This window comes from Desulfobotulus sapovorans DSM 2055, from assembly GCF_059569355.1.
In genome coordinates this window covers 1-57671 of record NZ_JCANVJ010000017.1, presented here as the reverse complement: position 1 = coordinate 57671, position 57671 = coordinate 1, and the positions used below count along the sequence as shown (strand labels likewise).

45 protein-coding genes, 1 tRNA gene and 1 other RNA gene (1 of these 47 running past the window's edge) are annotated in these 57671 nt (G+C 53.6%); 31 read left to right on the top strand and 16 right to left on the bottom strand.

Translation table 11 applies throughout. The features are described 5' to 3' along the window. Both BR04_RS11865 and BR04_RS11860 read right to left on the bottom strand, forming a co-directional pair. Positions 1 to 1214: the 5' portion of an efflux RND transporter permease subunit gene (locus tag BR04_RS11865; RefSeq protein WP_496356230.1), read on the bottom strand. 1801 nt of this gene lie to the left of the window's left edge; 1214 of the gene's 3015 nt are visible here — the first part of the coding sequence; the start codon lies at positions 1212 to 1214; the stop codon falls past the left edge of the window. 279 nt (positions 1215 to 1493) lie between these two features. Then, positions 1494 to 2114 carry a TetR/AcrR family transcriptional regulator gene (locus BR04_RS11860; protein WP_496356229.1) on the bottom strand — a complete coding sequence of 207 codons (621 nt, stop codon included), beginning with the start codon at positions 2112 to 2114 and terminating at the stop codon, positions 1494 to 1496. A 502-nt stretch (positions 2115 to 2616) separates the two neighbouring features. Between BR04_RS11860 and BR04_RS11855 the strand changes: the two genes are divergently transcribed. After that, the gene (locus BR04_RS11855; RefSeq protein ID WP_496356228.1) at positions 2617 to 3360 is read left to right on the top strand and encodes a DUF6125 family protein; all 744 of its coding nucleotides are present in this window, start codon (positions 2617 to 2619) and stop codon (positions 3358 to 3360) included. Between the two features lie 5 nt (positions 3361 to 3365). On the opposite strand, the gene BR04_RS11850 is transcribed toward BR04_RS11855, so the two are convergent. From BR04_RS11850 to BR04_RS11825, 6 genes are all read right to left on the bottom strand, one after another. Further along, positions 3366 to 5498, bottom strand: coding sequence for a two-component system response regulator (locus BR04_RS11850; RefSeq protein ID WP_496356227.1), 2133 nt, complete (start codon positions 5496 to 5498; stop codon positions 3366 to 3368). Beyond that, on the bottom strand, positions 5495 to 8125 hold the full coding sequence (locus BR04_RS11845) for a response regulator (RefSeq protein ID WP_496356226.1): 2631 nt from the start codon (positions 8123 to 8125) through the stop codon (positions 5495 to 5497). Before BR04_RS11845 ends, BR04_RS11850 begins: the two co-directional genes overlap by 4 nt. A 448-nt stretch (positions 8126 to 8573) precedes the next feature. Then, entirely contained in the window at positions 8574 to 9026 is a 453-nt protein-coding gene (locus BR04_RS11840; protein ID WP_496356225.1) for a hypothetical protein, read from the bottom strand. Between the two features lie 173 nt (positions 9027 to 9199). After that, the gene (locus BR04_RS11835) at positions 9200 to 12871 is read right to left on the bottom strand and encodes a DUF3683 domain-containing protein (RefSeq protein WP_496356224.1); all 3672 of its coding nucleotides are present in this window, start codon (positions 12869 to 12871) and stop codon (positions 9200 to 9202) included. A gap of 195 nt (positions 12872 to 13066) precedes the next feature. After that, positions 13067 to 14662 (bottom strand): peptide chain release factor 3, encoded by a 1596-nt coding sequence (locus BR04_RS11830; protein ID WP_496356223.1) that lies wholly within the window; start codon positions 14660 to 14662, stop codon positions 13067 to 13069. Then, positions 14659 to 15591, bottom strand: coding sequence for a DMT family transporter (locus tag BR04_RS11825; RefSeq protein WP_496356222.1), 933 nt, complete (start codon positions 15589 to 15591; stop codon positions 14659 to 14661). Before BR04_RS11825 ends, BR04_RS11830 begins: the two co-directional genes overlap by 4 nt. 574 nt (positions 15592 to 16165) lie before the next feature. Between BR04_RS11825 and BR04_RS11820 the strand changes: the two genes are divergently transcribed. The 5 genes from BR04_RS11820 to BR04_RS11800 all read left to right on the top strand — a co-directional run bounded on the left by BR04_RS11820 (position 16166) and on the right by BR04_RS11800 (position 20449). Then, positions 16166 to 17191: an acyltransferase gene (locus BR04_RS11820; protein ID WP_496356221.1), complete on the top strand. Its 1026-nt coding sequence runs from the start codon at positions 16166 to 16168 to the stop codon at positions 17189 to 17191. A 92-nt stretch (positions 17192 to 17283) separates the two neighbouring features. Continuing rightward, positions 17284 to 18027, top strand: coding sequence for a hypothetical protein (locus tag BR04_RS11815; protein WP_496356220.1), 744 nt, complete (start codon positions 17284 to 17286; stop codon positions 18025 to 18027). A 109-nt stretch (positions 18028 to 18136) separates the two neighbouring features. Next, positions 18137 to 18364, top strand: coding sequence for a hypothetical protein (locus tag BR04_RS11810; protein ID WP_496356219.1), 228 nt, complete (start codon positions 18137 to 18139; stop codon positions 18362 to 18364). A 160-nt stretch (positions 18365 to 18524) separates the two neighbouring features. Continuing rightward, positions 18525 to 19130, top strand: coding sequence for a protein adenylyltransferase Fic (fic, locus tag BR04_RS11805; protein WP_496356218.1), 606 nt, complete (start codon positions 18525 to 18527; stop codon positions 19128 to 19130). 209 nt (positions 19131 to 19339) lie between these two features. Then, entirely contained in the window at positions 19340 to 20449 is a 1110-nt protein-coding gene (locus tag BR04_RS11800) for an AAA family ATPase (RefSeq protein WP_496356217.1), read from the top strand. A gap of 152 nt (positions 20450 to 20601) precedes the next feature. Here the strand turns inward: BR04_RS11800 and ettA are convergent, their stop codons facing one another. From ettA to BR04_RS11775, 5 genes are all read right to left on the bottom strand, one after another. After that, the gene (gene ettA, locus BR04_RS11795; protein WP_496356216.1) at positions 20602 to 22284 is read right to left on the bottom strand and encodes an energy-dependent translational throttle protein EttA; all 1683 of its coding nucleotides are present in this window, start codon (positions 22282 to 22284) and stop codon (positions 20602 to 20604) included. Between the two features lie 173 nt (positions 22285 to 22457). Further along, complete coding sequence (locus tag BR04_RS11790; RefSeq protein ID WP_496356215.1) at positions 22458 to 23033, bottom strand: peptidylprolyl isomerase; 576 nt, start codon at positions 23031 to 23033, stop codon at positions 22458 to 22460. A 79-nt stretch (positions 23034 to 23112) separates the two neighbouring features. After that, positions 23113 to 27468 (bottom strand): translocation/assembly module TamB domain-containing protein, encoded by a 4356-nt coding sequence (locus BR04_RS11785; RefSeq protein WP_496356214.1) that lies wholly within the window; start codon positions 27466 to 27468, stop codon positions 23113 to 23115. A 15-nt stretch (positions 27469 to 27483) separates the two neighbouring features. Beyond that, entirely contained in the window at positions 27484 to 29343 is a 1860-nt protein-coding gene (locus BR04_RS11780) for an autotransporter assembly complex protein TamA (RefSeq protein ID WP_496356213.1), read from the bottom strand. Next, positions 29327 to 31492, bottom strand: coding sequence for a DEAD/DEAH box helicase (locus BR04_RS11775; protein ID WP_496356212.1), 2166 nt, complete (start codon positions 31490 to 31492; stop codon positions 29327 to 29329). The genes BR04_RS11780 and BR04_RS11775 overlap by 17 nt, the downstream gene beginning before the upstream one ends. 48 nt (positions 31493 to 31540) lie before the next feature. On the opposite strand from BR04_RS11775, the gene BR04_RS11770 reads away from it, so the two are divergent. The 3 genes from BR04_RS11770 (at position 31541) to BR04_RS11760 (ending at position 35005) form a co-directional block, all read left to right on the top strand. Next, positions 31541 to 31945, top strand: a complete 405-nt coding sequence (locus BR04_RS11770; RefSeq protein ID WP_496356211.1) for a hypothetical protein — start codon at positions 31541 to 31543, stop codon at positions 31943 to 31945. 36 nt (positions 31946 to 31981) lie between these two features. After that, on the top strand, positions 31982 to 33961 hold the full coding sequence (locus BR04_RS11765) for a peptidase U32 family protein (protein WP_496356210.1): 1980 nt from the start codon (positions 31982 to 31984) through the stop codon (positions 33959 to 33961). 87 nt (positions 33962 to 34048) lie between these two features. Further along, entirely contained in the window at positions 34049 to 35005 is a 957-nt protein-coding gene (locus BR04_RS11760; protein ID WP_496356209.1) for an SPM autocatalytic domain-containing protein, read from the top strand. A gap of 24 nt (positions 35006 to 35029) precedes the next feature. On the opposite strand, the gene BR04_RS11755 is transcribed toward BR04_RS11760, so the two are convergent. Then, positions 35030 to 35686 carry a hypothetical protein gene (locus BR04_RS11755; RefSeq protein WP_496356208.1) on the bottom strand — a complete coding sequence of 219 codons (657 nt, stop codon included), beginning with the start codon at positions 35684 to 35686 and terminating at the stop codon, positions 35030 to 35032. A gap of 391 nt (positions 35687 to 36077) precedes the next feature. Here BR04_RS11755 and BR04_RS11750 point away from each other — a divergent pair, with 391 nt between their 5' ends. Further along, positions 36078 to 37784 carry an FAD-dependent oxidoreductase gene (locus BR04_RS11750; RefSeq protein ID WP_496356207.1) on the top strand — a complete coding sequence of 569 codons (1707 nt, stop codon included), beginning with the start codon at positions 36078 to 36080 and terminating at the stop codon, positions 37782 to 37784. A gap of 202 nt (positions 37785 to 37986) precedes the next feature. On the opposite strand, the gene BR04_RS11745 is transcribed toward BR04_RS11750, so the two are convergent. After that, positions 37987 to 38313, bottom strand: coding sequence for a PilZ domain-containing protein (locus BR04_RS11745; RefSeq protein WP_496356206.1), 327 nt, complete (start codon positions 38311 to 38313; stop codon positions 37987 to 37989). Positions 38314 to 38591: 278 nt separating this feature from the next. Here BR04_RS11745 and BR04_RS11740 point away from each other — a divergent pair, with 278 nt between their 5' ends. Beyond that, positions 38592 to 39341 (top strand): SDR family oxidoreductase, encoded by a 750-nt coding sequence (locus tag BR04_RS11740; protein ID WP_496356205.1) that lies wholly within the window; start codon positions 38592 to 38594, stop codon positions 39339 to 39341. Between the two features lie 53 nt (positions 39342 to 39394). Here BR04_RS11740 and BR04_RS11735 read toward each other — a convergent pair. Then, positions 39395 to 39471, bottom strand: a tRNA-Pro gene (locus BR04_RS11735). 62 nt (positions 39472 to 39533) lie between these two features. Here BR04_RS11735 and BR04_RS11730 point away from each other — a divergent pair. The 20 genes from BR04_RS11730 to BR04_RS11635 all read left to right on the top strand — a co-directional run. Continuing rightward, positions 39534 to 40487, top strand: a complete 954-nt coding sequence (locus BR04_RS11730; protein WP_496356204.1) for a S66 peptidase family protein — start codon at positions 39534 to 39536, stop codon at positions 40485 to 40487. Next, complete coding sequence (locus BR04_RS11725; protein WP_496356203.1) at positions 40480 to 41571, top strand: serine hydrolase domain-containing protein; 1092 nt, start codon at positions 40480 to 40482, stop codon at positions 41569 to 41571. The genes BR04_RS11730 and BR04_RS11725 overlap by 8 nt, the downstream gene beginning before the upstream one ends. Before the next feature lie 239 nt (positions 41572 to 41810). After that, positions 41811 to 42854, top strand: a complete 1044-nt coding sequence (locus BR04_RS11720) for a rod shape-determining protein (RefSeq protein WP_496356202.1) — start codon at positions 41811 to 41813, stop codon at positions 42852 to 42854. A gap of 3 nt (positions 42855 to 42857) precedes the next feature. After that, the gene (gene mreC / locus BR04_RS11715) at positions 42858 to 43703 is read left to right on the top strand and encodes a rod shape-determining protein MreC (RefSeq protein WP_496356201.1); all 846 of its coding nucleotides are present in this window, start codon (positions 42858 to 42860) and stop codon (positions 43701 to 43703) included. A gap of 4 nt (positions 43704 to 43707) precedes the next feature. Next, entirely contained in the window at positions 43708 to 44271 is a 564-nt protein-coding gene (locus BR04_RS11710; RefSeq protein WP_496356200.1) for a hypothetical protein, read from the top strand. Next, on the top strand, positions 44255 to 46096 hold the full coding sequence (mrdA, locus tag BR04_RS11705; RefSeq protein ID WP_496356199.1) for a penicillin-binding protein 2: 1842 nt from the start codon (positions 44255 to 44257) through the stop codon (positions 46094 to 46096). The genes BR04_RS11710 and mrdA overlap by 17 nt, the downstream gene beginning before the upstream one ends. Before the next feature lie 34 nt (positions 46097 to 46130). Further along, positions 46131 to 47234: a rod shape-determining protein RodA gene (gene rodA, locus BR04_RS11700; protein WP_496356198.1), complete on the top strand. Its 1104-nt coding sequence runs from the start codon at positions 46131 to 46133 to the stop codon at positions 47232 to 47234. A 323-nt stretch (positions 47235 to 47557) separates the two neighbouring features. Then, positions 47558 to 47986 (top strand): F0F1 ATP synthase subunit B family protein, encoded by a 429-nt coding sequence (locus tag BR04_RS11695; RefSeq protein ID WP_496356197.1) that lies wholly within the window; start codon positions 47558 to 47560, stop codon positions 47984 to 47986. A 20-nt stretch (positions 47987 to 48006) separates the two neighbouring features. Continuing rightward, entirely contained in the window at positions 48007 to 48552 is a 546-nt protein-coding gene (locus tag BR04_RS11690; RefSeq protein WP_496356196.1) for a F0F1 ATP synthase subunit B, read from the top strand. Beyond that, positions 48549 to 49100: an ATP synthase F1 subunit delta gene (gene atpH, locus BR04_RS11685; RefSeq protein WP_496356195.1), complete on the top strand. Its 552-nt coding sequence runs from the start codon at positions 48549 to 48551 to the stop codon at positions 49098 to 49100. The genes BR04_RS11690 and atpH overlap by 4 nt, the downstream gene beginning before the upstream one ends. Further along, a complete protein-coding gene (gene atpA, locus BR04_RS11680) occupies positions 49100 to 50617 on the top strand; it encodes a F0F1 ATP synthase subunit alpha (RefSeq protein ID WP_496356194.1) in 1518 nt (505 codons plus the stop codon). The genes atpH and atpA overlap by 1 nt, the downstream gene beginning before the upstream one ends. 46 nt (positions 50618 to 50663) lie before the next feature. Continuing rightward, the gene (gene atpG, locus BR04_RS11675; RefSeq protein WP_496356193.1) at positions 50664 to 51551 is read left to right on the top strand and encodes an ATP synthase F1 subunit gamma; all 888 of its coding nucleotides are present in this window, start codon (positions 50664 to 50666) and stop codon (positions 51549 to 51551) included. A 40-nt stretch (positions 51552 to 51591) separates the two neighbouring features. Further along, positions 51592 to 53007: a F0F1 ATP synthase subunit beta gene (gene atpD / locus BR04_RS11670; protein ID WP_496356192.1), complete on the top strand. Its 1416-nt coding sequence runs from the start codon at positions 51592 to 51594 to the stop codon at positions 53005 to 53007. An 18-nt stretch (positions 53008 to 53025) separates the two neighbouring features. Further along, entirely contained in the window at positions 53026 to 53448 is a 423-nt protein-coding gene (locus BR04_RS11665) for a F0F1 ATP synthase subunit epsilon (RefSeq protein ID WP_496356191.1), read from the top strand. 109 nt (positions 53449 to 53557) lie between these two features. After that, positions 53558 to 54319, top strand: a complete 762-nt coding sequence (locus tag BR04_RS11660; RefSeq protein WP_496356190.1) for an NTP transferase domain-containing protein — start codon at positions 53558 to 53560, stop codon at positions 54317 to 54319. Positions 54320 to 54371: 52 nt separating this feature from the next. Further along, entirely contained in the window at positions 54372 to 54602 is a 231-nt protein-coding gene (locus BR04_RS11655; RefSeq protein ID WP_496356189.1) for a hypothetical protein, read from the top strand. Positions 54603 to 54738: 136 nt separating this feature from the next. Beyond that, positions 54739 to 55050, top strand: a complete 312-nt coding sequence (gene zapA, locus BR04_RS11650; protein ID WP_496356188.1) for a cell division protein ZapA — start codon at positions 54739 to 54741, stop codon at positions 55048 to 55050. A gap of 2 nt (positions 55051 to 55052) precedes the next feature. Next, positions 55053 to 55233: non-coding RNA, 6S RNA (ssrS, locus tag BR04_RS11645), on the top strand. Between the two features lie 544 nt (positions 55234 to 55777). Next, positions 55778 to 57340 carry a ribonuclease Y gene (gene rny / locus BR04_RS11640; protein WP_496356187.1) on the top strand — a complete coding sequence of 521 codons (1563 nt, stop codon included), beginning with the start codon at positions 55778 to 55780 and terminating at the stop codon, positions 57338 to 57340. Between the two features lie 188 nt (positions 57341 to 57528). Beyond that, on the top strand, positions 57529 to 57671 hold a 143-nt coding region (locus tag BR04_RS11635; RefSeq protein WP_496354900.1), incomplete at its 3' end, for a transposase.

The following is a 57671-nucleotide window of genomic DNA, read 5'->3' as shown; positions in this document are numbered from 1 at the left end:
ATGTACTCGCCGATGGCATCATCCACCACCGGCTCTCCGGCAAGGGCATAGCGGTAGGGGGAATCCCCGAAGACCTCATCAAGGAGTTGCCGTACTTCGGAAAGGAGCAGGGCCTTGTGGGCCTTGGTGAGATTGGGAGCCGTGCGGATCAGGATGAGGGTGCTCCGCTCATCCTTGCTGTACAGGCCTCCCTCAAAGAGGGCCCAGGCATGGAGCCGGGTTTTAAGATCTTCAAGGCTGCTTTCTCCTTCTGTAAAAATCCTGCCCGTCCGGATCTGTTTGGGGCTTTGCTGGAGAAGCCGGGAAAGCTCAGAAAGAAAGTCCGCATCCCGGAGGCTTGTTTCCTGAAGACGGGAAAGAAAAACCTTGGAAAGCCCGGACCGTCTGAGGCTTTCTTCTTCCTTGTGGAGAATACCGTGCAGGGCTTTGGGGGAGAGTTTTCCCCTTTCAAGGAGGATACGGCTCAAGGTTCGGGCCTCCTTTTTTTCGGAAAACCCCCTTGAAAGGAAAAAATTTTCCAGATCTTCGGGAAAGGCGAACTCCGGCCACACGGTATCACTTTCCATGAGGGAGGAGACCTCGTCCACCCATACGCCCCGGTTGAAGCCCCGGCTGTCCGTGGGCTGGCTGACGATCCCCATGAGTGCGGCTCCGGGATCGGGCAGGGAGACAGCCATGCGGGAGAGGTGGGCGGCTGTGGTCTGGATGAGGCTCTCCCGGTTTTCTCCGTAAAGGGCCGGGGGCAGGGCTTCGGAAAGGGCTTCCTCCAGAGTCTCTTTTTCTGTGAAAAGGCTCGTTTCCGGAAGGGCATCCGGGCCTTCCATACGCATGTGGTTCTGTAAAAAAGCGGTGATAAGCAGAGCATCTGAAGGCCCAAGGGAAAAGCGTTTCTCGAGGATGCGGGCGGGGATGGTCTGGTTGGCGTTCCGGATGCGGTCTCCGGCTTTTTGGATTTTTTCCAGAAGCAGGGGATCGTAGATGCCTTTTTCTGAAGAGATGGCAATGGCGATGCCCGTGCCGGAGCCGAATTTTTCCTGGGTCTCCAGGAAAAAGAGTTTTTCCGCATTGCTGTCCGGCAGCATGAACATGATGTCGTTCTGGATGGAAAGCTGTCTTGCGCCGAAGGCCAGAAACAGGGTTGCGAGCAGCAGAAGGGGAAAGAGTATTTTGGGTTTTTCAGCCAGGGAAAGGAGGGGTGAGGTGAGTCTCGGCATAGGGTGTCCTTTATGTGATTACGACTGACCCATCAGTCATTTATTCGTTAGCAGATTTCCTTGAAAGGGGTTCCATAGCAGGTCAGGGAGCGACTGACTTGTCAGTCATCAAGAAGGGCTATGGCAGATCAAATCCACATTTTTTTTTGCAACCCTTGACTGACTCGTCAGTCACAATAGGGGCTTTATCTCAGGCTGTAAAGACCTTTTTCAATCGATTTCCCTTCAGCCATGGTTTTTCGACTGGCGCAGCAAGGGTTTCGGCGCGGGAGCCGTTTCTTACCCGTCGCTTCCCTTTCGGGCAAGACCGTTCAGGATGAAGAGGCTCATCTCTTCCGCAATTTTTTCCACGTCCAGGGTGCCGCGCATGACCATGAAAAAAAAGAAGCTGCGTTCCACCAGACTTACAATGAAAACCGCCGTTGTTTCGGGATCCGGTACATGCAGAAGGCCACGGGCCTGACTATTTTCCAGCCTGCCGTGCAGCAGTCTGATGAAACCGAAGATGAGATCCTCGTAAAGCTCTTTGAAAAGTCCGCCATGGCCGATGCCCTCCCGCAGAACAATTTCCGCAGCCTCGGCATCCGCCTGAAGGATGGAAAGGGCTTCCACCAGCATTCTGCGGAGGCGAATGCGCAGTTCCTCCAGGGTTCGGCTGGTAAAGACATCCTCATCGGACTCAAAGACATGGGTGAGGCTTTCCATGAAGGATTTGCAGATTTCCCGGGCGATGTCTTCTTTGGATTTGAAATAGAGGTAGAAGGTTCCCTGGGCCAGACCGGCTGCGGAGACAATATCCGAGATCCGGGCTTTCTGGAACCCCTTTTCCCTGAAGATACGCACTGCCGCATCCAGGATGTTCTGCCGTGTGCTGACTTTATCGGAGGTGGTGACTGACATGTCATCCGTGTAGCAGGGGAGAAAGAGGATGTCAAATTTTTAACTGATTACCATCTTTTTTCAGCTATCGTTCCCATGCTCCAGCGTGGGAACGCTGAGTTTAGTGCTGCATGGGCAAAATCTGCGACTGCATGGCTGAGTCAGGGTGGTAATCAGAAATTGTTATTATGGGTCAGGGAGTGGGGAAGGATCGCCACCATATGGGGTTGCTGAATCCGGAGAGGTATTGTCTTTTGAAAGAGAAGCTTATCCGGATGCGAAGCGGAAAAATGTGGCGGATTCTGCACATGGGGAAAGGGGGAAATCCGGGCAGATCAGGAGGTCTTTGGGGTAATGATATTAAATATCAGGATGTTATGAGGGTATCATGTCCGGACTGAAAAGGAGGGGCGGCCCTGTTTTTGCATACTCTTACTACAGAAAGGTTCAGAGAAAAGGCTTTGGCCACGTATGGACTGCCCCGGCAGTCCGCCCATTGACCCGTCAGACAGGGGAAAACGCTATGAAGGACAGCATGAAGGACACGCCGTCACCGGAAGCCATGGCAGCCATGGTTCTGGATCTTTTTCACCGCAGCATGGTGCATTACGGACTCTGGTTTGCCGAAGTCCGCCATCAACTGGGACCAGAGGCGGGCCATGAGATTCTCTCAAAGGTATGCAGCGGTGTTCTGGATGTGCAGATGAACCGTTTCGCCAAGGTATTGGGTTTTCCCATGAAAGACGGGCTGCCCGCTCCCCTTCTGGAGCTGCCGCAGGAAAAACTGGAGGCCCTGCGGGAAGCCGTTTCCCTGAACTGGCTGGCCCTGGACGGGCTGTGGTTTCAGGGGGTGGAGTTCCGTCACGGGATGAATGACGCTAAGCGCTGCAATGATTCCTGCTGGGCCCATTTTTCACCCTTTGAAGCAGCCATGATCCGTAAAAGTCTGAACCTTGGGCCGCGTCCCGGGCTGGAAGGCTTGAAAAAGGCCCTGAACCACAGACTTTACGCCTTTATCAATGAGCAGAGCATGGAGGATACGGGGCCGGATCGTTTTGTGTTCCGCATGCACAAGTGCCGGGTGCAGGATGCCAGAAAGCGCAAGGGGCTTGCCGATTATCCCTGCAAAAGCGCAGGGCTGGTGGAGTATCCCTTCTTTGCCAGGGAGGTGGATGCCCGTATCCGGACACACTGCATCGGCTGCCCGCCCGATGCCCATCCGGACGGGTGGTGGTGTGCCTGGGAATTTATCCTTGAAGAAGACTGAGGTCTTCAGCCTGCCTTCTTGGAAAAAAACGGCAGCAGATCTTCTTCGGGCCGTGGTTTTGAAAAGAGATAGCCCTGGCCGAGGGGGCAGGCGAAACCTGTGAGGATGTTTTTCTGGATTTCCGTCTCAATGCCTTCAGCCACGACGGAAAAGCCCATGCGGCAGGAAAGTTCCATGACGCTGCGGACAATTTCCATGCACTCGGGCCGGTCGGACAGACCGGCCACAAAGCTTTTGTCAATTTTGATCTGCTGCACGGAAAATTTTTGCAGCCAGGTGAGGTTGGCGTAGCCTGTGCCAAAATCATCAATGGCAATGGAAAGCCCCAGTCTGCGCAGCTGATCCAGAACCGTCATAGCCGTTTCAGACTGGGAGAAGAGCAGGCTTTCCGTGATTTCAAGGTGAAGGCGGTTTGCCTCAAAACCGCTTTTTTCCAGACAACCGGCCACAATATCCGCAAAATCAGGCTCTTCGAACTGGCGTGCGGAGACGTTTACGGCAAGATAGGGGCGGAGGGTGTCGCAGGGCCAGGAGGCGGCAGTTTTCAGAGCCTTTTCCAGCACCTGACGGCCCAGGGGGACGATCAGTCCCGTTTCTTCGGCAAGGGGGATGAAGTCTGCGGGAGAAACCATGGTGCCATCCGCCTGCTGCCAGCGTACCAGGGCCTCAAATCCTGCGACCTTTCCCGTTTCCAGATCCACAATGGGCTGGAACCAGACGGGAAAGGCCCTTTTTTCCAAAGCCCTGCGGAGGGCCCCTTCCATTTCCATGGCACTCACGGCCCTGTGGTGAAAATCCTTGTGAAACATTTCAAAACGGCCTTTGCCTGCGGCTTTGGCCCTGTACATGGCAAGATCTGCGTCCCGCATCACGGATTCCGAGCTTTTGTAGCCGGATAAGGGATGCACGATGCCGATACTGGCCCCAATGTGCACGCTTTTTCCCTCCACCTTAAAGGGACGGGCTGCGGCGTCAAGGATGCGGCGGGTAATGTCCTGCACATCCCGAACCGTGTGCACCGTTTCCACCAGAAGGGCAAACTCATCTCCGCCCATGCGGGCCACAAGATCCCAGGGACGCACGCTGTCCCGGAAACGGCGGGCCACCTCACAGAGCAGCTGATCTCCGGCGGAATGCCCGAGGCTGTCGTTCACGGCCTTGAAACGGTCAAGATCCACAAAGAGAACGGCTGCTTCGGCCCTGCGCTCCGGGTTGTCAAGCAGATCGTTCAGGCGGCTGGCAAAGAGGCTGCGGTTGGCAAGGTTGGTGAGGGCATCGTGGGATGCCTGATGGCGCAGATCGGCCTCCAGACGTTTTCTTCTGGAAATGTCTTCCATCACAAGGAAGATATCCGCATTGTCCGGGGAGGTCTGCACGGGATAGCCGACCATGGACATGGGGATGGGGTGGCCCTTGGCATGGCGGGTGCAGGTTTCACAGTGCACGGTTTCCCCGTTGAGGATGCGGGAGAGCAGCGCACGGTTTTCCGGATTTTTTTCCGCCTCCAGATCCGAGAGTGCGGTACCTGCAAGGCTTTCTGCGGCATAGCCGAGGATGCGCTCCACACCGGGATTGGCTTCCATGACCCGGCCTTCGGGGTTGACGAGAAAGATGGCCTGGGGCGCGTGGGCGAAAAGCTGGCGGAAATAACTTTCCTGACGAAGGCGGTTCTCATTTTCCGCTTTCAGGGCCTGGGCCATGGTCTGACAGCGGGTTTTGTGACGGAAAATGAGGTGATCCTGATAGCGTTTCAGGGCGACATGGTTGTCCACCCGTCTGCGGGTAATGGCCGGGGCAATGGGTTTACGGATGTAGTCCACAGCGCCTAAGGCCAGACCTTCGGCCTCATCTGCGGTGTCGGTTTTGGCGGTGACAAAAATTACGGGAATGTGGCGGGTGTCTTCATGGGCCTTCAGCTCCCGGCACACGGAAAAGCCGTCCATCCCCGGCATCATCACATCAAGAAGGATGAGATCGGGCCGGGTTTCGGAGTTGCGGATGATCTCCAGAGCCTGGGGGCCGCTGGTGGCTACCTGGATGGCGTAGCTGTCCATGAGGAGGTTTCCCAGGATATCAATGTTCGCCGGGGTGTCATCCACAATGAGAAGGGTGGGGGGATTCTGGACAGGTACATTCATGCGGGTACTCCCTCTGGCCCCTGATGAGGAGCCGGTGTCAGGCTGCCACGGATTTCCGTGAGGATGCTCCGGGCATTCTGAAAATCATAGCGTTCCGCAGCGTCCATGAGCCTCCGGAAATCCCGGATTCTGCCACAGGCGGCAAGGGCGTTTTCAAGGTCTGCGGTTTTGCTTTTGGCGTTCATGCGGTTGGCCGCAAACAGGGCATCGAGGTCGGCCAGATCCGAGATCAGCTGTTCCGATCCCTGTGGCTCGGAACGAAGGACATCCGGCCTGGCAGGATGCTCCGGAGGTGGGGAAAACGGGGGATGGTTTTCCCGGATGCTGCAAAGAAGGGCGTTGAGCTTCTTTTTAAGGGTCAGAAGTTCTGTCCGGAGGCTTTCCTCCTCCTCGTTTCGTCTGAGCATTTTTTCAAGTTCTGCGGCGGAGCGGGACAGGGCTTTGGCCCCGATGTTGGCGGCCGTTCCCTTCAGGGTATGGGCGAGGAGGCGGGCATGATTCCTGTCGCCCCTGTCCAGGCTCTGAAGGATCTGCTCCGGAAGATCCGCCTGGTTGCGGATAAATTCGTCAAGGACTTTCCGGTAGAGTTTTTCATTGCCAAGGAAGCGGCCCACGGCACCTTCTGTGTCCAGGATATCGTTTTCAGGGAGAGGGGCGGGCGCTGCCGGACTTTTTTGGGGCCGGAACCGGGCCAGCATGGCAAAAAGGGCTTTTCCGTCGAGGGGTTTCGTGAGGTGGGCATCCATGCCCGCCTTGAGGGAGAGGGCCTCTTCCTCCGGGCCTGCGTCCGCTGTGAGGGCGATGACGGGAAGCTTTCCGAGGCCGGGAATGCTGCGGAGTTTCCGGGTGGTTTCCCGGCCATCCATGCCCTGCATACGCACATCCATGAGCACCACATCCACAGGCTCCCGCCGGAGCAGGGTCAGGGCCGCGTCACCGCTTGCGGCATGTTTCATCTGAATCCCTGCGGGCAGCAGCAGCTCTTCAGCCACAAGGCGGTTGACGCTGTTGTCTTCCACAAGGAGAACCCTCAGGTTCCTGAGATCCGGGGGCGAGGCCGGTGCGGCACAGGGACGGATGCGGATATCGGCTCCGAAGATTTCCATGATGGTGTCAAAGAGGGTGGAGGGCCTTAGGGGTTTGGCCAGAAAGGCAAGGCAGCCCGGTGTGGCGAGGGCAAGGCCTTCCTCTCCCGGCCATCCGCCCATGAGGATGACGGGTGGCAGAGCGGATTCTTCCGCAAGCTCCCGGCAGAGGGCCAGTCCGTCCGTATCCCGGCCTTCCGGATTTTTGAGGTGGGTATCCAGGAGGATGATATCGGGCAGGGGCCTGCGGGCAAGGGCCTCGCGCAGGGCCTCTCCTGTGTCCGCAAAGTCTGCGGAAAATCCGAAGTCCTTCAGGTAGCGCCCAAGAACCCGCCGGGTGAGGGGATGATCCTCCACCACAAGGCAGCGGAGCCTCTGGAGGGATTCGGGAACAGAGAGAGGAGACTCACACTGGGGCAGGGCCGGCAGGGGCAGGGAGAAGGAGAAGGTGCTGCCCCGGCCTTCTTCGCTTTCAAGGCCGATGTGGCCTCCCATCTGTTCCACAAGGCCCTTGCAGATGGCAAGACCCAGGCCCGTTCCGCCGTACTGGCGGGTGATGGAGCCGTCGGCCTGGGTGAAGGGGAGAAAAATGCTGCTTCGGGCTTTTTCCGGAATGCCGATGCCCGTATCCCGTATCCGGAAGGTGAGATGGTCTTTTTCCGCACCCACGCTGAGGCAGATTTCACCGGATTCCGTAAATTTCAGGGCATTGCCCATGAGATTGATGAGCACCTGCCGGAGCCTCTGGCCGTCTCCCAGGACGCTTGCGGGAACCTCTGAAGCCACATCCGCAATGAGCTCAATCCCTTTTTTTCCTGCTTCCGTGGCAAAGATGGCGGAAATCTCCTCCATCATTTCCCGGATGCGGAAGGGGGCCGGACTGAGGGGGAGCTGGCCTGCGCGGATGCGGGAAAAATCCAGGGTGGCGTTGATCTGGTCGAGAAGGGCCTGACTGGCCGTCTGGATGACCCGGAGCTGTTCGGTCTGCGAGGATGTCAGGGAAGAGTGCCGCAGGGCTTCGCACATGCCGGAGATGGCATTGAGGGGCGTGCGGATTTCATGGCTCATGGTGGCAAGAAAGCCGTCCTTGGCCCGGCTGGCGGCCTCCGCTGCGTCCCGCGCGTTTTCAAGCTGGCGGAAGGCCTTTTCCAGGGCCTGGGTGCGCTCCAGAACACGGGCTTCCAGCTCCGCTTCCCGGACGCGGATTTTGCGGGCCATCCAGTTCATGTGGCGCATCAGGGTGATCAGTTCATTTTCCTCTCCGTGTTCGGGGGGCAGATGAAAGTAGGGTGCCTTTGCCTCCTGAATGTCTTTGCAAAAGGCCATGATGCGGCGCATGGGGCGGGTGATGAGCCAGGAAAGCCCCGGCATGTGGGGGCTGAAAAATATGATGAAAAGGCCTGTTATGGCGGCAATGCCCAGCACATCCTGGAAGGCCTTCTGCCGGAAAAGCCCGGACTGGGTGGCACTGAAACCTGCTGCCAGAAAGGGCAGGAGGATGTGGATGGCGGTGAGCAGGCGGTATTTGTTGGCAAGGCGCATGAAAGATTCCCTGGGTCACGGGTCAGCAGGACGGAATCTTTTTAGGCAGGCCTAAGATTTTTGTCAAGACTGATTTTTCCCAGGCTCGGGAAGGCAGGAACGGGGAAGGAAAAGGCCCGGATCAGCATATCTTTGCATCCCCTGAAAGAGGCGCTTTTTCGGAGTCAATTTTTTGAATCCATCGTTCCCACGCTCCAGCGTGGGAATGCGTCCAAAGACGCTCCAGCGTCTTGAACCCACAAAAGCTGTCATGGCCCCAAAAAACTGTATGGCGTCCAGAAATCGGTACGTCCCATATTCTGATCTGGATCGTCCCGGCGCTTCGATGATATCCCTTTCCCAGAGAAGGGATTGCCGAGGATACTGGCCCTGGGCGCAGGAGCGCCCGGTATTGCGTTCCCACGCTGGAGCATGGGAACGATAACTGAAGAAGGGGGGATCAAATTGTTTAATCACCGTGGAAGGTTTGGGGGAGTTTCTTTTTCGGAGTCAATTCTTCAGGGGCAGGAGCTTCGCCTTCTTTGAAGGAAACTTCATATGCAGCGATATCGATACGTTTTACCGGTGTTTCCAGTATGTTTTCCGTCACACGCTCAATGATTTTTCGCAGGCGTTTGCCGTCGTCCAGCATCTGTACGCCGGTGTAGGGGCGTACAATGAGATCCATGGCATAGTGGATGCGTTCCTTCTTGCGCTGTACTTCCAGCACCCCGTCCTGGGTCGAAAAGCCCAGGGTGATTTCCGCCCGCACATAGGCATAGTTTTCCATGGGGGCAAAATAGGAAAAGCTGTATTTGTAGGGGGGATCGCCGAAAAAGGAACGTATCTGTTCACATCCGCAGAAGAGAAGAAGGAGGAGAAAGAGCCAGAATATTTTGCGGATTATGGAAGGGTAAGGCATTTTTCCTCCTTCGGGAGAAGGTTGCGGGAGGGGGGAAGCAGGGGTTCCGGCCTGGGGGGCAGGCCGGAACTTCCCGCATGGAAACAGCCTGATTTTGTGAGAAATCAGGCTGTTCCTGTCTTCCGTGAAGCGTCCTTCTGGTCTTGCAGGAGACCTCAGAACGTTAAATAGCGTCAGATATTGATGGCATCCGTATTGGCCAGAAGCCGTTTGAATTCCTTTTCCCACTGGCTGCCGCCAAGGCGCAGGGCAATCTCTTCGGTGAGATGCCGGGGCGTAATTCCCAGATCCATGTTACGACCCAGGCCCTGAATGCAGGAAGGACAATTTGTCAGTAGCACAATGGGGGACGTTTTGTCCATGCCTTCGGTGGCGCGTTTCAGGGTGGCATGCTTGCGGATGCGCATGCGGTTGGTGATATCGGTACGGCTCAGGGACATGGTGCCCGCCTCGGAGCAGCAGTGGGCCGTGTTCTTCAGTTCTTCGCCCGTGGCCTCCCGGAAAAGGCGCAGGCCGTTGCCTTCCAGAGAATCGTGGCAGGGGGCGTGGTAGAGCCTTGTGCCGTCTTCCTTTGGGATCTCAAGGCCCTTTTCCATGACAAAACGGGAGACATCGGTTACAGGGCAGTCAAAGATATGGGTCGTTCCCAGTTCTTCCAGGGCTTCCTTGCAGGTGCCGCAGGTGACCACACAGGCGTCAAAGGTGAGATAGCGGAGCATCTCCCGCGTCTGGTTGAAGAGGATGGTATTGCGCAGATGCAGGTGATCCCTTTGCAGGGTTTCCGCGTTGACTGTCGCGGGAAAGCTGCAACATAAAAAAGGCGGGGGCAGAACCACCCGGATTCCCGCCTTGAGCAGGATGTAGATGCCCGCTTTGCTGATGGCGCTGTGCAGGCGCTCGGAACCGCAGCCCGGAAAATAAAAGACCGTGCTGTGGGCTTCTCCCGGCGGTTCCATGACCAGTACCTGATTGGGGCCGCAGGCGGGCAGGGTATCCCGGAGGGTATCCTTGGGCAGGGAGGGCATGGGGGCTTCGAGAAGCTGAATGGGTTTGAGATCTTTCACCCAGCGGGGATCCAGGGGAGAGAAGGTCATTTTCCCCACGCGGAAGGGGCTTTTTTCCCGGATACGGCCCAGCATCCTGGCTCCCAGCCTCTGGGCTTCACCGCCATAGCGCAGCAGCCCCTTGCGGAAAAGGGCGTTGGGCAGAGGGGCGTTGCTTTTGAGGTAGGCCAGTACCATGCGGGTGGGCAGGGCCTTTTTCTTGTATTTGAGGGTGGCAAGAATTTCCCGCTCCAGAATGGACACCTCTGCGGTGTCGATGTCCACGGGGCAGGGAATTTTGCATTTGTGGCAGATGGTGCAGTGGTCTGCGATTTCTTCCAGATGTTTCAGGGCACGGAAGCGGCCTGTGTGGGTGCGCTGGGCATCGTAGAGGATGGCCTCAATGAGGGCCGCCACGGCAAGGTTCTTGTTTCTTGGATGGTAGAAAAGGTTCTGCTGGGGATAGAAGGTGCAGCAGTCCGCCTTGCATTTGCCGCAGCGTACGCATTTGGCGATCTTGTCCGAGAGGGCTTTGAGGGAGCCGTGCTGGAGAATCTTGGCTTCAATGCTCAAAAGGTTGAAGGAGGGGGTGAACACCTTTTCCGGTACGGAGGGATCTTCCAGTTTACCGGGGTTCATCACGTTGCCGGGATCCACCTTTCTGCGGTACTGGCTTAAGGCGAGGATCTGATCCTTGTCAAAATACTTCATCTTGGTGATACCGATACCATGTTCACCGGAAACGACGCCACCGAGGGCCACGGCCTTGGCCATGACATCGTCTGCGGTTTTGTTGGCGCGGGCCATCATCTCAAGGTCGTTGGAGAACACGGGGATGTTGACGTGGATGTTCCCGTCACCCGCATGCATGTGGGTGGCAAGGATGATCTGCCGGGAGCGTACGGCGGCGATGAGTTCGGCGATTTCAGCGGAAATTTTCCTGTAGCCCTGGAAGAGTTCCAGAATATCTTCCGTGAATTCCCTGAGAAGGCTTTCTGCTGCCAGTTCCTCGTGGGTGGCGGCGGCAAGGGCCAGCAGGGTGTCGTTACAGAGCTGTCCCGCCGCAGCGGCCTTGCTTTTCACCCAGGCGGCATCTTCGGCATCCGCAGGCTGGGCGGTCTGAAGGTATCTTTCGATGGCATCCACAGCGGCCCGCTGGTTGTAGCGGTTTTCTTCGCCATTGTAGTCTTCGGCAAAACGGGCGAAGGCCGCCAGCCGGGGCAGGGGCAGAACGATGTCCTCGTTCAGTTTGAAGGCGTTGGTGCGGGCGGCTATGGCCCCGAAGCGCTTGCGATCCTGCCAGAAGCGTGTGGCCTCGGCCTTGTCCTTGGCAAAGAAAATTTCCGTGTTGGGGTAGGGTTCCAGCAGCTGGTTCAGATTTTCCCGGCCACGGGCAAGCTGTTCGGGCGTATGGGCCACCATGTCCACGAGGAGGACGGCTTTGGGGATTTCGCTGCGGGCCGCTTTCACCTTGTACCCGATGGCCTTGATGTATTCATCATCAAAGTGCTCCAGGGCCATGAGGGCCTCTTCCCCTTTGTTCTCAAAGGTTTCAGAAAGGGCCACGATCACCCGGCTGGCCTCTTCCATGTCTTTTCCGAAAAATTCGAGACAGCAGGTGGCCTTTTCCGGGTAGGCTTTATACAGAATGAATTCCGCAGAGGTGATAACCCCGTCACAGCCTTCCTTCTGAATGCCCGGTACACCGGCAAGGGTTTTGTTGGTGATGTCCTTCCAGAGACCGGGCTTGCGGATTTCCCTTCCGCTGATGCGGATTTCCTCGGTTTCCAGGGTTTTCAGATCCTTGAGGACATAGATGACCGTATCCGAAGGCTGGATTTTGCGCATGGGGTGGTTGGTGCGCCGGACTTCCAGAAAACGGCCATCGGGCATGGCGATTTTAAAGGCGATGAGGTTGTCGATGGCCGTACCCCAGAGCACGGCGGTTTTGCCCCCTGCGTTTTCCGCAATGTTACCGCCGATGGTGCAGGCCCAGGCGGAGGTGGGATCTGTGGCAAAGACCAGGTGGCGGGCTTCCGCGGCCTTCATGGCCGTTTCCGTGACCACCCCGGCTTCCAGACGGAGGACGGGCATGGTCTTTTCCCTGCCGTCATCTCCGGTGAAGGGCTGCTCCTCAATGCCATGGATGTGGTTGAGTTTTTCGCAGTTTACCATGATGCAGCGGTCGCGTACGGGAACGGCCCCTCCGGTCAGGCCTGTGCCGGCGCCTCTGGGAATGGCGTGCATACCGAGATCCGCAATGGCGGCCAGTACTTTGGGCACCTGCCCCTCCTCGGAGGGCCGGATGACGGCAAAGGGCAGGCAGAGCCGCCAGTCCGTGGCATCCGTGGCGTGGCTGTTGATGCTGAAGGGATCAAAGGAGACATTCTCCTCGCCCACAATGGCGGAAAGGCTTTTTTTCACCTTGCGGCGCAGGGTTTTGATTTCCCGGATTTCCGCCTGAAGTTCGGCAAGCCGTATGTGGCAGCGGTCGAGAACAATCTGCACATCGGAGTTGAGGGCTGCTTCGGCCACGGCCTTGAGATCATTGCCCGCATTGGTGAAGAATTCCTTCTGTCTGCGGCGGGAGGTGATGAGATCCTCATAGACAAAGGGGTTGCGTCTCAGGATGAAGAGATCCCCCGCAAAGCGCATGAGGAGCTGGGCGGAGCGGCCCGTGACGCGCTGGGAACGGAGATTTTCCAGTACCTGCCAGATATCGTTTCCAAGAATCTGACAGATTACCTGACGGTCGTCGGCGGAAGTGTAATTGTACGGGATTTCCCGGTAATTGACGTTCATGGGGCAAACCTCCCGGAGCTCACAAAGGGGATACGGGACATCCCTTTTGCGGAAGATAGGGGAAAAAAAGGGAAACGCATCCGTGAAAGGGATCGTTTCCCGTCAGGGGCCCCTGGCAGAGGAAAGCCGGGGGCTGGCTTTACAGCCCGCCGTCTTCCTACCATTTTATGGGCGAAAAAGGCAAGGAGAAGGGATTTAATCCGTCTCACGGGTTTTCAGGAAGACAATGCCCGGCCACTGCTCTTCCACAAAGCCCAGCTGCCATTCCGTGGTGGTGAGGAAGGTGAGGTGGCCTTCGGCATCCCGTGCCAGGTTATGGCCGTGTTTTTTCTCAAATTCTCCATAGATTTTGGGATCTTCACAGCGTATCCAGCGGGCCACGCCGAAATTGACATTCTCGTAGATGGCGTCCACGCTGTATTCCGCCTTGAGGCGGTGCATGGTCACGTCAAACTGGAGGGCGCCCACGGCACCGAGGATATAGTCCGGCACGGTGATGGGCCGGAAAAACTGGACGGCCCCTTCTTCGGCCAGCTGGGTGAGACCCTTCTGAAGTTGCTTGAGCTTGAGGGGGTTCTTCAGGATGACCCTGCGGAAAATTTCCGGCGCGAAATTGGGAATCCCCGTGAACTTCAGGGGTTCTTTCGCGGTGAAGGTGTCTCCGATCTTTACGGTGCCGTGGTTGTGTACGCCGATGATGTCGCCGGGCCAGGCCTCGTCCACGTTGCTGCGGTCCTGGGCCATGAAGATGGTGGCGTTGCTGATGATCATCTCCTTGCCCAGACGGTGGTGCATGACCTTCATGCCCCGGGTGAACTTTCCGGAGCAGATCCGCACAAAGGCGATGCGGTCCCTGTGGGCGGGATCCATGTTGGCCTGGATTTTAAAGGCAAAGCCGGAAAAGGCCTCTTCCTCGGGACTGACCAGGCGGGTGGCGGCGGCTCTGGGGGAAGGGCAGGGGGCCATTTCCACAAAGGCATCGAGAAGTTCCCGCACGCCGAAATTGTTGATGGCCGAACCGAAAAAGACGGGGGTCTGGGAGCCGGAAAGGAAGTGGCGCATTTCAAAGGGACTGGCGGCACCTTCGAGAAGCGCAATGTCCTCGCGCAGTTCATCGGCCTGGGAGCCTAAGATTTCATCCAGAAGGGGATCGGAAAGATCCCTGATGGTGATCACATCCCTGGGCTTGCTTTCCCGGCTGGGGTTGAAGAGGGAGATCTCTTTTTTGTAGAGATTGTACACCCCCCGGAACCGCTTTCCCATGCCGATGGGCCAGGACATGGGAATGCACTCGATCTGGAGTTTGTCCTCGATGTCCGAAAGAATATCGAGGGGGAACATGCCTTCCCTGTCCAGCTTGTTGATGAAGGTGATGATGGGGGTGTTCCGCATGCGGCAGACGCCCATGAGTTTTTCCGTCTGGGTTTCCACGCCCTTGGCCGAGTCGATGACCATGAGGGCCGAATCCACGGCGGTGAGCACCCGGTAGGTGTCTTCGGAAAAGTCCTGGTGACCGGGGGTGTCCAGAAGGTTCACCTCATAGTCCCGGTAGTTGAATTTCATCACCGAGGTGGTCACGGAGATGCCGCGTTCCTGTTCAATGGCCATCCAGTCCGAGGTGGCGTGGCGCTGGGCCTTTTTGGCCTTGACGGCACCTGCGGTCTGGATCGCGCCACCAAAGAGGAGCAGCTTTTCCGTGAGGGTGGTTTTCCCTGCGTCCGGATGGCTGATGATGCCAAAGGTCCTGCGTTTGGCGACTTCCTGGGTAATTTTGCTGCTGGGAGTACTCATGATGGGGATATTCCTGAACTGGGGTGGGCCGCGGCAAGGGGCGGCGCAGGGGGTTCCGGAAGGCGGTTCTGGCTCAAGGCGACACCGGAAAGCACGAGGGCGGCGCAGCCATACTGGAGGGCGGTGAAACGCTCGCCCAGGATCAGCCAGCCGAAGAATACGGTGAATACGGGAATGAGATTGACATAGGCTGAGGCCTGACTGGCCGGGATGCGGCTGACGCCAAAATTATACAGGCCATAGGCACCTAAGGTGATGCAGGCACCGAGATAGAGAACGGAGAGGGCCGGGAGGGTTTCAAGGTGGGTCGGAAGCCCTGTTCCCGGAAAGAACAGTACGGGAAAGAAGAAGATGCTGCCGCAGAAGGCCTGAAAGCCCGTGAGCAGAAAGGCCGGGTAGCGCTCGGAAAGATGCTTGAGCAGGAGGGTGTACCCCGTGGCACAGACCATGGCCAGAAATTCAAAGAAATTTCCGAGCAGGGGGTTGGGTGCGCTTTCCGTAGCTGTTCCGGTGAGGGAAAGGCCGAGGGCACCGGCCATGGCGATGCCAAAGCCCGCAAAGGTGCGTCCTGTCACCCGCTCATGCAGGAATACCATGGCACTGATGGCCACAAGAAGGGGCAGTACCGCCGTGATCATCCCCGCCTGGGAGGCGGTGGTGAGGGTAAGCGCCTTGGCTTCAAAGATAAAGTAGAGGCAGGGCTCGCACAGGGCCATGAGGGCAAGAAGCTTGCCATCCCCCTTCCGGTATTTCACCCGGGGCAGCAGGGAGGGGAGAAAGGGCAGAAAGCAGATGCTGGCGATGAGCATACGGGCAAAGATCACCACCAGCGGATCATAGGCGGCAAAGGCCAGCTTCAGGGCGATGAAGCTGGTGGACCAGAGAACCATGGCGGAGATCAGGGCCGCATAGGGGAAAAAAACGGACACGGGGGTTTTCCTTTCAGACACAGCAATGAAACCGGCACAGGCCGGGCAGCAAGAAAAGCCGGAACCTCAGGGAAAAAATTCCGTAAGGTTCCGGCTTCTCATATTCTAAGGAAAGCTCCTTAGCACATCCCCGGCATCAAGGGAATGACGAAGTGTGCCTTGGGCCGCTTCCGGGAGGGACTGTGTCCTGAACGGATGCCTCCTCCCGGCTTTTCCCGGAAGGAGTGCTTGCTTTTCCATGAGCAGGGGGGAGATGGGGCGTCATCGCAGGGGAAAACGGTTTTTACAGCCCTAAGACAGAAAAGCCTTGTTCCGGACTTTGAGATTGGCTAAGTATTTTTTTTATTATGGAACAGGCATAGAGGTTTCTGAAGGGCTTTTTCCATATTTGGGCTTTTGATAGCAGAATCAGTGGGAAATCGGATTTTTTTGACTGGTGGACAAAAGTGGGATTGATGTTTCCATGTTTTGTCCTTCAATATGAAAATAAACGGAAAATTTTCCAGATATAGGGCGATAACATGGAAAATTTCCACTTATTACACTGTTATGCAACCAAAGGAAAGAAACGAAGGTGAATGAAAGAATAGAATATTTTGATGTATTACGGGGTTTGGCAATACTTGGCGTTGTCGCCATACATTCTTCAGGCTCCGGCCTTCAATTTAGCGAAGAAAGTATAAATTTCAATTTCACTGTTCTTTGGCGTAATATTTTGAATTTTGCAGTTCCAATGTTTCTCGCCATCTCGGGATTCTTTTTGGCAAAGAAGACAATAGGAAACTCTAAAGAATATGCGGCTTTTCAAAGAAAGCAAATTCCAAGAGTATATATCCCACTATTGATTTGGTCGTTAGTGTGGCTTGTATTTTCTATATTAATTTTTAATAAGTCAGTAGTTCATGAGCTTATCAAGTTAGTATCCTTCCAATCTTCTGGACCGTACTATTTTATAGCATTGATTATTCAATACTACTTATTACTACCCATTTTAAAGAAACTCGCCAATAATAAAGGATTGATTTTTAGTATTCTTATAAGCATGGTCATGACATGCACGATATTTTACCTAAGATACTATACTGAAATAAACGTTCCACTCATTCTTTATGCGGGTAATTTTGTTACTTGGATAATGTTTTTTGTCCTTGGATTGTATCTTGGCTCGTCAGGGCGAATGAATATTCCAAATAAATCTCTTTTTGTTCTTATATTTACATTCTATGCATTATCTTGCATTGAATCATATGTCCTAATTGCCTTGTTTCACCAAGCTGGTGATGCAGTTACAGCGGTAAAGGCATCTTCTTTCATGTATTCGTTTTTTCTAATCATTCTTCTTTTCAATAATCATGATTTAATAAAATCAAAAGTACTAAAGCAAATCGGCGTGATATCATTCGGGATATATTTGACTCATATGTTCGCACTTATGGTTATATCTCGAATGCTGTTGCATTTTTATCCACCAATAAAAGACATTACCTATGCTTATCAATTTTTATTAATTGGAGTTGTCATGCTGTCATGCTTTCTGTGTATTTCAGTAGTCAATAAAGTGTTTTCCCAGAGTCAATCTCGATTATTAGGATTCAAATAAATGCATAACAATGCCATGCACACGGACAGGAATTCCGCTGCGCTCCATTCCTGCCGGTGATGGCAGGCGTTATGTTTATATAGGATCATTCGATGGATAAGATAAAAATTAAAATAATTACTATAGGGCATATGCCCTTAGGTTTCGACTTAAAGAGAATAAAGAGGTTTAAATCTTCAATTTTCGAAATTGATAAAAATATCGAAAATTACAAATTAAATTGCAACTCAGATGGACCTGGGTGGAGATTTTCGGATGATTCAGTAAGGAAAGAAATACCATCTAATTTCGATTCAGATTTTGTTATAGCAATTGTCAATGTACCTATTCAAGACAACTACTACTCAAGAAGATTAGGAAATAATAAAATTGTTTTCACTTTTTATGAAATAAAAGAAATTCTTGAATACAAGAACATTCCGATAGAAAATGCAATACTTCGGGTATTAAATTCATATTCATTAGTATACAAATCTCACAATAATACTATTCCAGATGATATTGACGTAAGGTCATTTACACATGATGAAACCCGTGGGTGTCTTTTCGATATGACAGGTATTAAAACTGATTTGGTAGCATCATGTCACCGGCCAATCATTTGTAAAGATTGTATGCAAAGACTATCTGACAAAAAAGTTTCTTATCAAGTGATAGAAAAAACACAAAATGAAATATTTAAAATTAAAAAAGACTTATATTACAGAATACTTTCTATAGTAAAAAAACATCCGGTTGGTGCGATGCTGCTGTCGGGTATAGTTGCATTAGTATTAGGAACAACTGGTTCTATATGTGGTTCATATATATATGCTTATTTGAATAGTGGACGTTGAATAAAACATAACAATAAAATAAACTCGGACGTCACAAAGCTGCTCCGCTCGTTCCTCGCTACGCAACTTCGTGCCGCCGGTTATTTAAGCGTTAGCACTATACAGAAATATGGCAAAAATAAAAAATAAGCTCACCAAAGCCCAAAAGATTGCCAGAAAAAAAGCAAAGGCTGAGAGGCAAAAAAAATATAAGTGGGTCTTCATGAACGGAAAACAAGTTCGAGTAAAACGACCTCCTACTATTGAAGGTATGGAAGTTGATGAATTTATCAAGCAAAATGCAGACCCAATATGGCTACATCAAAATGAAATGTGGGAATATATTGAAAACGAATAAGATGTTAAATTCCATTAATTCAAGCACATATTAATGATATCAACTGTGCTAACAATTGGGTGCAGGTGACTCTTTCCGCTTCGTTTCAAGCGCCCCTGACCCAAGGCGTTAAAGTCATGGCGTATAGGTCACAATAAACACACGGACGGAGGAATGCCCAATGATACTGAAAAATAAATTGGGTATAACAAATCAGGTAGCGCTGGCCAAAGCTGAAGAAAAAATCAGCAAAAAAAAAGCCCGGCAGCTTTTTGATACGGGCGACATCCATCAAGTGGACGTCGGTACTTTTTCCGGGCTGGCGTTTATCCATGCCTACCTGTTTGACGAGATTTATGAGTTTGCCGGTAAAATGCGGGATGTGAACATCGCCAAGGGCAATTTCCGTTTTGTGCCGTTGATGTATCTGGAGCCGTCGCTGAAGCACATTGATGCCATGCCGCAGAGCAATTTTGATGAAATTATTGAAAAATATGTCGAGATGAACATTGCCCACCCATTCCGCGAAGGCAATGGACGGGCCACCCGCATCTGGCTGGATGTCTTGCTGAAAAATGAGATCCGGCAGGTCATTGACTGGAATCGGGTGGGCAAGGAAGACTATCTGTCCGCCATGGAGCGCAGCATGGTGAAAGATGTTGAAATCAAGGTGCTGCTGAAAGGTGCCTTGACCGATCAAATCAATGACCGTGCCTTGTACATGAAAGGCATCGATGTGAGCTATTTCTATGAGGGCTACATTGAATTCAGAACTGAAGAACTGTGATGCATATGGAGAATTAAAATGAGGCCACAGAACACACGGAAAAAGAGATGTAAGATTTTCGACAAAGCCGCCCCTTCTGTGTTTTCTGCGTTTTCCGTGGCTACAAACAGAGAGGTTTGATCGTGGAAAAAGTGGACGGTTAAACCAGTCGTTCAAGCGGACGGCGGGGAAATCCGCATTCAAAAATCTGAATTCAAGGAAGACAGAGAATGAAAATCAAACGATTGAACATTGAAGGCTTCCGTTCCCTGCGGAATGTCAGCTGGTTGCCCGGAGATCTCAATGTCATTATCGGCCCCAATGGTACAGGCAAATCTAATTTGCTGCGATTTATAGAATTGATTTCCGTGTCAGCGCAAGGCCGACTTGGTAAATACATTCAGTCCTTAGGTGGAATGGATCCCATCGTTTGGGATGGCCTTGCTGCTTCCATAAAGTTTGAGATGGAAACAATACCGGAAGGGGGGGAGTCAGGCCCTGAAACTTACAGTCTTGACTTGGCAAGGCTGGGAGCAGGAAGTTCATACAGGGTTGAGAAAGAGCTGCTGATCAATTCTCATAAATCAAGGAAAGGGGTCGGAGGGAAGCCTTTTAAATTTTTGGAGAGAACTGGAAAGAGAGCTGTAATTTTTGATGAAAAAGAACAGGCTTTTAGTATGTCTGAAGATTTTGTATCAGATGAAGAAAGTCTCCTCTCTATAGCATCTGGGCCTTTTATCAATAACCCCTTCATTCCCCATTTCCAGAAAAGTCTGGCATCCATAGCCGTTTATCACGATTTGCATACCAGTAAAGATGCACCAGTCCGGCAGCCTGCTATTGCCCGCATGGAAAAACGGGTTGATCCTGATGGGCAAAACCTTATTTCTGTTTTGCATACCCTTTACACAGGGGATCGTAATTTTAAAAACGACATTAATTCCGCCATGCGGGCGGCATTTGGGGATGATTTTGAGGAATTGGTTTTTCCTCCCGCATCTGACCAGAGAATACAGCTAAGGATTCGATGGAAATCACTTAAGCGGGAACAGTCGGCAGCTGAACTTTCTGATGGAACCCTTCGTTTTCTATTTCTGTTAACGGTTCTTGCAAGCCCATCCCCTGCTCCAGTCATAGCAATAGATGAACCGGAGACGGGACTGCATCCCTCCATGCTTCCCCTGGTTGCTGAATATGCAGTTGATGCGTCCACGAGATCGCAAGTTATCCTGACAACCCATTCCTCCCAGTTTCTCGATGCTTTCGCAGATACCAGACCCACCACAACCATTGCAAAATGGCAGGATGGTGAAACCACCTTGAAAACATTGGATACGTGAAAAAGCAACCTCCGGTTTCAAAGTCCCAAGCCCTGATGGTCTCAAACTCATCTCTGGCCTCAAGAACCTCAGCCCCCCCAGGGGAAGAGGGAGCCATAAGGGATTTCCGTTTCAGAAAATCACCTTATGGCCTGTAGAGGATTTTCTTTCGGTTACCGGGTCAGTCTTCTGTACTTCATACGCTTGGGAATGAGGGCATCGGCACCCAGGCGGCGTTTTTTGTCCTCTTCGTATTCCGTGAAGTTGCCGTCAAAGAAGACCACTTCCGCGTCGCCTTCAAAGGCGAGGATGTGGGTGCAGATCCGGTCGAGAAACCAGCGGTCATGGCTGATGATAAGGGCGCAGCCCGCAAAATTGGCAAGGCCCTCTTCCAGAGCACGGATGGTATTGATGTCGAGGTCGTTGGTGGGTTCGTCGAGAAGCAGGACGTTGGCTTCGGATTTCAGCATCTGGGCCAGATGCACCCGGTTGCGCTCCCCACCGGAAAGGACTTCCACCTTTTTCTGCTGATCCGCTCCCGAGAAGTTGAACCGGGCCACATAGGCGCGGGAGTTCACTTCCCGGCCGCCCACGGTGACGATATCCTGACCTCCGGAGATCACTTCCCAGATATTTTTTCCTGCGGCAAGGGAGCCTCTGTGCTGATCCGCATAGCCAAGCTTGACCGTTTCCCCGATTTTGATGCTGCCTTTGTCCGGCTTTTCTTCCCCGGAGATCATGCGGAAGAGGGTGGTCTTGCCCGCGCCGTTAGGCCCGATGATGCCCACAATGCTGCCGGGCTGGAGCTTGAAGTTCATGGCGTCCACAAGGAGCTTGTCCTCAAAGGCCTTGGCAAGGCCTTCGGCCTCAATGACGAGGTTGCCGAGACGGGGGCCGGAGGGAATGAAGATCTGGAGATCCCGATCCAGCTGTTCGTTGCTGCGGCCCAGCATTTCCTCATAGGCATTGATACGGGCCTTGGATTTGGCATGGCGTCCCTTGGGGCTCATGCGGATCCACTCCAGTTCCCGCTCCAGGGTCTTCTGGCGCTGGGATTCATGTTTTTCCTCATCCGCAAGGCGTTTCTGCTTCTGTTCCAGCCAGGAGGAGTAGTTGCCCTTCCAGGGGATGCCTTCGCCCCTGTCCAGCTCGAGAATCCAGCCCGCCACATTGTCGAGGAAGTAGCGGTCATGGGTGACGGCGATGATGGTGCCGGGATACTGCTGAAGATGCTGTTCCAGCCAGGCCACGGATTCGGCGTCCAGGTGGTTGGTGGGTTCGTCGAGAAGCAGGATATCGGGTTTCTGGAGGAGCAGCTTGCAGAGGGCCACCCGGCGGCGTTCCCCACCGGAGAGCACGGCCACCCTGGCATTGGCAGGCGGGCAGCGCAGGGCATCCATGGCCATTTCCAGCCGGGCGTCGATGTCCCAGCCGTCCATGCGGTCCAGCAGATCCTGCACTTCACCCTGGCGCTCGATGAGGGCGTTCATGGCGTCATCGTCCATGGGTTCGGCAAATTTTTCGTTGATGGCGTTGTATTCCTTCATCAGGGCCGCCACCTTGCCCGCCCCTTCTTCCACCAGTTCCAGAACGGTACGGTTTTCGTCGAGCAGGGGTTCCTGGGGCAGATACCCGATGGTGTAGCCGTCGGAGAGAATGGTCTCTCCGGAATGTTCTTTGTCTTCGCCAGCAAGGATACGGAGCAGGGAGCTTTTACCGGAGCCGTTCAAGCCCAGGACACCGATTTTGGCACCGTAGAAATAGGAGAGGGAAATATCCTTGAGCACGGTTTTGGTGCCGTGCCGTTTGCTGACCTGCATCATTGTGTAGATGACCTTTTTGGTATCCACGCTCATGGAAAAACTCCTTTAAGGATCTGGGTCTGGTTTATGGAGGATTCGGGTTCATAAAAGGGAAGCGCACCGCAAGGGGTGCGCTTTGACAACTTTTTATACGGGTTCTATCTAAAGGAAGATGGGCATAAGATCAAGGGCATAAGATCAGAAAGATCCGTAGAATACAGGTGTTTTCAGGGGAGTACGGCCACGTTGAGGATCCGGACGGGATCTTTGGGGACGTTCTGGTGTCCTCTGCGGAAGACCGTGGGAACCCGCTCAATTTTGCTCAGCACATCCATGCCTTCCACCACGCGGCCAAAGACACAGTAGCCGAAGCCCTGGGCTGTGGGTTCTTTGAAATCCAGAAAGGCATTGTCCACGGTGTTGATGAAAAACTGGCTGGTGGCGGAATTGGGGACATTGGTGCGGGCCATGGCGATGGTGCCTTTGAGGTTTTTCAGCCCATTGGCCGCTTCATTGGGGATGGGGGCCTGGGTGGCTTTCTGCTGCATGTCTTCGCTGAAGCCGCCGCCCTGCACCATGAAGCCGTGGATGACTCTGTGAAAGAGGGTTCCCTTGTAAAAGCCCGTAGTCGTATAGGCCAGAAAGTTTTTGACCGTTTCCGGAGCCTTGTCCGGGTACAGTTCCAGAATCAGGGTGCCGAGATCCGTTTCCATGGAAACTTTAACGGGCTGGGAGCTTTCCTGGGCCAGAGCCGGGCCGGTAAAAAAGCAGGCAAAGACGAGAAGGGTGAGAATTCTCAGCATGATGCGTCTTCCTTTCATGGGGGTGAAGGGTGGGATAAAGGGAAAATTCATATAAAAGATGGCAGATTTTGTAAAGGTTTCAGTAATCCCGTTTCCAGAAAAGTCCCATGCCCCCACCCTTGGGGCCGAGCGTGCTTTCCAGGGTGATGCTCCGGGTGAGTTCCACGTCTGCGGACACAAGGTCATCATCGGTTTTGAGATCCTTTTCAACGCGCAGGTAGACCCGTTCATGGACATATTTTCCGGCACGCAGGCGGATATCATCGTTGCTGTCTCCATCGGAGACCAGGTTGAGGTCATCCAGGCGCAGGAGGTTCCGGGCTGTGCCCAGGGCTCCGGGGCCCCCGCCCTTTCCCGCCAGTTCCCGTGCAGCCAGGGCCAGCTGGGCAGCCTGTATGGGGGTGATGGTGGCCAGAGAACGACCAAAGAGCATATTGGCCAGCACTTCGTCCTGGGGCAGGGCAGGTTCTGAGGAAAGAAGAAAATTCAGGTTGGGGGGCTGACCTTCCACCCTGAGGATGGAGACAATTTCCTTTCCTTCCTGTCTTGCTTCAAAAGAAACGAAGGGTCTTGGGGGCTGGCTGCCGTCCAGCATGATGTTGCCCTGACTGAGGGAGAGGCGTTTGCCGAGAAAATCCATGCGTCCCCGGATCAGGGCGATATCTCCCCGGATCACCGGGCTGGAGGCGTTTCGGGAGACGGCCAGCCTGCCGCCCCATTCCGAATCCAGCCCCCGGCCCCGGACAAAGATCCGTGCGGGAAAATGCAGCTTCAGATCCAGGCTGTGGCTGCTGTCTTCCCTGTGGATGCCATTGCCGTTCCCCCTGACCGTACCGTTTTCCCCGTTGATTTCAGTGACTGCCAGTTCCGCCACTTCCGGGCCTCCGAATTCCCCCAGAAAAACTTCCACACGGTCAAAGAACAGCTCACCCGTCACATGCTGTTTTTCGAGGGTTCCTTCATAGCTGGCCTCTCCTCTGGCCAGGACGGCATTGACCGTATCGGTCTGCATGGCTTTCATGTTCTGGGCGTTTACGGAAAGGGAAAAGGGGAAATGTGCCTCGGAGGACAGGCCTATTCTTCCTTCTCCGGAGAGGGTGCCGCCGTTGCCGTCTCCTGCTTTCAGGTTGCGGGTATAGACGGTTTCCCCGTCCACAATCAGATCCCCTTCAAGCTTCCGGATATTGAGTCCCAGCCCCAGGTGCTGGTACACGCCTTCCCTGAGACGGATTGTGCCTCCGGGCAAGGGCTTGTCCAGGGTGCCGTTCAGGGTGAGATCCAGGTGGGCCAGTCCTTTCAGAATCTGGCTTTCCGGCATGAAAAAAAGGCTGATACGGCTGAAATCCAGGGTTCCTGAGAGCTGGCCTTCCAGGGCTGCGTGCCTGTCCAGAGAGAAAGAAAAGGGCTGAAGGGAAAGAAGGAGGGGAAGCTGGCCCCTCATGTTCAGGACGTTTTCTCCTGTCTCCATGTTGTGAATCCGGGAGTGGATACGGAGAGATCCTTCCCTTAAGCGGGCTTCCGCAGCAAGGCGCATGAGGGGAAGGTGACGGTCTTCTGGAGCCTTGGGGCAGAGATTGTCGCCCTGTATTTCCAGCGTGATTTCGGGCCTGTGGAGGGGGCCAAGGAGATGCAGGCGGGCGTCTGTCTGCCCTGCCAGACCCAGCCCCAGAACCGCCATGGGAAAGTCCCGGATATCCAGTTCCAGGAGGCTGTTGTCTCTGGCAAGAAAGCCTTTCAGGGTCAGCTGGGCCGTGTCAAGGCGGAGGGCAAGGGGATCCAGCAGCAGCCGACCTTCTTCCTGACGCAGCAGCCAGGGATGATCCAGGAGGAGAGGACGGGTACCCCAGTTGCCTTCAAGGGTTTTCAGGCGGAGTTCATGCGTGTCTTCCTTCCGGGCGTACCGGGCCTGAAGCTGAATGTCAAAGGGGGCCTTGATCCGGCCAAGGAGGTGGCTTTCCAGAAAAAGGGCCTGGATTGTCCCGTGGATATGGCTCCGGCTTTCCCCAAGGCTCATCTCCCCTGAGCTGAGGTTTTTAACGTGAAGGGAAAGATCCAGGGCCGGATCGGTGAGAACATTCCGGAAATCACCGTTCAGGTGCAGGGAGGCAAGGTGCAGGTTTTCCAGGGAAAGCCCGGAAAGTGTCATGTCCAGAGAAGCGTCCTGCCCTTTTTCTCCGGGGAAAAGGTGCAGCAGAAAAGAGCCCTTTCCCTGAATGTCCAGCCCTCCCAGCCGGGCCAGGGGGGCGGGATCGTCCAGATGGCCCTGGATGTCAGCCCGGAGCATCAGGCTTTTGAGATCCAGCGTCCCCCCATGGGAGATCCGGATACCGGGAAGCTCCAGCAGGCCTTCCGTGAAAGACAGGCTTGTCTCCCTGAGGGAAAATCCGGTTGTTCCTTTCAGGTCAAGGTTCCGGAAACGGCTTTGAAAGGAAAGCTCCCCTTCCGGGCCTGCGGGAAGATGGGTTGCGTGCAGGGAAAGATGAAGGGGAAGGGACTCTGAAGAAAACCCTCCGACAGCCTCACTGTCAAGGGTGGCCGTGAGACGGAAATCCTGGGGCTGGCCTTCCGCCGTCAGGGAAAGGTCGGCTGTGCCCAGGAGGCTTTCGTGAAGGGGCTGGAGTTCGGGAAGATGGAGACGGATCTTTCCCTGAAAATCCTGGCTGGCGAGGGAAATGGCCCCTTCACCCTGAAGGCGGAAGGCGGAACCTTCCAGAGCCAGCTCCGTTACGCGAAGGCTGAGGGAAGGAGGGTCTCCGCTTTCCGGCCCGAGAACAAGGGAACTGCGCAGGGTGAGGGGGTCTCCCCCCAGATGCTCCAGCGGGGCTGGCAGGCCATGGATGGCGGTCAGTCCGGCCTTCAGGCTGAGGTGGAGGGCGGGGGGAGAAAGGCTGCCCTGAACCTCGGCCTGGAGCTGGCCCTTTCCCTCAATCCCCTTCAGTCCCGAGGCCTGAAGCCAGGGGCCAAGCTGCCGGACGTCCAGGCCAAGGCGGGCTTCCAGCGTATTGGCGTGTGTGTTCCATTGCCCCTTGGCATTCAGGGAGAGATCCTTCCCCTTCAGGGTCAGTTCATGGATGCGGAGCTGCTGTTCTGCCACTCCGTAGGCAAGGCGAAGTTCTGTTTCTAAAGATGGCGGCAGGGGGAGATCGGGAAAGGCAGCGCCCTCGGCCTTCAGGCGGGCCGTGCAGACCAGTTCTGCCAGAGCCCCCTTTTCCGGAATCAGGGAAAGCTGTCCTTTCAGCGTCAGACGCTGAAGACTGAGATCCCCTGCTCTGGCATGTCCGAGCAGCAGTTCAAAATCCGTCTCCGGTCTTGTGAGCGGGCCCCGGGCTGTGAGGTTCAGACGAACCTGGGGGCCGAGATCCAGACCCAGCCAGTCCCCGAGACTCCGGGGCTGGAGAAGGGTGAGGGCCAGCCCGGTGTTCAGGTGCAGGTTTTCGGGGGTGAGTTCGCCCTGACCCTGCAGGGAGAGGGAGGGGGTGTGCAGATTCAGGGTTTCAAGGTGAAGGTTTCCGTTTTCTTTGCGGGATATCCGGGCCTTGACCTCCCCTTTTTCCAGAAGAAGGGAAAGCGGGGCGGGCAGGTGTTGGGGATTCAGGGTGAAGCGGCCTTCCAGATCCAGAAAAGGGGTCTTTCCCAGCCCCAGATCCACCCTGGAGAGAAGGGTGTGGGTGCTGCCGGACTGAAGGGTCAGGTGGCCCTGCCAGTGGCTTGGGCTGCCCTCTCCCGAAAGGGTAAGGTGGAGGGGATGGTCGGGCTGCCCCAGAAGGGCTGTCAGTCTGCCTTCGGAATCTTCAAAACGGATGGCAAGATGGAGATTTTCCTTTTCGGGTAAAAGGCGGGCTTCCAGATTTAAGGAAAGGGCAGGGCCTTCCAGGGTATTCAGGGCCATCAGGGCCCGGATTCCCTGAGAGTCTGCGGCGGCATTCCCGCCAAGGTGCAGGCGAAGGTGTTCTCCGGCCACGGCCTCTGCGATGACAATTTCCCGGATGTCCAGGGTTTCGATAAAAAAGGGGGGAAGGGCAGGCAGGGAAAAACCTTCGTTTTTCGGGGAAGGGTTGGGGCCTTCTTTGGGAGAAGGGAGGGGCAGGCGGTGGAGGGTCAGGTTTTTTCCCTGGAGGGTGTGAACACCGATGCGGCCTGAGAAGAGATCCTGGGCGGAAAGCAGGAGATGCAGATCCCTGGCCTGGAAAAAATCGGCTTCCCTGTCCCGGATCGTAAGGTTTTGAATGCGGATATCAAAGGGAAGGGCACCTTCAAGGCCGCTGATGCGGACTCCGGAGCCATCCTCCTGTTTCAGAAGCTGGTTGATGCCGTACTCAAGGAGGTGCAGGCCCTTTTCTGTTCTGAAGAGAAACAGGGGCAGGAAGGAGAAGGCCAGCATCAGGCCGCTGACACTCCAGAGCAGAAAAAAGAGCAGGCGTCTTCCCAAACCCATCAACAAAGTCCTTTCCTAAAAGGCCTGGCCCATACTGATGTAGACCTGAAAGGGATCGTCCTGTTTTCGTATATTGAGGGGAAAGCCCACATCCAGACGGAAGGGGGCAAAATCCGTATAGTAGCGCAGTCCCAGACCGGCCCCCCAATAGAATTTGTCCTCCAGCTGAAGCTGGGAGGCTTCAAAGACCTGTCCTCCGTCGAGAAAGGCCACAAGACCCAGATCATTTTTCATGCGCCAGCGGAGCTCCAGTCCCGTTTCCACCATGCTGCGCCCTCCCACAATTTTTCCCTCTTCCTCCGGGCCGACGGACTGGTAGGCATAGCCCCGGATGGAGCCGCCACCCCCTGCGTAAAACCGTTCATCCGCAGGAAGGCCCAGGTTGGATTCTCCCAGAATGGAGCCGACACTTCCCCTTGCGGACAGTACGAGGCGGTCTTCTCCGACAAGGGGCAGGTGGGCGGACATGTCTCCCATGAGGCGGATAAACCAGATGCCGATGTCCAGAGTATCGGAAAAGGGTTCGGCCTTCCACTGGAGACGCAGGCCTTTTGTGGGGTTGAGGATGCTGTTGCGTTTGTCCCAGCTGATCTCCAACGGAAGGGAGATCAGGCCCACGGTCTGCTTCTCTTCCCCCTGGGTGATAAGGCTGATGCGGTAGTGGCTGCCGATGGCAGCGGCCCAGAAAGGCGTGAGCTGACGGAAGAGCTTGACGCCCAGGGCGCCGCCTTCACTTTCATAGGCCTCGGATTCTTCCATCCCTGCCCAGCCGGAGAGGGTGAGGGACTGGCGTTTATCCAGAAAATCGGGAATCCGGTATTCCGAAGAGAGCCGTTTTTTCTTTTCCGCAATCAGAGCCCCCAGGGACAGACGTTCCCCCATGCCCATGAAAGTGCGATGTTCCCAGTCGATGCGTGTCCCCATCCCCGTATCCGTTTCGTAGAAAAGACCGGCTTTCAGGGTTCTGGGGCTGCGTTCCACCAGGCGGATATGCACGGGCAGGTGACGATCCGCATCGGGTTCGGGGGGATGTCCGATATCCACAATGGTAAAAAGTCCGTCCTGCATCAGACGGCTTCGCAGCTGGTTCAGACGGGAAGCCTGAAAAAGCTCTCCCTTTTTCCAGGGGATGCGGTTTTCCACATACCGGGACTGGATCTGTTTTTCAGTGCGCTGCTGTTCGTCTTCAATGACCACATCTCCGAAAAAGGCCATGGTGCCAGGCATGAAGACATAGTGAAGACTCAGGGTTCGATCCCCGTGATCGACCAGGGCTTCCCGGATCTCCGGTTCCGGAGAGGGAAAGCCTTCTTCCCTCAGAAAGTCCCTGAGCCGTTCAAGGCCTTGCAGGACTTCGGGGGCTCTGGCCGGGTTTCCGGGGAAGAGCCGGAGGGTAGCGAACCCGGGAAGACGATCTTCGGGGAAGGTGGCATCAAGGGATTCAATGCGGATGTCTTTGAGGGTGTAGACGGGGCCGGTGTCCACCTGGAAAAGAATGCCAGGCAGGGTATTCCCGGTATGGGATGTAACGCTGATGCGGGCATCGTAATAGCCTTCGGATCGCAGGGCCTGCATCATGGTGCTGACGTCCCTGTCTGCCCGGCGGCGCAGCATTTCCGGTGTGGAAGGGGGGCGGTGTTTCAGGGTGAAGGTGTCTGAAACCGCTTCCAGAATTTCTTTGATTGCCGCAGGCATGTTTCCCTGAATTTCTGCCTTATACGTCTCCTTTGTAAAAAAAGGCAGGAGATTGGCCTGTGCAGGCAGAGGCATGGGGAAAAAAACCAGCAGCCCCACAACCGTCAGGAGCAGAACCGGCAGGACGAGCGGACGTCCGGCGTGGCGGGAAAGGCCGTTTTTTTTAAAGCGTATAGGCATCCGTAACCGGTTCCCGCAGAATACGATCCGTGGCGGTCATGGCATTTTTGGCAGCTTTGGGGAAAAATTCTCCAAGATTTCCCACATGCCTCAGATTTTCTGCGGTACGGAGCAGCAGCCGGACAAGATCCCCTTCAGCCAGGGGACTGTTTTTGTAGACGTCCTCCCAGCTTCTTCCCGAAGCCCAGTGGTATACGGTGACCGCCGGCGTGAGGTAGAGGGGAAAAACGGGAAAGCCCTTTGAGATCATTTCCTTTGCAAAGGGCTGGAGCTGTTTTCTTAAGTGGAGAAAGGCTTTGAGAAGTTTTTCGGGGATCTGATCCTCGGGAATATCCTGATCATCCGCCTCCCTTTCATTGACAAAACAGGCCATAAGGGCGGCCAGAATGGCAGGGTCATTTTCCGGAAAAAGCCTGCGGCGGAAACCTTCTGCCACGAGAATGGGCTGGTCGATGCGCAGCTGGGCGGCCCAGAGTCCATCATCGGTCAGGCGGTCTTCCGGGTTCACAAAGTTTTTTTCTTTAAGAAAATTCAGGTGTCTCATAAAGTCCGCAAAGAGCAGTTCCGCAGCACCTTTGCTGGCCTTTTGGGAGCTTTTCCCCGTGAGTTTGTGGGCGATGCGGAAGGCGGCAAAGCTTCTGCCCATGATGGCCTGTATCAGTTCCGGCGTGTGGGAGAGAAGCAGGTTGAGGGCCATGGAAAAATCAATGCGGATCTGGCTTTCCACCTCGGAAGGCGGGGCGGAGATCAGGCGGCCAAAATGTTTAAGATCCATGAATTTCCCGGGGAGGGCCACGGCAAAGCCGATACGGTCTTTTCCCCTGCGTCCGGCCCGTCCCGTCATCTGGTGAAATTCCGTTGCGGAAAGGGGGGAAAATTCCGTTCCGTTGAAACGATCCGAGTTGGCAATGAGTACGGTGCGTGCCGGAAAATTCACCCCTGCCGCCACGGTCGATGTGGCGAAAACGGCATCCAGCAGGCCTTCGGCCATGAGGGTTTCCACCACCATCTTCCAGGCGGGCAGATGACCGGAATGGTGGGCGGCAACAGCCCGTTTTTCAATGTGCATCCGCTGGGGATGCCGGGCCGCATGGGGCCAGAAACGGGTCAGCTCCGCCATGCGGGTGCGTAGGGCAGAGGCCCGTTCAGGGTCTTCAAGAAGTCCTGCCTCATCGCAGAGGGTGATGGCAGCGTCGCAGTCCGATCTTGATTTTAAAAAGAAAATGGCGGGAAGCAGGTTGTAATGGCGCAGCACGGCCATGATATCCGCCATGTTGGGCAGACGACGCGGTGGTGCCAGCTGGGGCGGGCGATCCGTCTGGAGGTAGTGCAGAATTTTTTTATGCAGCCCTTTTTTTCCGGCATGGCGGGTTTCGTCGTATTCCGCAAGAAAGGGAAAGAGGGTGCCGCTGGGGTGGAAGAAAAGCGGGTGCAGGGGAACGGGTCTGCGGTTGGAGCGGATCAGGGTGCAGGGCTGCTGTCGTATGGATTCCAGCCAGGCGGCGATTTCTTCGGCATTGCCGATGGTGGCGGAAAGGAGGAGCAGCGGAACCCTGGGCGGCATATAAATGATGGTCTCTTCCCAGACCACGCCCCTGTCCGGATCCCCCAGATAATGGGCTTCATCCAGAATAACGAGGTCGCAGCGGATGTCTTCTCCCGTATGCATGGCATCATAGAGCTGGTTGCGCAGGATTTCCGTGGTGCCGATGATGAGGGGGGCATCGGGGTTTTCTTTGCGGTCTCCCGTGAGAATGCCTACGTTTTCAGCCCCGAATTTACGGGAAAAGGCGGTATGAATGGCATTGGTCAGGGCTTTGAGGGGAGAGGCATACCAGGCCCGTTTTTTTTCCAGAAAGAGTTTTTCTATGGCCTGTTCCGCAATATAGGTTTTTCCGGAGCCTGTGGCCGCTGTCACCAGGCAGTCGCCCTGGCCCACGGCTTCAATGGCTTTTTTCTGAAAGGGATCTGCCACAAAGGGCCTGGCTTCCGGAACACCGATTCGGGCGAAGAGGGGCTTCAGTTTGGGATCAGAGCCGGGTTTCATCCTGGGAGCGTTTTTCTGGGCTCCCCGTTTCTGGCGGTTTGCGGATGCGGCTTTATGGGCGGGGGATCTGGGCGTTTTTTTGGGAGGCGTCATTTCAGGCATACACTCGTTTGGGCCGAAAGCCCGGACAGGGTGGGAGGATGTGGGGTTATGGGGGCAAACCCCAACGGAATGCAGAGCCGGAAAGCTGGAAAAAGTCCACGACCTTTCCAGAAAGACAGCACAACAGTCTTTCGGGCTATACCACTGACGGCAGACAGGGGCAAGGGAATTGAAAAGGCGTGGCACCAGGGCTTCCGGATTTCGAAGGAGGGGTTCTGGATCGGGTCTGATCCTGAAAGAGGGGGATCCTCTGTTGATTTTCCCTGGGAGTTCAGGATAAAAATCCGTACGGATTTCGGCTTTTCCGTTGCCAGGCTTCCGGATTGGGAGGATAAAAAGGAAGAGCGTGACACCAGAGAAACTCTTTTTTTCTCTGCGGCCATGGTGCGGATCAAGGCTGTGGAAGACAGACGTATGGGCAGGGCGGGCACCTTATCCGCTTCTCCCTTTTGATGTATTATCCCTTTGATTTTTTGAAAGCTATGAACCATGACCAGTGCTGATACGCCTTCTCTGCCTGTGATTCTGGCCCCCGCCGGAGACCGGGACAGTTTTTTTGCAGCCCTCATTGCCGGTGCCGACGCCATCTACTGTGGTCTCAAGGCCTTTTCCGCCCGCATGGAAGCGGATAATTTTTCCCTGACAGAGCTGGCCGGTTTGACGGCCATGGCCCATGAGCGCAATATCCGGGTGCATGTGGCCCTCAACAATGAAATCAAGCCCGATGAGGTGGAAAAGGTTTTTCATCTTCTGCTGCGGCTGGTGCGGGATGTAAAGCCTGACGCCCTCATTGTGCAGGATCTCTGTCTGGTTGCCCTTGCGCGGCAGGCGGGGTTTGCGGGAGAGCTGCATCTTTCCACTCTCGCCAACCTTTCCTTTCCAGAAGGGCTGGAGGTTGCGGGAAAGCTGGGGGTTTCCCGGGTGGTCATGCCCAGGGAGCTGGACGTGGATGGGCTGAGGCTTATGGCGACCTCCTGCCCCAGGGGGCTTTTTCTGGAAAGTTTTATCCATGGTGCCCTTTGTTATGCCGTATCCGGAAGGTGCTACTGGAGCAGCTATCTTGGAGGAAAGTCGGGTTTGCGGGGGCGCTGCGTGCAGCCCTGCCGCCGTCTGTACCGCAGGGAAAAGGCCGGGGAGGCGGGGCGTTTTTTTTCCATGCAGGATCTGAGCCTTGATGTCCTGACCAAGGTTCTGGGAGAAATTCCGCAGGTGGACTGCTGGAAAATCGAGGGCAGAAAAAAAGGGCCCCATTATGTGTATTACACCACCACAGCCTACCGGATGCTGCGGGATGAGCGGGATGTGCCGGGCCGTAAGAAAAATGCCCTGGCTTTGCTGGAAATGGCTCTGGGACGATCTGCCATGCATTACCGTTTTCTGCCCCACAGACCCTGGCAGCCCCTGGCTGCGGATGCGGAAACCGGTTCCGGTTTTCTCGTGGGCCGGGTCAAGGGGGGCGGACAGGAACTTTTTGTCACGCCAAGGATTGCCCTTTTGTCCGGAGATCTGCTGAGGGTGGGGTATGAGGGGGAAGGCGGGCATGTACTGGTACGGGTGAAACGTTCCCTTCCCAAGGGGGGGCGTTTTCATCTGAAAGATGAGGGAAAGGCAAAGCCCCGTGCAGGTGCCGCAGTTTTTCTGGTGGATCGCAGAGAGCCGGAACTGATGGCGGAGATCCGAAAGCTGGAGGCTGTTTTTCAGTCTTTGGAAATACCGGAACCCCAGGCAGCCCACAAGCCCCCTGTGTTGCCAGCTCCAGCCAAAAAAGGCGGTACTTCCAGGGAAATGCAGGTGAGCCGTTCTCCCGGGAGCAGGAAAGGACGGAATGAAGAGGCGGCACTCTGGATTGACCCGGAAAAATTTCCCAGGGTGGCCGATGGGGCTGTGCGGCATTTCTGGTGGTGGCTGGATCCCGTCATCTGGCCCGAAGAGTCTGAAGCCTGGAAAAGGACTCTCGCGGCTTTGATCCACAAGGGTGCCCGCCGCTTTGTGCTGAATGCCCCCTGGCAGGTGGGGCTTTTTGAAAAAAAAGAAGGGCTGGAGCTTTGGGCAGGGCCCTTTTGCAATGTGACCAATGCCCTTGCCGTGGCGGTGCTTAAGGAAATGGGATTTTCCGGTGTGTTTGCCAGCCCTGAAATGGGGGAGGAGGATTTTATGCGCCTTGGTACGGAAAGTCCTTTACCCCTGGGTCTTGTTCTTTCGGGATTCTGGCCCCTGGCCATTTCCCGGGTGGGTGTTCTGGCTCCGGGAGAAAGTCTCGTCAGCCCCAAAGACGAGAGGGTATGGGGCCGGGTGTATGGTCAGAACCAGTGGCTGTTTCCGGACTGGATCTGTGATATCCGGGAAAAAAAGAGTTTGCTGGAAAAGGCCGGATACCGGCTGTTTGTGCATATGGAAGAAAGCCTTCCCAAGGGCATGAGCCTTCGGCAAAGACCGGGACTGTGGAACTGGAATCTGCGCCTTCTTTGAAAATCTGTTCTTTTCAGGGTTCAGTTTTGCAGGAAAGCCTCCGATAAAAGGCATCATGGATTCCATGGAACCCGAAAGGAGGCCGTCATGCAGATTGTATCCTCATCCCTTCAGATGGTGGGCATCTCCCGTGAAGAGGTGCAGACCCGGCGCAGTCTGCGCATGGTGGTGGAAAATCCCCTGAAGCGGGAAGAAAGTTCAGGGAAAAATTTTCTGGGCAAGGGCATTACCCTGAAATCTTCCGGGGTGGATGGCCGGGGGCTGAAACACATCGACCTTGAAGCCAGCAAGCGCCTTGTGCAGCTTATTCTGGAAGCCCTGACGGGGAAAAAGGCGGAAACCCCCTTTTTTCGTCCGGAACCTGTGCCGGAGTTTCCCAAAGATGTGCTTTCCGGCGGTTCGGGATCGGCCTTTCGCATGGAAGAGGTGGTGCATACCCGAAAGGAACAGGAAAGTCTGTTTTTGGCCGAAGGCGAGGTGATGACCGCCGATGGCCGGACAATTTCCTTTTCTGTCCAGCAGATGCAGTCCCGGAAAGAGGAAAGTCTTTTGGCAAGATCCGTGGATCTGGTGGATCCTCTGGTGATTTCCATGAACGGGCCTGTGAGCATGGGCAATGCACGTTTCACCTTTGATCTCACGGGAAATGGTGAGAAGGAATCCCTCGGCATGCCGTCAAAGGGGGCCGGTTTTCTCTTTCTGGATCAGAACGGCAATGGTCGGGTGGATGATGGCCGTGAACTTTTCGGTACAACATCCGGGGACGGTTTTGCCGATCTCAGCCTCCATGACAGTGACGGGAATGGCTGGATAGATGCAGGCGACTCCGTATTTTCCAAGCTCCGCATCTGGCACCCCGAGGATGGGACATCCGGTGCAGGCCGTTCCCTTTCAGACGTGGGGGTTGGTGCCATCGGTCTTGCCCGTGTGGCGACCCCCATGGATATTGGGGGTGAACAGGGGGGGCGCATACAGAGTACGGGCCTTGTGCTCAGTGAAACAGGGCAGGTGGGGCGGGTGCACCATCTGGATCTGAAGGTCTGATGACGGATTTTTTTTCAGCTCTGTCTATGCCGCAAGGGAGTCTCCACCATGCTTCAGGACAAAGGCGGAAGGAAGGTTCTGTGCCTGCTGTACAAGGCTTTTCAGCGGATCCTGTCCCTGGCGGAGTGCTGTGTATTCCCGCGCAATGGTGGAGAGCGGACGCTCGCTGGTATCGGAGAAGAGATCCGGCCTCTGTCCCGCCCTGCTGCTGATTTCCTGCATCCGGGAGTGCAGGGACAGGGAAGTAAAGGCATTTTTAAAGGAGGTATCCTCCTGAAGGCGTTTTTCGATTTCCCATGCCCCGCCGGATTTGCTGTTGACCCGGATATCTCCCTTTTCCGTGATGCGGACAGAAATTTCCGCATCTTCGGGAATCCCCACCTCGTCCCTTACCTTTTGAATATGGCTGTTCACCGTATCCCGTACGGTGTTCTGGGTTTCTTCCAGCATAGCCTTGGTAATTTTACCGCTGATGGGCAGCCCGAGACTTTCCCGGAGTCTTGCACCCTGTACCGCATCGGAAAGACTGACCCTGTCCTGTCCCCTTCCCATACCGCCTGCATCTGAAGTCCCCTTCCCCTTTGTCTCCGTACGGGCCAGAGGGGATTGTACTTTTTTTTCATCACTGCGATCTGTGAGAGGGCTTTCACTGCGCTGGTAGGCCTGGATTCCTGTGAACATGGTCTTTCTCCTTCCTGATGACATCCTGGAGCCTGTACTCCGGGTCTTTGGTTGAATTCAAAGCAATAACAATGCCATTGTTTGCACTGCGGCTGCTGTCTTTGGAGAAAAAGGGCAGAGCCGGGGTCTCTTCTGGTGTTTCAGGGGAAAGCGTCCTCGAAATTACAAGGATCTTCAGGAAGAAATCCTGATCGGTCGCCCTGTTTCCCGGAAAAGAATGACAGGAGGGATGCCAGGCCAGGAAAAAAATGCCGATCCCCCCTGTTTTCCGCAGGGGAGGTTTGACAGGCGCGGGACTGGGTTGTAGGGTTTGACGCTGTCTGCGTTACATATCCGATCCGGTCTCAGAAGCCGGATTCCTGTATAAAATTCAGAGAAAGGAAGTTGGAAGATGGCAAAAAAAGTGCTGGTCATCGGTGCCGTGGCTTTGGGATCCAAGGCTGCCTGTCGCCTGAAACGCCTGGAACCGGAAACCGAGGTGCTGCTCATTGACCAGGATGAGCATATTTCCTATGGCGGCTGTGGTATTCCCTATTATGTATCCGGTGATGTTGCCGATGCCACGGAATTGCAGAGCACAAGCTTTCATATGCTTCGGGATGAACGTTTTTTCAAGGATTGCAAGGATATTGATGTCATGACCCGTACCCGGGTCACAGCCATTGACCGTGGGGAAAAACGGATTGAAATTGAGAAGCAGGACGGAAGCCGGGAGTACCTGTCCTACGACAAGCTGGTGATTGGTACGGGTTCCAGGGTACGGGATCTGAAAATACCGGGTCAGGAACTTCAGGGTGTTTTTTCCGTGGGTTCCCTCAGGGATGCCATTCAGATCAAAGCTGCCGTTGCTTCGGGTCAGGTCAGCTCTGCCGTGGTGCTGGGTGCCGGTTTTATCGGCCTTGAAATGGCAGAAGCCCTGGCCGATATGTGGGGAATTGAAACCCGGGTGATTGAAATATCGGATCAGATCATGCCCGGTTTTGTGGGGCCTGAAATGGCGAAAATGGCCCAGACCCATATGGAAGAAAAGGATGTGACCTTTCATCTGGGCCAGAGGGTTCTGCGTTTTGAGGGTGAAGCGGGGGGCGTAAGCCGTGTTGTGACGGAAACGGAAAGTTTTGAGGCCGATCTCGTGATCGTTGCCGGGGGCATCGTACCCAATGGCGAGCTGGCTGCTGCTGCCGGGCTGGAGGTGGGGTTCAATGGCGGGATTGTGGTGGATGCCCATATGCGCACCACAGATCCGGATATTTATGCCGGCGGGGATTGCGTACTGGTTCCCAATGCCATTACGGGAAAACCGGGGTATTATCCTCTGGGTTCCCTTTCCAACCGCCAGGGGCGTGTGATTGGGGATAACCTTGCGGGGAAAGAGTCCGTATCGCCTTCTGTGGTGGGCAGTTTTGTGGTCAAGCTTTTTGATGTCTGTCTCTGTGGCGCAGGTCTTACCCTGAAGGCGGCTCTGGAAGCTGGTTTTGATGCCATCAGTGTGCGCATGTGTCAGCTGGATCGGGCGCATTTTTATCCCAGCAAAGAACTGATGTACCTCGAACTGGTGGTGGATCGCGGTACACGCCAGGTGCTGGGCATCCAGGGAACGGGCAGTAAGGGAGATGCCACCGTAGGGCGTATCAATGCTGTGGCGGCTCTTTTACCCCATAAGCCGAAGGTGGAAGATATTTCCAATCTGGAGTTTGCCTATTCCCCACCCTTTTCTTCTGCCATGGATATTGTCAATGCCCTTGGGAATGTGGCGGATAACCTTCTGGATGGACGGATGTGTCCCATCGGATGTGAAGAATTTGCGGAAAACTGGGAAAAAATCGAAAGGGGCGAAGTTTGCCTCATTGATTGCCGTGCCAAGGCGGATGCCCGTATCTTTGAGGAAAGGTATTCTGGATTCTGGAAGAGTATTCCCCAGGATGAGCTGCTGCGGCGGATGGATGAGGTTCCCAAAGACCGGCCCGTTGTGCTTATCTGCAATACCGGGGTTCGCTCCTATGAAGCCCAGCTGAATCTGAGGGCCATGGGGCATACGAACAATGTCACCCTTTTCGGGGGGGTGGCCATGCTGAAAAACTGGGGGATGGATATCTGATCCCTAGCACAAAATGATACGGGAATCATGCTGGAAAGAGCTGAAAATTTTTCCAGCATGACCTTGGTTGCAGGCAGGATGCTGCGGCTGGTTTTTTCGGGGAGGGCATTTGGTATCCGGGCTGTGTGTGGGGGAGGCTGTTTTTTTAAACATGTCAGCCGTTGCGATGCCAATGGGTCTGGGAAGGCAGGACGATGCAGGCTTATTCCTCTTCAAGAAGGCTGAGGCTTTGAATCTGCTTGCGAACTTCCTGTATCAGCTTGAGATCATCCTGGTGAAACTGTACGGCAATGCCCTTTTCTCCGGATCGGACAACAATCCCCAGAAGACTGAGGTAATTGGCACCGGGAAAGGGGATAACGAGGTTCATTTCCGTTCCGGGTGGGAGCAGGTGCTTGGTTTTGATGAAAACACCGCCACCACTGATGTCAAGGATGTATTCCCGGTATTCCTGATCCTGGGTATTATAGGCTACGGGGCAGAAATAATTCTGGCGGACATCCCGGCGTTTTTCTCTGAAGTCGTCCATAACAGGACTCCTTATGAAAAGGGTGGAAAAGAAAAATGGGGCGATCCGCTGAAGAAATCGCCCCGTTCAAATAGGAAGGGAGGGAAAAAGGGAGGGGTAAGACGTTGAGAACACCATACAGAACCCTGTTTACTGTGGCAATAGGTGATTCCCCTAATTTTTCGGGAGAAATTCCCTGGGGGCAGAAAATTCCGGGATTTCTTTTCCGGTGGGGGGATGGTTCTGCGGTTTTCATGGAAAGAGGATGGATGAAGGTATGAAAGAATCGGGAGGTGAAAATGGGTAGTGTATTGATCAGTGGTGCCTCTTCGGGATTTGGCGAGGCCTGCGCCCGTTGGTATGGAAAAAGGGGCTATCCCCTGATTCTTGCGGCCAGACGGCGGGAGCGTCTGGAGAAGCTGGCAGCCAGTCTGGAGAGTCCTGTTTTTCTTCTGTCTCTGGATGTTCGGGACAGGGCAGCTGTGGATGCCGCACTGACCGGAGTGCCTGCCCCTTTCTCTGATGTGGAAATTCTCATCAACAATGCCGGGCTTGCCCTGGGGCTGGCCCCTGCACCGGAGGCGGATCTTGATGACTGGGAAAGGATGGTGGATACCAATATAAAAGGACTCATGTATCTGACGCGGGCACTGCTGCCGGGGATGGTTGCCCGGGGCGGTGGGCATATTGTGAACATGGGATCTGTGGCGGGAAGCTGGCCCTATCCCGGCGGGAATGCCTATGGGGCTACCAAAGCCTTTGTGGAACAGTTTTCAAGAAACCTGCGCTGTGATGTTCAGGGGAAGGGAATCCGGGTGAGCAATCTTGCCCCCGGCATGGCAGAAACGGAATTTTCTCTGGTGCGTTTCAAGGGTGAGGCGGACAAGGCTGCTGAAACCTATCGGGGGGTGGAGGCCCTTTCGGCTGAGGATATTGCCGAAATCGTGGGCTGGATGACCTCGCTTCCTTCCCATGTGAATATCAATCACCTGGAAGTCATGCCGACCCAGCAGGCCTGGGGGCCCTTTGCCGTGGCGAGGAAGTCCTGATATGAAAGCAAAAAGCCGATCCCTGTGGAATCGGCTTTTTCTTTTTGTTTGTTTGGTCGGGGCGAGAGGATTTGAACCTCCGACCCCTAGCACCCCATGCTAGTGCGCTACCAGGCTGCGCTACGCCCCGACGCGAAACGAAAGCTTGTCTATCACCCGCCCTTTGCGCTGTCAAGAAAAAGGATGAAGAAAATGCAGGATCTGCAAAAAAAAGCTGGGAAGGCTGTGGAAAGGGGGGGGATGCCTGCCTGTGGTCTGCTGCCGCCTCCCCTGAAAGAAGGGGGCTGCATTGCCGTGGTGGCCCCTGCCGGAACCCCGGATCCTGGGGCGTTGGAGCTGGGGCTGACGGCTATCCGCAGCAGGGGCTATGCCCTGAAGGTGGCTGAACAGGTGTATATGAAGGACGCTCAGGGATTTGCAGGTTCGGACAGGCTTCGGGCAGAGGCCCTGATGGATGCTTTTCAGGATACTTCCGTTGATGCCATCTGGATGGCAAGGGGAGGATACGGGAGTATGCGTATTTTTCCCTTTCTGGATAGCGGACGTATACGCCGCTGTCCCAAGCGTTTCATGGGTTTCAGTGATGGAACGGCACTGCTGGCCTTCTTTTGGAAGTGTTGTGGTATCATGGCCTTTCATGGCCCGGTACTCACCCAGATGGGCCGGCTTTTGGCAGAAGATCAGGATGCGGCCTTTGATGCTTTGATCTCCGCAGGTACGGCGCGTTTTGCAATGCCCTGTCCCAGGGTGCTGCAAAGGGGGACGGCCAGAGGACGGCTTTTCGGGGGCAACCTGACCCTGCTCTGCCACCTTCTGGGTACGCCCTATTTTCCGGATCTGTCCGGAGCCCTGCTTTTTATTGAAGACATACATGAAGCTCCCTACCGGATTGACCGTATGATCTGTCATCTGGCCATGGCGGGCGTTCTGGATGGTATTGCAGGCCTTCTTCTGGGAGGGTTTACGGAATGCGGAGAGGCTGAAGAGATCCATGCCCGTATTCTGTACCATCTCCCTTCAGAGATTCCTGTGGTGTGTGCTTTGCCTGTTGGGCATGGTGAGAGCAACCGGCCCCTTGTTTTCGGGGCTCCTGCCTTTCTGGATGCGGATGCAGGCCGTCTTGTATGGGGAGGGCGGGATGTCTAGTCTTGGGATTTTGTTGCAGGAAGGTGTTCGGGAAAAGGTCTTTCCCGGTGCAGCCGCCTGGCTGGGTATCCGGGGAGGGGGGGGGGCTACGGGTGTTGCGGGATGGGCAGGTTTTTCTCCCAGAAGACCGGTGACACCGGAAACCCTTTTTGATCTGGCTTCCCTGACCAAGGTTCTCGGAACCACACTGGCCATGATGATGCTGGTCGAGGAAGGGGTGCTGGAACTGGATGCGCCTCTTTATCTATGGATTCCCGAGTGGCGGGACGGGGGTAAGAGGGAAGATATCCGTCTTTTTCATCTTTTGCAGCACACCGCAGGACTGCCGGCTCACAGGGAATTCTATCGGGATCTGGCCTCACTTCCAGAGAGCCATCGCAGGGAAAAACGGCTGGATCTTCTGCGCTGTCTGGCTCTGGAAGCCCCTCCTGGTGAGCGTACCCTGTACAGTGACCTGGGGTTTATGCTTTTGAAGGAGGTTGTGGAAAGGGCCGGCAGGATGGTGTTTGAACAGCGGGTGATGGCGGCCCTGCCACCCCATGCGGGAGAAAATCTTTTTTTCCCGGTGACGGTTCCGGAGGCAAGGGAGAAATTCTGTTTTGCGGCAACTTCCCGAAGCCCTGTACGTTCAAGACGACTTGTGGGAGAAGTGCATGATGAAAATACTGCGGTCATGGGGGGGGTGGACGGACATGCCGGTCTTTTTGGTACCGCGGCTGCTGTGGGACGGGTCGGCATGGCCATTCTGGAGGCCTGGCATGGAGAGGGGATCTGGCATTCTTCCGCGCTGATGCGGCGGTTTATTGTGTGGCCGCAGGATGGAAAGCGGCCTCTGGGGTTTGATCGTCCGTCAGGAGACCTGCCTTCCTGCGGTCATCGTTTTTCCGCTAAAACGGTGGGCCATCTCGGGTTCACGGGAACCTCCCTGTGGCTCGATATGGAAAGGGGGATTGTGGTGGTGCTTTTGAGCAATCGCGTACATTATGGGGATGCTCATTGGCCGATCCGCAGTTTCAGACCCCGTTTCCATAATGGTGTAATGCAGGAGCTGGGGCAGGGAGAGAAAGGTGAATTTTACTTGTAAACGGGAGTTTTTTTTGGTAGCGAAAGCACGGACTGAAAAGGATATCCATGGGGGTGGCGATGTCCTTATCAGCAGGATTTTTTGAACCCAGCGGGTTCTTGTTTCTTGGTTCATCAATTCTTCCCTCCTGTACCATACTGAGGATGTATCCCGGATCTGTTCCGCTGATTTTCTCCGCAGGTCTTTTCCATCACCTGCCATGAACCAAAAGCCATTTTCTATATTTGAAAAGAGGAATGATGAATCTTTTTCTGGATTCCATCTTGGGGGTTTTTTCCAGCGATCTGGCCATTGATCTTGGGACGGCCAATACGCTGGTCTATGTGAAGGGCAAGGGCATTGTGCTGAGGGAACCATCGGTTGTTGCGGTTCGTACGGATAACCGCCATAAAAACCGGGTGCTGGCTGTGGGACAGGAAGCCAAGAACATGTTGGGCCGGACGCCTGGCAATATTGTGGCCATTCGTCCCATGCGAGACGGCGTGATTGCAGATTTTGATGTCACCGAAGCCATGCTGCGTCATTTTATTCATAAGGTTCATAATCGGAGAACCTTTGTACGGCCAAGGATCGTCATCGCTGTTCCCTCAGGGATCACACCGGTTGAAAAGCGGGCTGTGCAGGAGTCTGCGCAGCAGGCCGGAGCAAGGGAAGTCTTTCTGATCGAGGAGCCCATGGCGGCTGCCATTGGTGCAGGACTCCCCATTACGGAACCTACCTGCAATATGGTGGTGGATATCGGTGGTGGCACTACGGAGGTGGCAGTAATTTCCCTTGCGGGGATTGTCTACAGCAGATCGCTGCGCGTGGCAGGGGATAAGATGGATGAAGCCATCATGCAGTACATTAAACGCAAATACAATCTGCTCATTGGCGAACGGACTTCTGAAATCATCAAAACCACCATTGGAAATGCCTACCCGGATCCGGAAAATCTGGAAACCATAGAGGTTAAAGGACGGGATCTGGTTTCCGGTATCCCTAAAATCCTTGCCATTGACTCGGAGGAAGTCCGGGTTGCCATTTCCGAGCAGATTGATGCCATCGTGGAAACGGTTAAAATTGCCCTGGAACGAACGCCTCCTGAGCTTGCCGCAGATATTGTGGACAGAGGAATTGTGCTGACCGGTGGTGGGGCTTTGCTGAAAAACCTGGATAAATTGCTGCGGGAAAAATCCGGTCTGCCCATTATGGTGGCCGAAGATCCCCTTTCCACTGTTGCTCAGGGCGCGGGGCGCTCTCTGGACAGCATTGATATTCTCAGACAGGTCATGATTACCTGATCCATGTTTTCCCGTAAGTTTTTTGCAGCCTGCGTTTTTTTGCTTCTTCTGGTCATGACCCTTGTTTCCCTGCTCCTCAGCGGTCGGCATTCCGGATCGGTTCCGGTAGTGGGAAGGGGGGTGCTTGCCTTTATGGGGCCTTTGCAGCAGGGAGCCTCCTGGGGAGTCCGGGCCATGGTCTCCGTGTGGGAGGTCTATTTTGATTGTGTCGCCCAGGCCAGAGAGAACAGGGAACTCAGAAATGCCCTCCGTCTTGCAGCGGAAAGGGAAAATCATTTTCTGGAACTGGGCATGGCCAACGAACGCCTGCGAACTTTTCTGAATTTCCGTGAAGAGGAAGCTTTTGGTGTTTTAGCCGCCGAGATTGTGGGAAAGGATCCTTCCCCCTGGTTCAAGACCTTTGTCGTCAACCGTGGGCGGCAGGATGGTGTTTCCGTGGGGCTTGCGGTGGTGGTTCCCGAAGGTATTGTGGGGCAGGTTGTGGAAGTTTCGGGTCGGTATGCCAAAATACAGCTCATTACGGATCGTATGAGTGGTGTGGATGCTCTGGTACAGCGGACACGGGCACGGGGTGTGGTGAATGGTTCCGGATCTTCCTTTTGTGCCTTTTCCTATGCCCTGCGACGTTATGATATTGCGGAAGGGGATGTAGTGGTGAGTTCCGGCCTGGATCGTGTTTATCCCAAGGGGCTGCGTATCGGCCTGGTGGAGGATGTGGTTCGCGGGCACGAAGGGATCTTTCAGGATGTACACATTCGGCCTTTTGTGGATTTTGAGCGTATCGAAGAAGTTCTGATTCTTCTGTCCCAGGATGAAGACACGGAAGCTGGCGTGGAAGAAGGGGACTGAGGAGATGGGTGGCCTGTTTCATTACCTGATGATCTCTGGGCTCACCCTTGTGATGAGTGTTTTTTTTTCAGAGCATCTTTTTTGCAATCCCCTGCTGGTGTATGTGCTGTACCTTGGTCTTGAGGCGGATTTTTTTCCAGGTTTGCTGCTTACCCTTGTCGCCGGTTGCATACTGGATGGTCTGTCCGGTGCTCCGCCGGGGGTTTTTCTTTTCACCTTTCTCTGGGTTTTTTTCATTGTCCGGTGGCTGAGTGGTTTCTTAAGGGGAGGCAGTCTCCTGTTTTCTCTGCTGGTACTTCTGTCCGGTGTTTTTCTAGAAAATTTTTTCACCATCCTTTCTCTGGGGCTGCGTGCTGAGGTTTCTGTCCGGGAGCTCTGGCTGGATGGCCTTCGAATTTTATTTCCTCAGATGCTTTCAGCCCTGATTTTCTGTCCTGTGTTTTTGTGGTTTTTCCGGAAAATGCACCGGCACTTTGTGTCGGATGCGAAGGTAGGGAAGGGGAATGAAGTGGGGATTCTGGGTGTTCATGCGGTGAAGGGCAAGGGTAGCGATGGCTCCCGATTCTGAACTCCTGAAACGTTCAGACCCTGACGATACAAGGCGCAGGCTTTTATTCTTGTTCTGTGTGGCACTTGTTTTTTTTCTGTTTCTGCTGGCACGTCTTTTTTATCTCCAGATCATACAGGGGCAGGAGTATGCCCGGCTATCCGAAAATAACTGTATCCGACTTCAGACTATTTTACCTCACAGGGGCCTGATTTATGACCGCCATGGGGTATTGCTGGTAGATAACCGGCCTGCCTATGATCTTTTGATTGTCCCTGCGGATGCCAGGCCCATGGATGCGGTTTTGGAGCGTCTTGCTGCCCTTTCCGATATTCCCCTTGCGGAACTGGAGGAAAATCTGGAACGGAACAAGGGGCCGGGGTATCGGGCCGTTTTGCTGCGGCAGGATCTGGACAGGGATGTGGTGGGACGGCTCAGCGCCCGTCGTTATGATCTGCATGGTGTGCGGATTGAGGCCAAACCCCGGCGACAGTACATGTATCCCGGCCTTGCAGCTCACCTTATCGGCTATCTCGGTGAAATCAGTCTTCAGGAGCTGAGACGCACGGAGAATTCGGATCTGCGGGGAGGAGATTTTTTAGGGAAAACCGGTGTGGAACGGGTCTATGAAAACGTGCTCCGTGGCGAAAGGGGGGGGCGTCAGGTTGAAGTCAATGTCAGGGGGCAGGTTGTGCGGATTCTTCAGACCGTACCTGCCAGACCGGGAAACAGTCTTTTTCTTACCCTGGACAGAGAACTGCAGGCCCGGGCCGAGGCACTTATGGAAAACCGTGTGGGGGCTGCGGTGGCCATGGATCCTGGCAGTGGTCAGATCTTGGCCATGGTTTCCAGTCCGTCTTTTGACCAGAATCTTTTTGTGAAGGGAATCGGCTCAGAAGACTGGAAGGCCTTGAGTGACAACCCCGAGAGACCCATGGAGAACAAGGCCATACAGGGGCTGTATCCGCCAGCATCCACATTCAAGATTGTTTCCGCCATTGCGGCGTTGGAGGAAGGGGTGGTGGATGCGGGAACCCGTTTTTTCTGTTCCGGTTCCCATGCCTATGGAGATCGTAACTTCCGCTGCTGGAAAAGGACGGGGCATGGCAGTCTCAATCTTGTGGAAGCACTGGAGCAATCCTGCGATGTCTATTTTTACCAGGTGGGGCAGCGTCTGGGAGTAGATCGCCTGGCCTGGTACGCCAAGGCGGCAGGCTTCGGACGCCGGACAGGGGTGGATCTTGACCATGAAGAAGCGGGTCTGGTACCAACGGCGGCTTGGAAGCTGCGAAGAATGGGGGTTCCCTGGCAGGGAGGGGAAACCCTTTCCGTAATTATCGGCCAGGGGTACAACCTGGCAACCTGTATGCAGGCAGCCGTCATGATTTCAGCCGTAGGCAATGGAGGGACGCTGTATCGTCCTCAGGTCGTTCATGAAATCCGGGGGGCAGAAGGAAACCTCGTAGAACCCTTTACCCCGGAAATTCGCGGTTACCTTCCCGTGACACCGGAAAATCTGGAGCTGGTTCGAAAGGGACTCTGGGATGTGGTGAACCGTTCCACGGGGACGGCAAGGCAGATACGGGATCCGGATCTGGATATCGCCGGTAAAACAGGGACAGCTCAGGTTCTCAGCCGTAAAAGTGAGGATGACCTATCCTCTGCAAGGCCAGGCTTTGAGCCCCATGCCTGGTTTGTGGCTTTTGCGCCTTATGTCAACCCGAAAATCGCGGTTGCTGTCATTGTGGAGCATGGCGAAGCGGGGTCAACTGTGGCGGCTCCCATTGCTGCGGAAATTATTCGTGCTTACTTGAAACCGGATCAAGAAGAACAGCCCGACTCCTGAAGATTCAGGGTCTTTTTTTTTTGAAAGACAAGCCATGTTTGATCGCAGGCTCATTACATATTTTGATTGGGGGCTTTTCATGCTGACCCTGCTCCTTGCAGGGGTGGGCAGCACCATTCTCTACAGTGCGGTTTATGCCAGTGGCACCGGTACACAGGAAGGCTTGCTGGTCAAGCAGCTGTTTTGGTTTGCCATTGGCGGCTCTGGTATGCTTTGCCTCCTTTTTTTCAGTTATCGCCGTTTGGATCAGTGGGGTGGGGTGATTTATGCGGGGGGGATTCTTCTTCTTCTTGCGGTGATGTTTTTTGGGAAGTACGGTGGGGGGGCCCGACGTTGGCTGGCATTGGGGCCTATTTCCATACAGCCATCGGAGTTGATGAAGATTGCTCTGTGCATTGTTCTGGCTAAATATTTTGCAAGGAATTTTACGGGTGAAGGCCTGGGGCTTCGGGATCTCCTGTATCCCTTTCTGCTGGTTTTGATTCCTTTTGTTCTAATTGTACGTCAGCCTGACCTGGGAACAGCCCTGCTTCTTTTTGCCATAGGCGGTTGTCTTACCCTTTTTGTCGGTCTGAAACGCAATACCCTTCTGGCTCTTTTCTGTGCGGGTTTTTCCGCTGTTCCTCTGATATGGCTTTTTTTGAAAGACTACCAGAAGCAGAGAGTTTTGACGTTTCTGGATCCGGAAAGGGATCCTCTTGGGACGGGATACCATATTATTCAGTCAAAAATTGCCATTGGTTCTGGTCAGTTATTCGGTAAGGGTTTTTTGGGAGGGACGCAGAACGCCTTAAATTTTCTGCCAGAACAACATACGGATTTTATCCTTTCTGTATTGGCGGAGGAATGGGGATTTGTGGGATGTGCCGTTCTGCTTTTTCTTTATCTGTTGTTTCTCGCCTGGAGTCTGAACGTGGCCTATCGCTGTCGGGATCCCTTTGGCACTTTTCTGGCTGTGGGTATTACCATTATGAATTTTTGGCATATTTTTATCAATATGGGGATGGTTATGGGACTTTTGCCCGTTGTGGGGGTACCGTTACCCCTGATCAGTTATGGGGGGACTTCTGTGGTGACCACACTGATGGGGGTGGGAATCTTAATGAATATCAGCATGCGCAGATTTCTTACGGAATAAAAAGAGATGGCCGTTTTACTGTTGTCTGTTCCGGAGTGTTTTTAAAACTGACTCTGGGTCAGTGTTTGTATCCGGAGAGTACTGTGATCTTTGGAGCAGGAAGGTTAAATTTTATATGAAAAGGAGGCTTTATGGGAAAATATCCTTAGAATATCAAGGGATTTTTAAAAAACCTTTGACATTTTTTGTGTTTCAATGCTAGGTAGCCCGAATTAAGTTTAGGTCTGTGCGTATTCGACGGATGTTCGGCAAGCCGTATATCGGTTCGGTGAGGGCACAGGTACGCAAAAAGATCTGGAACGAACGAACTCTGGAGGGCATTTATGAACATCGGCGTGGACGGATCCCTAGGGATTCAGATCCTCAACTTTGTTGTGCTGATCGTTGTGCTGAACGCAGTGCTGTACAAGCCCATACGCGGGATTTTGGGGAAGCGGAAAGATACGGTCGATGATCTTGAATCGGCTGTTTCCCGTATGCAGGCAGAGGGAAAAGCCTGTCTTGAATCCGTGAGGGCTGGGATCCGGGAAGCCCGGACTTCCGGGGTGAAAGAAAAGAACGCTCTGGTTGAAAGCGTCAGTGCAGAGGAAAAAAGGCGAATAGCTGAGATTCAGGACAGCGTCCAGAAGGATCTTGAAGCATTCCGTATGCGCATTGCTTCGGAAGCCGAGGAAGCCCGGAAGACACTGGCTGCTCAGGTAGATGTCTTTGCTTCTGCCATTGCAGAGAAGATTCTCGGGAGGGCAATCTGATGGAGGCAAGGGGTAGGTGGTTGGTTTTGACTGCGCTGGTTCTGTTTTCAGGAGCAGGCGTAGCCTTTGCTGCAGGGGGCGGAGAAAGTGTCTGGCGGGCTACGGATACTTATAAGGTTATGAACTTTACCGTTCTCGTTGTTTTTTTGTATTTCGTTTTGAGAAAGCCGATAGCCAGTTTTTTGAATGATCGTATAGCGGGCATTGAACGGCAGCTTGCGGATCTGGAAGAACGCAAACTTGCCGCTGAGAAAGATCTGGCAGAGTATCGGCGGCAACTGGAAGCCATGGACACGGAGGCCAAGGAAATTCTTGAGCAGTACCGTATGCAGGGCGAGGCATCCAAGCAGCGGATTCTTGCGGAAGCGGAAGCCTCTGCTGCAAAGATGCGTGAACAGGCGCAGCGCAATATTGAACATGAATTTGCCCGAGCCCGTGCCGTGTTGCAGGTAGATATCATGGAAAAGGCGCTGGAGAGAGCGGAGTCTCTGATTCAGGAAAAAATCGGAGCGGACGATCACGAGCGTCTGACGGAAGAGTATCTTAAAAAGGTGGTGGCGTCGTGAAAAATCTTGCCCTTGCAAGGCGATATGCCAAAGCCTTGCTTTTAATCGGAAAAGAAGATGGGCAGATGGATACCTACCGGAAAGAACTGGAAGGGGTCTGCACTGTGTTTCGGGATAATGGCAATCTGTACCAGATGCTTTCCAATCCCCTCTATGCCCGGATAGCCCGGAGACAGATTCTTGATGCCGTGCTGCAAAAAATGAATTTGTCCAGGGTGATGCGTTCTTTTCTGCTTTTGCTTTTTGATAAAGGCAGAGTGGCACGGCTAGGGGATGTGGAACGTTCCTATCAGCAGCTTGCCGATGAGTTTCAGAATATTGCCCGTGCGCGGATTACATCCGCTGTTGCCCTGAGTGATGTGGCTGTGGAGGGTATCCGTGCAGCCCTTGTCCGGATGACAAACCGGGATGTGGTCCTTGATGTGGATGAGGATCCCCGGATTATCGGTGGCATTGTCACCAAGGTCGGGGATCTGGTCTATGATGGTAGTATCAGAACCCAGTTACGGAATCTGAGAGAATCTTTTAAAAGGGGTGAAGGTATCTGATGGAAATCAAAGCGGAAGAAATCAGCCAGATCATCCAGGAGCAAATCAAGGATTTCGACAAGAGCGTTCAGCTCAGCGAAACCGGTGTTGTCCTGTCTGTTGGCGATGGAATTTCACGAGTTTATGGCCTTGAAAAAGCGATGGCCCTTGAATTGATTGAATTTCCCGGCGGTGTGTTCGGCCTTGCGCTGAACCTGGAAGAGGATAACGTGGGGATCGCCCTCATGGGTCCGGATACTGCCATTAAAGAAGGGGATGTGGTCAAGCGCACCGGACGTATCGCGCAGGTTCCCGTAGGGGAAGCCATGCTGGGTCGTGTGGTGGATACCCTGGGGCAGCCCCTGGATGGAAAAGGACCCATTAATACAACGGAGTTCCGCCGTCTTGAAGTGGTGGCTCCCGGTGTTGTGGACAGAAAAAGTGTCCATGAACCCATGTATACGGGGCTTAAGGCTATTGATGCCATGATTCCCATTGGTCGTGGTCAGCGCGAACTGATCATTGGTGACCGTCAGATCGGCAAAACAGCTGTGGCCATTGACGCCATCATCAATCAGAAGAACAGTGGTGTAAAGTGTATTTATGTTGCCTGCGGGCAGAAACAGTCTACCGTTGCCCAAGTGGTTGCCGTTCTTGAAGAAAACGGTGCCATGGAGTATACTACCGTTGTTTCTGCCTGTGCCTCTGACCCTGCGGCCCTGCAGTACCTTGCCCCCTATTCTGGGTGTGCCATGGGTGAGTATTTCCGGGATAAGGGTGAGCATGCCCTGATTATCTATGATGATCTTTCCAAGCAGGCAGCGGCTTACCGTCAGGTATCCCTTCTGCTCCGTCGTCCTCCCGGACGTGAAGCTTTCCCCGGAGACGTTTTTTACAACCATTCCCGTCTTCTGGAGCGTGCTGCCAAGCTTTCCGATGCTTTAGGAGCAGGTTCCCTTACGGCCCTTCCCATCGTGGAAACACAGCAAGGGGACGTTGCAGCCTTTATTCCCACAAACGTTATTTCAATTACCGATGGTCAGATTTACCTGGAACCCAACCTTTTCTTTTCCGGCGTACGTCCGGCGGTAAACGTTGGGATTTCCGTATCCAGGGTTGGGGGTTCTGCTCAGGACAAGGCCATGAAGCAGGTTGCAGGTACCCTGCGTCTGGATCTGGCACAGTATCGTGAACTGGAAGCCTTTGCGGCTTTTGGCTCTGACCTTGATGCCGCCACCCAGCGTCAGCTGACCCGTGGTGCCCGTCTTGTTGAAATTTTGAAGCAGCCCCAGTTCAAACCTCTGAAACTTGAGAATCAGGTTGCCATTATCTATGCCGGTACCAAGGGCTATGTAGATAAATATCCTGTAAATATGGTTGCCAAGTATGAGGCCGGTCTGCATGCCTTCCTGGAAGCCCGTTATGCGGATATGCTGAAAAGCATTGCCGAAGAAAAGAAACTTTCTGGAGAGACAGAAGCAAAGCTGAATGAGGCCCTTAAGGCCTATGGCGATGAATTCCAGGATACCATTAAGTAGCCTGGCCGTCTGCTCAGCAAACACTGACTCGAAATAAGGTGATTCCATGGCAACGCTTAAGGAAGTCAAAACGAAGATCTCAGGGGTCAAGAAGACCAAGCAGATCACCAAGGCCATGAACATGGTCGCGGCTTCCCGGCTCCGGAGTACGCAACGGCGGATGAGTGCCTTTCGTCCCTACGCGGTTAAATACGGAGAAGTGCTGGGAGGTCTTGCCGGAAGGGCTGGAGAAGGCGCAAGTCCTCTTTTGATTCCCCGGGATGAGGTAAAAAAAGTTCATCTTGTTATTTGCACGTCTGACCGAGGTCTTTGCGGGGGATTTAATAACAATATTCTGGAAATGGCGGATCGCTGGATACAGGGTCTGGAGAAGGATATTGAGGTTTCCTTTACTGTTTTTGGGAAAAAGGGCCGGGACTGGGTTCGGAAAACAGGTGGAGAGCTGAAGGATATCCATCTGGGTATCGTTGGAACAACTTTTGGCTTCAGTGTGGCCTCTGCCGCTGGGTTGAAATTGATTGCTGAATTTCTGGAGGGTACCTACGATGAGGTGCATATTCTCTATCCGGAATTTCAGAGTATGAGCCGTCAGGTTCCCTCTGTACACCAGCTTCTTCCGATCCCTGCCATTGAGGCTGGGGATACGGAAGAGAATACGAAAGACGTGTATATCCCTGAGCATATCTGTGAGCCTTCGCCAGAGGCTCTTCTCAACGCTATGCTTCCGAGGAATGTCCATATCCAGATCTATCGTGCCCTGCTGGAAACTTCCACCAGTGAACATGCCGCACGAATGGTCGCCATGGATAACGCAACCCGTGCCTGCAATGATATGATCAAGGATCTGAACAGGATTTTCAACAAGGCTCGTCAGGCGGCGATTACCAATGACCTGATGGACATTGTGGGTGGTGCGGAGGCCCTTCGCGGATAGTACGGAGACCCGATATCTTTGATGTTACGGAGACAATACGATGAGTAAAAATATTGGAAAGATCAAGCAGGTCATGGGGCCGGTTGTGGACGTGGAGTTCGAGCCGGGAAATCTGCCCGCTATCCTGACAGCCCTTTGGATCAGCAACCCCGCAATCAATGGTGAGGAAGACAACCTTGTTGTGGAAGTGGCCCAGCATCTGGGGGACAACATGGTGCGCACCATAGCCATGGACGTTACCGATGGTCTGGTACGGGGTATGCCTGTTAAGGATACGGGAAGACCCATACAGATGCCCGTGGGAGAAGCTGCTCTGGGGAGGGTTCTGAATGTCGTTGGTCGTCCTGTAGATGGCATGGGGCCTATCGATATGTCCAAAACATCGGACATTCATCGTTCGGCACCTGCTTTTACCTCCCAGGATACCTCTGTTCGTGTTCTTGAAACGGGTGTTAAGGTTATTGACCTTCTGGTGCCCTTTCCCCGTGGCGGCAAGATGGGGATGTTTGGTGGGGCCGGGGTTGGTAAAACCGTCATCATGATGGAGATGGTTAACAATATCGGTATGCATCATGGTGGTATTTCCGTATTTGCGGGTGTCGGGGAGCGTACCCGTGAAGGAAATGACCTGTACCATGAAATGAAGGATTCCGGTGTTCTTCACAAATGTGCCCTGGTATATGGGCAGATGACAGAACCTCCGGGAGCCCGTGCGCGTGTGGCTCTTTCTGCTCTTGCAGAAGCAGAATATTTCCGGGATGTTGAAGGTCAGGATGTCCTTCTTTTCATTGATAATATTTTCCGTTTTACCCAGGCAGGTGCCGAAGTTTCTGCCCTCCTGGGACGTATGCCTTCCGCTGTAGGTTATCAGCCTACTCTGGCTGTGGAAATGGGGGCACTGCAGGAACGCATTACATCCACGGATAAAGGGTCTATTACTGCGGTACAGTGTGTATATGTACCTGCTGACGACCTTACAGACCCGGCTCCAGCCACTACCTTTGCCCACCTGGATGGTACGGTGGTGCTTTCCCGTGCCATTTCGGAGCTTGGGATTTATCCTGCGGTAGATCCACTGGATTCTTCATCCCGTATTCTGGATCCCAACTATATCGGGGAAGAACATTACCGGGTGGCGCGTACTGTACAGCAGATTCTCCAGAAATATAAAGATCTTCAGGATATTATTGCCATTCTGGGTGTGGATGAGCTTTCTGACGAGGATAAACTTATCGTTGCCCGTGCCCGTAAAGTACAGCGATTCCTCTCTCAGCCTTTCCACGTTGCGGAGCAGTTTACCGGGATTCCAGGTTGTTACGTGAAAATTGAAGACACGATCCGCTCTTTCCGTGAAATTTGTGAAGGCAAGCATGATGCGCTTCCGGAACAGGCTTTTTACCTGGTTGGCTCCATTGAGGAAGCTATTGCTAAAGCCGAACGTATGGCCGCAGAATAAAATAACGAAGGGGGCCTTATGGCAGCCAGTATCAAGCTTGAGATTGTAACCCCCGAGCGTGTGGTGGTAGATGAAAGTGTACAGACCGTTGTAGCCCCGGGGCTTCTCGGAGAATTCGGTGTGCTGCCTGGTCATACCTCATTTCTTACGGCGCTGAAGCTTGGTGCCCTGCGCTATGAGGACGCTACCGGAAGGGTTCGTTATGTATTTATCCGGGAGGGATTTGCAGAAGTCCTTCCTGGTAAGGTGACCGTGCTTGCAGAAGCCGCAGAGCGTCGGAAGGATATTGACCTGAAACGTGCGGAAGCTGCCTATCAGCGGGCTAAAGAGCGCATGGAAAAGAAAAGTCGGACAGAAGAAGTTGATTTTATTCGTGCGCATGCAGCTCTTTCAAGATCGATTCAGAGAATACGCCTTGCAGCTGGGGAAGATCATATCTGATATCGGGCATCTTTATCTATTCAAGGGCAAGCCTTCGAAATGGAGGCTTGCCCTTTTCTTCATGGGTCTGAAGGTATTGCCAGAAGGCTGCATGACGGAGTAGGTGCATATGGAGAATAACGGGCTTGCGGTTGTTGTTCTTGCAGCAGGTAAGGGAACCCGGATGCGGTCGAATCTTGCCAAAGTATTGCATCCTTTGGGGGGGCGGCCCATGATTCAGTGGGTTGTCGAGAAAGTGTTGTCGCTTTGTCCGGGTAGGGGAATTGTGGTTGTGGGACATCAGGCTTCCGAAGTAAAATCATGTCTGTCGATCTATCCCCTTTCTTTTGCCCAGCAGGATGAGCAGTTGGGAACCGGACATGCTCTACGCTGTGCACTTCCCCTGATTCCGGAAACATGTTCACAGGTCATGGTACTGTGCGGGGATACGCCACTGATCCGGGAAAAGACATTGCGAACACTTTTCGAGTGTCAGCTACAGGCCCGTTCGGCTTTGACGTTGCTTGTAACCAGGCTTGAAAATCCAAAGGGATACGGTCGTGTTCTTTGTACCCCTGATGGGAGTGTGCATGCCATTGCAGAGGAAAAAGATGCTACCCCAGAAGAAAAGCAGGTTAAGCTTATCAACACAGGGTTCTATTGCTTTGAGCGGAGTTTTTTGGAACAGAAAATAATGGATATTCAACCGGATAATGCACAGGGTGAATATTATCTTACGGATCTTGTAGGGGCCGCGGTAAGGGCCGGTATGCGGGTAGAATGTATTCATGCCGATTGCCCGGAAGAGGTTATGGGGATTAATACACCGGAAAATTTAAAGGAAGCGGAAGAATTTTTAGGACTCATACCAGCCCCCATGCAATTTCCTTGACTTCGTTTACCGTGGGTGATTATACTGATCTCCAAGGATGAAGAGGTGAAAATTGGAAAGAGATGTTATTTTAGGCAGATTTGATGCAATAGAAGCCAAGGTAGAGAGCCTGCTTTCTCATTACCGGATTCTGGAAGAAGAACGTGACAGCCTGAAAGCCAAGCTGGCCGCAAAAGAGGAGCTTCTGGCAGAGATGGAAAGCCGGGAATTGGAGCGGATGCAGGAAGAAGAAAGCATGCAACAGAAAATAGATGCTCTTCTTGAAAGGCTTGATGCATTCTGAATTGGCAGATGATATGGATCAGTATCTTGGACTTTTTGGATTTAAGAAAAAGTCAGGGCTGATATTCAGTAATATATGATCTGTGTTTATTCACCAGAAATGTAGTATAACCCTAATGGTCTGCATATAACGAGTCTTGGATACCATCGTAACGATTCATATGTTTGGCGAGGTGTACAAGTTTAAGGCGGAGACGGGTGTTGCCAATGCGCATGAAGTCGCTGATCTTTTAATGGCGGAGCTTGCCAATGTGGAAAGGGATCTTGGGTCTCAGTCAAAAACCGTTACCAAAACGGCAAAGCTCCTCCTTGCAAGTATGAATATTGCCAATGCGTATTTTAATCTGAAGCGTCAGCATGCTGAGACAATATCAGAATTGCGGCTGAGATCTGATAAGTTACTTGTATCGTTAGAAACAATACCCCAATCTTTATTTGCAGAGAAATAAAAAAGCCCCTGCTGTGTACGTGATTGTTATGCCCTTTGACCCAATGTTACAAAATAAGGGAGCCTTCTCTGGCGCCGGTGTGCATGTTCTGGCATAGCGCAGAAAAGCCTGAAGGCGTCACAAGGTACCCACTTGAACCCTACGGTTCAAAGGTTTTACCAACACGGCATGTGCGGGGGTAAATTAACAGCATACCATCCTTCCCAGTTTCTCTCCTTATTTTCTCCTTGATTTTTCTGTTATGAAGTGATCATGTCTTTATATATTATAAGTATTTGATTTTTTTTATTTTTCTGCTTTTGGAGGGCAGGGAGATCTTCTCCTTTGCTGGTTTGCGTGTGCTGTTTTGTTGTCTTATTTAGGTTTCCCTTCGTTTTCAGGAAGATAAAATTATTTATCGTTGAAAGGTGATCGGGTCTGGCAGCTTACTGCAATGAAATGCTGTAGTGTTAAGATTGTAAGTTTCAGGTATGTGAGAGAAGCAGCTTTATACGTATGATAAACGGATGTAGCGAGTATCATGCTGGAAAATTGCTCCTGTCATGTTTTTTTAGGGGCAGTGTGATTGTCATGAATGATGGTATCTTATGGTTGCGAAGAGTTTTTAATTCGTATTGTTTTAAATATTCTTGGGTTTGCAGTGAATGAGTATTGGAAACCCCGTCAGTTCTTCCGGGAGTATGGATATGAATGGGGTGTATCTGGTTTTTGAACGGGGAGATCGTGCATGACAGGATATGATGTAGTGATAGGTCTGCTGGCATTTTCGGCGGGTTTTGGTCTTGCGTACTGGGTGAGGCAGCAGATTGACGCCCAGAATGAAAAATCTGCAAACAGTGAGGCTGTTCGGCTGCTGGAAGATGCCAGACGTCGTTCTGATGGGTTGTTGAAAGAGGCTGAGGTTGAAGCAAAGGATCGACTTTTCAAGATGAAAAGTCAGTTTGATGTAGAGACGGCTGAAATCCGTTCAGAGCTAAAGCAGCAGGAACAGCGCTTGATTCAGAAGGAGGAAAATCTTGATAAGAAGCATAGTCAGAATGAGCAGAAAGAACAGGATCTCCTGAAGCTTGAGTACAGGCTTGTGGAAAAAGAAGAAAAGCTATCGTTGCAGTCTGCTGAACTGGATGTGCTGGTGGAAAGACAACATGCTGAACTGGAAAAAATCTCAGGTCTTACCAGCGAGCAGGCTAAGGAAATACTGCTTCGTTCCATGGAAAATGATGCACGTTATGAAGGTGCTAAATTGGTCAAGCGGATTATGACTGAGGCGCAAGAAGAGGCAGACAAGGAGGCAAAGCGAATTCTGGCCACAGCCATTCAGCGTTTCTCGGGAGATTTTGTGGCGGAGCGAACTGTTTCTGTTGTTCCTCTTCCGAATGATGAAATGAAAGGCCGTATTATTGGGCGGGAAGGGCGCAATATTCGTGCTCTTGAAGCGGCTACAGGGATAGATTTGATTATTGATGATACTCCTGAAGCCGTGATTCTCTCGGGTTTTAACCCTGTCCGTAGAGAGGTTGCACGCTTGGCGCTGACCAAACTTATTGCCGACGGCCGTATTCATCCGGCACGAATTGAAGATGTCGTGAAAACTGTAGAAGAAGAGGTTGAACAGACGATCAAAGAAGCCGGTGAGCAGGCAGCTTTTGATTTGGGGGTTCATGGTATACACCCTGAGCTGATTAAGGTTTTGGGTCGTCTTAAGTTCCGAACCAGTTATGCCCAAAATGTGTTACAGCATTCCGTTGAAGTCGGTTTTCTTTGTGGTATCATGGCAGCTGAGCTGGGATTGAATGTAAAGCTTGCCAAGCGGATGGGGCTTTTGCATGATCTTGGAAAGGCTGTGGATCATGAAGTCGAAGGACCCCATGCCCTCATTGGTTCCAAGCTGGCCAAGAAATTTGGAGAAGCCCCCAAGGTTGTCCAGGCCATTGCTGCGCACCATGAGGACGTCCCGCCTGAATCTGTGTATGATCTCTTGGTTCAGGCGGCGGACAGTCTTTCCGGAGCCCGTCCCGGAGCCCGTAAAGAGTTGCTTGAAAATTATGTGAAACGTTTGGAAGACCTCGAAAAAATTGCCTGCTCCTTCGGGGGTGTTGCCAATTCCTATGCCATTCAGGCGGGTCGGGAATTACGGGTGATTGTGGAAAGTGATAAAATTTCCGATGATGAATCGGTTTTGTTAAGCCGAGATATCGCGCGGAAGATCGAAGAAAACTTGACCTTTCCTGGGCAGATTCGGGTTACGGTAATTCGGGAAACCCGAGCTGTGGATTACGCCAATAAATAGTCGTTTTCAGGTATGCCACGTTAACATTAGAACTTTATACCTTCTGTCTATGTTTTGGTAATATTGTTGTTGTAGGCGGTATGGGAAACTAGGGTGTGTCATCAATTGTGCGGCTGAGAATTTTCCGGATTCACAATGAGGTGGTTTTGTGCTTTTCTGTTGATGGGCTGTGGGAGGACCCTTCAATGATAAGACGTTATGGATTAAGAGATGATCAGTGGGATCGGATCAGGGATTTGCTTCCAGGCCGGGAAGGCCATGTCGGGTGTACGGCCAGGGATAATCGCTTGTTTGTGGAGGCGGTTCTTTACCGGTACCGCGCGGGCATCCC

Excerpts from the sequence above, each read along its gene's own strand:
- BR04_RS11860 (WP_496356229.1), bottom strand. The coding sequence starts at position 2,114 with ATGTCAGTCACCACCTCCGATAAAGTCAGCACACGGCAGAACATCCTG.
- BR04_RS11855 (WP_496356228.1), top strand. The coding sequence starts at position 2,617 with ATGAAGGACAGCATGAAGGACACGCCGTCACCGGAAGCCATGGCAGCC.
- BR04_RS11850 (WP_496356227.1), bottom strand. The coding sequence starts at position 5,498 with ATGAATGTACCTGTCCAGAATCCCCCCACCCTTCTCATTGTGGATGAC.
- BR04_RS11845 (WP_496356226.1), bottom strand. The coding sequence starts at position 8,125 with ATGCGCCTTGCCAACAAATACCGCCTGCTCACCGCCATCCACATCCTC.
- BR04_RS11840 (WP_496356225.1), bottom strand. The coding sequence starts at position 9,026 with ATGCCTTACCCTTCCATAATCCGCAAAATATTCTGGCTCTTTCTCCTC.
- BR04_RS11835 (WP_496356224.1), bottom strand. The coding sequence starts at position 12,871 with ATGAACGTCAATTACCGGGAAATCCCGTACAATTACACTTCCGCCGAC.
- BR04_RS11830 (WP_496356223.1), bottom strand. The coding sequence starts at position 14,662 with ATGAGTACTCCCAGCAGCAAAATTACCCAGGAAGTCGCCAAACGCAGG.
- BR04_RS11815 (WP_496356220.1), top strand. The coding sequence starts at position 17,284 with ATGGATAAGATAAAAATTAAAATAATTACTATAGGGCATATGCCCTTA.
- BR04_RS11810 (WP_496356219.1), top strand. The coding sequence starts at position 18,137 with ATGGCAAAAATAAAAAATAAGCTCACCAAAGCCCAAAAGATTGCCAGA.
- fic (WP_496356218.1), top strand. The coding sequence starts at position 18,525 with ATGATACTGAAAAATAAATTGGGTATAACAAATCAGGTAGCGCTGGCC.
- BR04_RS11800 (WP_496356217.1), top strand. The coding sequence starts at position 19,340 with ATGAAAATCAAACGATTGAACATTGAAGGCTTCCGTTCCCTGCGGAAT.
- ettA (WP_496356216.1), bottom strand. The coding sequence starts at position 22,284 with ATGAGCGTGGATACCAAAAAGGTCATCTACACAATGATGCAGGTCAGC.
- BR04_RS11790 (WP_496356215.1), bottom strand. The coding sequence starts at position 23,033 with ATGCTGAGAATTCTCACCCTTCTCGTCTTTGCCTGCTTTTTTACCGGC.
- BR04_RS11785 (WP_496356214.1), bottom strand. The coding sequence starts at position 27,468 with ATGGGTTTGGGAAGACGCCTGCTCTTTTTTCTGCTCTGGAGTGTCAGC.
- BR04_RS11780 (WP_496356213.1), bottom strand. The coding sequence starts at position 29,343 with ATGCCTATACGCTTTAAAAAAAACGGCCTTTCCCGCCACGCCGGACGT.
- BR04_RS11775 (WP_496356212.1), bottom strand. The coding sequence starts at position 31,492 with ATGCCTGAAATGACGCCTCCCAAAAAAACGCCCAGATCCCCCGCCCAT.
- BR04_RS11770 (WP_496356211.1), top strand. The coding sequence starts at position 31,541 with ATGGGGGCAAACCCCAACGGAATGCAGAGCCGGAAAGCTGGAAAAAGT.
- BR04_RS11765 (WP_496356210.1), top strand. The coding sequence starts at position 31,982 with ATGACCAGTGCTGATACGCCTTCTCTGCCTGTGATTCTGGCCCCCGCC.
- BR04_RS11760 (WP_496356209.1), top strand. The coding sequence starts at position 34,049 with ATGCAGATTGTATCCTCATCCCTTCAGATGGTGGGCATCTCCCGTGAA.
- BR04_RS11755 (WP_496356208.1), bottom strand. The coding sequence starts at position 35,686 with ATGTTCACAGGAATCCAGGCCTACCAGCGCAGTGAAAGCCCTCTCACA.
- BR04_RS11750 (WP_496356207.1), top strand. The coding sequence starts at position 36,078 with ATGGCAAAAAAAGTGCTGGTCATCGGTGCCGTGGCTTTGGGATCCAAG.
- BR04_RS11745 (WP_496356206.1), bottom strand. The coding sequence starts at position 38,313 with ATGGACGACTTCAGAGAAAAACGCCGGGATGTCCGCCAGAATTATTTC.
- BR04_RS11740 (WP_496356205.1), top strand. The coding sequence starts at position 38,592 with ATGGGTAGTGTATTGATCAGTGGTGCCTCTTCGGGATTTGGCGAGGCC.
- BR04_RS11730 (WP_496356204.1), top strand. The coding sequence starts at position 39,534 with ATGCAGGATCTGCAAAAAAAAGCTGGGAAGGCTGTGGAAAGGGGGGGG.
- BR04_RS11725 (WP_496356203.1), top strand. The coding sequence starts at position 40,480 with ATGTCTAGTCTTGGGATTTTGTTGCAGGAAGGTGTTCGGGAAAAGGTC.
- BR04_RS11720 (WP_496356202.1), top strand. The coding sequence starts at position 41,811 with ATGAATCTTTTTCTGGATTCCATCTTGGGGGTTTTTTCCAGCGATCTG.
- mreC (WP_496356201.1), top strand. The coding sequence starts at position 42,858 with ATGTTTTCCCGTAAGTTTTTTGCAGCCTGCGTTTTTTTGCTTCTTCTG.
- BR04_RS11710 (WP_496356200.1), top strand. The coding sequence starts at position 43,708 with ATGGGTGGCCTGTTTCATTACCTGATGATCTCTGGGCTCACCCTTGTG.
- mrdA (WP_496356199.1), top strand. The coding sequence starts at position 44,255 with ATGGCTCCCGATTCTGAACTCCTGAAACGTTCAGACCCTGACGATACA.
- rodA (WP_496356198.1), top strand. The coding sequence starts at position 46,131 with ATGTTTGATCGCAGGCTCATTACATATTTTGATTGGGGGCTTTTCATG.
- BR04_RS11695 (WP_496356197.1), top strand. The coding sequence starts at position 47,558 with ATGAACATCGGCGTGGACGGATCCCTAGGGATTCAGATCCTCAACTTT.
- atpA (WP_496356194.1), top strand. The coding sequence starts at position 49,100 with ATGGAAATCAAAGCGGAAGAAATCAGCCAGATCATCCAGGAGCAAATC.
- atpG (WP_496356193.1), top strand. The coding sequence starts at position 50,664 with ATGGCAACGCTTAAGGAAGTCAAAACGAAGATCTCAGGGGTCAAGAAG.
- atpD (WP_496356192.1), top strand. The coding sequence starts at position 51,592 with ATGAGTAAAAATATTGGAAAGATCAAGCAGGTCATGGGGCCGGTTGTG.
- BR04_RS11665 (WP_496356191.1), top strand. The coding sequence starts at position 53,026 with ATGGCAGCCAGTATCAAGCTTGAGATTGTAACCCCCGAGCGTGTGGTG.
- BR04_RS11660 (WP_496356190.1), top strand. The coding sequence starts at position 53,558 with ATGGAGAATAACGGGCTTGCGGTTGTTGTTCTTGCAGCAGGTAAGGGA.
- rny (WP_496356187.1), top strand. The coding sequence starts at position 55,778 with ATGACAGGATATGATGTAGTGATAGGTCTGCTGGCATTTTCGGCGGGT.